The organism is Methylomonas sp. PHL2-19, assembly GCF_059331595.1.
In genome coordinates this window covers 1,384,120-1,441,790 of the sequence record NZ_CP196839.1, presented here as the reverse complement: position 1 = coordinate 1,441,790, position 57,671 = coordinate 1,384,120, and the positions used below count along the sequence as shown (strand labels likewise).

Here is a 57,671-nt window from a genome sequence, read left to right as displayed (position 1 = left end):
GAAATCGTCCCAGATTTAGCCTTGTTTGGCGGCAGTTTTGCCGCTACCACAGCGCCCATCAGCAAAGGCGATACTACTGTTAGCGCAGCGAGTTCCACCGCGGCCGATACGGAAATTATCGATTTGGATAAAGGCTTTGCGCAGCTCGACGACGATTTGTCGGATCTGAATATCGATAAAGATTTGGCACTCGAAGACAACGGACTGGATTTTGATTTGGGAAGTTTCGGCGGCAGCGCCAGGTCACCGCTTGAAAACGAGCAAGCCGATGCAAATATCGAAAGTATTGATTTCGATCAGCCACCGGTTTCTAAATCCGCGGCGAAGACTATCGAAACCACGGAAAGTAGTGCAGTTTCCAGCAACGATGACATAGAATCGTTCGACTTCGACTTTGCGCTAGATTCTGACTCGGAAAAAACTGAAGCGGATTCGGCTGCCTTGGCGCTTGAATCTTTGGATTTTGCCAGTTTTGCCGAAATTGCTGCGGATACTGAATCCGAAACGACTGACAACAAAGAGGAGATGGAAACAAAATCTCCTAACTCGATGGACGCTTTGGAAAGTTTCGATTTTAACTTCGATGTCGACAATGCAACTCCAGAAGCAACTGCGGATAAATCTAACGAGGATGCCGCAAAAGCCGAGATATCAACAGATATAGAATCATTCGACTTTAGTGATTTCGATGACATAAAAAAGACTGCTTCAGACCTTACGGACGGCAGCAAAGAAGCGTTAGCGGACGCAGACAGTTTCGATTTCGACTTCGAAAGCATCACCTCTAAAGCGCAAACTGACGATAGCCTAAGCATCGAACCTGAACTGAATTTAGAATCGCAGTTGAAACTGGAAACATTCGACTTTTCCGATTTCGACAATATCACCCCGAAATCAGCCCAATCTTCAGATCAGGTTTTGGAAACATCTGTGCAACCGAGCGGCGAGTTCGATTTCAACTTCGACTTTGACACGCCAATCATCAGCACTACAGACACCGACGAGTTTGAGTTGGGGGTTTCCGATTTGACCGATATGGACGAATTCGAAACCAAAATCGATTTGGCGAAAGCCTATATCGATATGGGCGACACCGAGGCGGCAAAATTGATAGCCGAGGATGTCTTGTCCAAAGGCTCAAAACAACAACAACAAGCCGCACAGGCTTTACTTGACGAACTTAAATAAGCATCGATTGCAGCAGCCGATTTCTCTAAATTGTTAGATCCCGCTTTTTGGAAAAATCGGTAGCGGCTCAGTTATTTCATAGGCCGTTTAGCACAAGCGTTTTATTCCCAAACTATCGCCGGCCTAATCAGAAACCGGCAACATCATTCACCCAGCCATGCTGATACGGCCGGGCATTTTCAGCACAATGCCAGTTTCCACAATAGTTTGCACTAGCGCGTAGCCTGCATTTGCAGACCAGCCGAGAGCAGCTTCCAACACCAAATTGATGCTATGCTGGCGCATTCCGCAATTTAGACGCCATCTGCCACATCAGACATGCCCAGCATCGTTATATCGACCCTCAACGCCCGATACATTCACACTGCTTTTGGCTTACGCTATCTCTACGCCAACATGGGCACGTTGCAAACAGACACGGCCTTATTAGAATTCGGCATCCAGCAGCGCCCAATCGAAATTGTCGAAAAACTACTGCAACAACAAGCGCGGATTATCGGCCTCGGCGTTTATATCTGGAATGTGGCGGAAATCAGCGCCGTGGTAGCCATCCTGAAACAAGTCGCACCAGAAATTATCATCGTACTTGGCGGGCCGGAAGTCAGTCATCCGCCCGATTTACCAAGCATTGCCGAATCGGCGGACTATGTCGTCACCGGTAACGGCGAATTAAGTTTTCCGCAATTATGCCGGCAGTTGCTGTCAGGATTTAAACCAACCGAAAAAATCGTGGCCGGCGAGATGGCCGCATTGGACACCCTGGCGTCGCCATATCCACACTATACCGACACCGACATCCGTCAACGGATTATCTACGTGGAAGCATCGCGCGGCTGTCCGTTCAAATGCGAATTTTGCCTGTCGTCGCTGGACACTACCGCCAAACCGTTCAACTTAAACGGCTTTTTGCGCGAAATGGAAACTCTATACCGGCGCGGTGCACGACACTTTAAGTTCATCGACCGCACCTTCAATCTAAAAGTAGACAACAGCGTTGCTATCCTTGAGTTTTTTTTGACTCGCTTGAGCGAAGATCTATATTTGCACTTTGAAGTGATACCGGACAATTTGCCTGAACGGCTGAAGCAGGCCATCAGCCAATTCCCGCCCGGAGTACTGCAATTTGAAGTGGGCGTACAAACCTTTGATCCTGCCATTCAAAATCTGATCAGCCGCAAACAGGATAACCAGAAGACTGAAGCCAATTTAAGCTGGCTCCGGCAGTATTCCAACGCTCATATCCATGCCGATTTAATTGCCGGCCTGCCTGGCGACACCCTTGCCGGCTTCGGTGCCAGTTTCGATAAATTGTTTGCGCTGAATCCGCAAGAAATTCAGGTCGGGATTTTAAAACGCCTGCGCGGCGCGCCAATCAACCGACACAATGACGGCTACCAGCTACGTTATGACCCGCAGCCACCCTACGCCATTCTCAGCACGCGAGATATAAGTTTTACTGACTTGCAACGTATTACGCGATTCGCCCGCTTTTGGGATTTGATCGGCAATTCCGGCCGGTTTGCCACGAGTTTGCCGCTCATTGTCGCCGAACAACCGTTTACCCGCTTTTTACAATTTAGCGATGCGCTATACGCCTTAACGGACAGTACCTGGCAAATTGCTTTGAAACGCTTATTCGAATTAACCTACTCGGTCATGACTGACACACTATTTGTACCGCCAGTCGAAGCGATGGCTGCGTTAGACGAGGACTATCTAAGGAGCGGCGAAAAAAGTCGGCCGGCGTTCTTACAACAAGCCGCAACAGTGTTCGCGACGAAGCGCGGTGTGGCGAATAAACGGCAAACTCAACACCTATAAACTTGCTTGAGCTTGAATAACATGAAGAGGGCATCAAAAAGTCATTGAGCTCAGTCATCCGCGCCCGGCAACGGTCGCACGGTTGCATAACCATCCCGATAACTAGGGTACAAAAAGCGGTAACCCAAGGCCTTGAGCCTGGTGTTGCGACAGCGTTTGTTTTGCGGGGCATCCGGAGCTACTGACAACGGTGAAGGCTGAGGACAAGCAAATTGTTCAGACAACCAATTCATCACCTCCCAAAGCGGGGCCGGCTCGTCGTCGGTCGCCAAGTAGCATGGCTCCAAGGCTACACCAGTGAGTTGTTTTTCCAGTAAAAATAACAACACCGCCACACAATCCTCCGAGTGAATGCGGTTGGTATAACTGGGCGGTTGCTGTTGGATGCCCTCCCCTCGCTCCGCTCGGCGTAATAACCAATCACGACCCGGTCCATAAATTCCGGAAAAACGCACGACGCAACTGCGGTCACTCGCAATCCACAAGCGTTTCTCCGCCGCAGCCAGCCAGCGGCTCGTGGCGCTAGCCGGTTCAGTGACACTGGTTTCATCGACCCATTCACCACTATTCTGTTCGTAAACACTGGTTGACGACACCATCAACCAACAAGGTGATGTTTCAGCTGCCGCAAAATGCGCTAACAAATTGCGCAAACCAACATCGTACAGCGCCTGATATTCCTCAGCCTGTCGGCTATCGGGAGCTACGATAAATATCACCGCATCAAAGCTGCTTGGTAAAGCAACCAATGACGAGGCCAATCTTACATCGGCAATAAAAATGGGAAACGGGGTCGAGGTAGCCGGCGCGCTGCGCTTCAACCCGGTTACCTGATGCCCCTGCTGGTGCAAGCGCAAAGCCACCGGATAGCCAATATCTCCACAACCGATCACTAGTATTTTCGCCATAGTATTTACCCAAGATAATCTGCACACCGCTTATTATGGCCTGCCGCAGCAAGATAAACGCTATAAAAACCGTGTCTCGAACGCATTCGAAAATGAGTGCGCTGATTTTAGTGCGTTGCCGGATTTGCTCACAACTTTGTGTAAGCACTTATGAACAAACCGGCCTCTGTTCAATAGGCATAAAAAAACCGGGTGGAGTACTGGACTCCAACCGGCCTAAAAGCCCAATGATAACTTGGGATTAAACGACCTGTTTACGACGACCTATATACAGAAAGCCCATCAATGCACTCGTCATAAACCATACAGAAGCAGGGAGAGGCACGCTAGTGACAGGATTTTGATTAGCGGCTGCTTTCAGATCAAATCCAAACAGAAAGCTTAAGTTGTTGGTAATCACGCCAGGTTTTACAAAGGACAACAAGAAGGTATTAGGAGCGCTCAGCTCGTAATTACCGGCTTCACTAACCCAACCGCTTGCTGTCAACAGGCCCAATTTAAAAGGGCTAGCAGAGGCAAAGCTACCTACACCGTTAAAAGTGTACACAGGTGCATCAGCAGCCAGATCAGCGGTAGCAGCAAAGATACCGAAGGTGTCACTTGAAGTAAATGGGAATGCACTAGAGCCGAAGGAGATAAAATTACTATCGCCGTCAGTAGCTTCCCAAATGATGCCTGCTGAGCTTGCAGTCGAAACTGCAAACAGGCAAACAGCAAGCCAAAGTTTTAAAGATAAAAGCATTTTCATGGATTGTTCCCCATTTTCACTTACGTTAACAAACGGCTATCCTTTAGCCACCTTATACTCCGAAGCCGATATTGCATAACAACATCAGCTTTAGCAGAGTTCTGTCTGCTTACTACGAGTCTTCAACTCTCGTAAGCCGCTACTGCCGAACATTCGTTGATCGCAAGGCAATAGCTCAAAATGGTTAATCCCTGAAACAGAGATCAAGTTTAATAGATGAATTGATATATTCAAACGACTTTACTGAAACGGCGCTTTTTACAAAGGCATGGCAACCACTTGAATAACCTGGCTACATAGGGTGCATACCCCTCCGGCTTTCTCCCTAGACTTATCCCTATACCACGGCATAAACCACTGAATGCAAGCCGCGCTACCCACCACCAATCGCTCCCAACTCTACCGCGCAATATAATGCGCCACAATCCATTGCTAATACAGAAACCCCTTCCACCTTTATGAATAGTCGTGCATCTGTCGGACAAATCGGTTGTTCAAAACTAAAAAACCGCAATTAGAAATTGGGTATGCCGAGATTCTACAGCCGGCAACTTAATCCTTTATTAACAAAATATTAAGTTTTGATTAAAGCCTTTAACGAACGATGCTTTGCTGGCTGGGCTACCACCCTGTAAGACCGACTATTGAAGTTCATCAGCGTGCCAAACTGGCATGAATCATGGTCGCTACAAGACTAATATTGAAGATAGCGGATGCGCCGAAAAATAAGCTCGCACGGGAAAACTATTTCAAAACGCCATCAGCGTTGAGCGCACATAGGAGTTGGATTTGCAAAAAACTATGCCTCATGTCCAGACTTTAAACCGGCGTTTGATGCAACGATTGCGAGAGCTTTGGTCAGCCAAAAGCAGTTCGTAACGGCTGTTATGGCGTCCCGGAGACGATTCGAACGTCCGACCTGTCCCTTAGGAGGGGACCGCTCTATCCTGCTGAGCTACCGGGACCTTAGAGCGTGATTTTACCACAGGCCAGAAGACTAGGCTTTCTGTTTTCTAATCTCCACGCGCTCAAGTGAAGTGATGAAATAGGACAGCTTGGATTGGCTTTTTGCAGACAGATTTTCGAATAATCCGCCGATTTGCACTTTGGCTGATGCCGCCGATACCGGCTTTACAAAGCGTACGGACAGATCAAAATCCATAACATAATCTTCAAAGGTGATTTGGCAGTTTTTGACGATATCGCCGCGCTGAACCCGCGCCCTATTAACGGGAACGGTAATCCCCGCTCCGCCTCTGGATAAATCGAACAGACTACCTCCTACCGAAATACCCGTGCGCTGCACAACTCCGGAAAACGGAATATCGATACTGCTAATTTCCAGGCGCGGGGTGCGCCGCCGCTGGGGATAAAACACGCGATCAGGGAATGGGGCTTTGTAGTAATTGATTCCCCTTGAATGACCGACTTCGATTCCCGCCAGATTAAACGATAAATGGATACCCTTATGAAAGGTAGAGAGTTTCAGCGAGCGATTAAGCAACAGAAAATCGTTACCGTGTTTAGGCATCAGCTCGTCGAGGATAATGACCTTCTTATCCAGTTTGACTGCCAATATTGAAGAACTAAAGTCCTCACCCTCAACCTGAACCGTACATAGCGGCGAACTATTTTCAATTTCCCCCAGTAATTTGGCAATCTTGTCGGAATCGGTAATAAAGTTGGGGTTCTCAAAACTCAATAGCTCGTCATCATCATCGTGAGCGGGCTCCGTCGGCAACGGTTTTGAAAATAAATGCTTGAGTTTTCGCAGCATATGAGCGACCTGTCTGGTTATTCGTCGCTCAGTCTACACCGAAATTAATGTATGCGAAAACAGCTCGTTGCGGGTAACGCCATCAGGCCCATAGGTAGCAGCTAACGGCGACTTGCCTCTTAAGATTTGCAGTGATCTTTGCGTATGTCGACTCAATAACGCAATGCTGGCACCGTTTTGTTCGTTAATTGTGCGACAGGTTTGAGAGAGCCTAACGATGTGATTCCAATAATTCCAGGATTCGGAAATATTGATACCGGCGGATTTAGCTTTGACCAGATAGGCTTTCATGCCATCGTTACTCACCACCAGTTGCTCGGTGGCGAGTACCTGCCCAAGTTGCTTGGTGAATTGCTCAAGCTGGGCAACCAGATCTTTTTTGTGGGTAGCGATTGCCGATATGGCATCCGCATCGGTTTTTTGTTTCAGGTTTGCGGCTTCGGCGTTCAGCAGCTCGTGCAAACTTTGCGTTGCTTTTAAACCGTTATTTAATAGTTTTTCGGTGATTTGATAAGTTTTCTCTATCATGACGTTATGTGCTATTGGTTAGTTGACCTTCAAATTGCAACATTTTCTCGGCAACGCGCTCGGCGTTGACTTGATAGCTGCCGTCCTGCACAGCGGCTTTTATGGCCGCCACACGGTCTTCGTTCACCACGGGGGCGGTAGCGCTTGCAGCAGTTGCCGATTTAATGTCCAGAGCGGTCGCTGTGATGTTGACTGTGTCCGTGGAGGCGCCGCTGACGGGCTTCTCTTTAAGTTCGGCCGAGTCCTTAACCGCTGGTTTTGCCGGTAGCGGTGTGCTAACAGATTTGCTGGTGATAGGGTCGATAGCCATGACGGTATTCCTAAATTAGTTTTATCTGTAGCATTTAGCGGCATCATCATAAATTCCTTTAACGCTTTATCAAAAATAAACCGATACCTGACCGGAATCCACCACGGTGGCCTGGATTACCCGTTGCGAAGACAAGTTTTTTACATTGATTTTCTGACCTTTTGCGCCATCCGCCATCGCCGTGCCGACCGCGCTAATCAGCACTCCGGCCTTGCCCGATTGAATATTCACCCGCTCGCCCCGCTTGACCAACGTCAACTCGGTAACGTGCAGCTTACTCAACACACTGCCGGCGGGAATATTACGTACCGCCTGCTTATCAACGACATCATCCAACTCAGTCAGATAACCCTGTTGCAACAAGCCAATATCGCGAGTTTCCGTAGTCAAATACTCGGCACGAATCACATCATTGCGCTGTAATGAACGATTCAGGACCAGTACGTCTTTAAACGACCTTACCGATACCATGCTGTAAATCGTCCAGCCTCTTTCGCCTTGGCATCGCACCCCCACCGTATTCCTGCCAGGCTTTATTTCGCCGGATTGGGTAAATACTTGTAATGGTTGTTCGCACTGCGACAATTGCAAACGCGGATCAATTTGCGCTCCGCCTATTTCGTACTTGCCGCCTGGAGCAAGATTGGTGCTGATGTATTGGTTAACCGCATCCTGGATTAACGGCACCGACTGCATCGGCCCCGCTAACGCTGTTTCGCAGACCAACAGCCAAATCACTCTCAAATTTTTGATCTTCATTGCAGTCGCCATTTTTTTGACTTTTGCAAGAATACAGCACGAAACATACCAGTAATTTTATAAAGTAAAAAAAAGCAAAGTGTCTATAATTGCAAGCAGTATATTTCAGGGGGTTTTATGGCCGGAGTCTTAGACGGAGTCGATCAGCGCACCAAACTAGCGGGGCACAACAGATTCGAACTCTTGTTGTTTAAACTTGTTAGTAAACAACGCTTTGGGATTAATGTTTTCAAAGTTCAGGAAGTGATTCAATGCCCGCCCTTAACGCAAATTCCCAATTCACATTCGGTGATTTGCGGCGTGGCCCACCTGCGCGGTAAAACCATTCCCGTACTCGATTTGTCGATGGCTATCGGCATGAGACCCTTGGTCCGCGACGCCGGCTGCTACGTCATCGTCACCGAATACAACCGTTCCATTCAAGGCTTTCTGGTCGGCTCGGTAGACCGGATCATTAATATCGGTTGGGAACAAGTAAAAGCCCCACCTACCGGCACCGGCAAAGAAAGCTATCTAACTGCAGTGACTGAAATCGACGGTGAGCTGATAGAGGTGATTGACGTCGAAAAAGTGATGAAAGAAGTCATCGGCGGCCGCGAAGAAGCTTCTGCAGAAATCATCGACATGGAAGTAACCAGCAAAAACGATCATATCTTGGTAGTGGACGATTCATCGGTGGCCAGGAACCAGGTTAAACGGGTCTGCCAGCAAATCGGCATCGAATGTACGCTGCTAAAAGACGGCCAAGAAGCCTGGGATCATTTAAACGCGCTGGTGGCCGACGGCATCGATATTCAGGACAAATACTCGATGATCATCTCCGATGTAGAAATGCCGCGCATGGACGGCTATACCCTAGCTACCAAAATCAAGGCCGACCCCAACATGAAAAAAATCTATTTGATTTTGCATACTTCATTAAGCGGCGTGTTTAACACATCAATGGTCCAAAAAGTCGGCGCTAACGAATTTCTGGCCAAATTTGACCCAGACTCGTTGATGAATTCCATTCAGCATCAGCTCAAACTTTATCATGCAGCCCATTCCTGACCGATACTCGAGACGCCGTCCAGCCGCAAAGCTTAGACATGTTGAACCAGGCTGAACCGGGTAGTCCGGCGGGTAAAATTATCGACATTTCCGCCGCGGAGTACCAAACCATACAACAATTCCTCAGCCAGAGCTGCGGCATCGAGTTGGGTGACAGCAAACAATACCTGGTAAAAAGCCGATTATTGCCCTTGATGGGCAAATTTGAATTCACAAGTTTCGCTGAACTAGCCAACAGCCTGCAATCCGCGTCATTTTCCGCGCAAAAAATCAAAAGCGCCGTCATCGACGCGATGACCACCAATGAAACGTTCTGGTTTCGCGACGAACGGCAATTCGTCGAACTCAAAGACAAGGTCTTACCCGGCTTGTTAAACAGCAAAAACGGCAACGTAAGAGTTTGGTCCGCCGCCTGCTCATCCGGCCAAGAACCCTACTCGATAGGCATCTGCGCCCTGGAAGCCATCAGAGCCTCCAGCAAATCCCGCTCCGTGCAAATTATCGGCACGGACATCTCGGAAGCTATCCTCGAAGAAGCCAAGCGAGCGGTTTATTCGGAAGCCGCACTATCTCGCGGCCTGGATAGCGCGGCAAAAGCCCGGTATTTCCACAAAAATTACGACGGCTACTTACTTAGCCCGGAAGTCAGCCAACTCGTGCGTTTTCAACAATTCAACCTGCTCAAATCGTTCACTGCCTTGGGCCGTTTTGACCTGATCTTCTGTCGCAACGTCCTGATCTATTTCTCCGATCAAGTTAAACGCGACATCCTCTCCCGCATGGCTGACAGCCTGGAACCCGGCGGCTATCTGTTCCTCAGCAGTACCGAAGCGATGCCGACAGGCTTAAACAGCTTTGAATTGGTTCGTTCCGGCTTAACCAGCTACTTCAAAAAAATCGGTTAAGTCGCTCGTCAGTTTATTGACGACTTAACACAGCGGCAGCATTTTGCCGCCCCGCCCGAAGCACTGTTTTTTGACACTCTCGCCATCCCTAAAATCCGCTACACAAATGAAATAACAGCACATTTATTTTATGGCACATATACTGCTTTAAAGTTTAAAAAACCCAAAGGTGGCAATTATGGCTATTAATTTCGACAGTGCCTTAGGCATTCATCCGCAAGCATTAGCGTTGCGCGAAAAGCGCAGCGAAATTCTGGCATCAAACCTGGCCAACGCCGACACGCCCGATTACAAAGCCCGCGATCTGGACTTCAAGTCGGTGTTTCAACAAACCCTGGCCGGGGCAGGATCAGAGCTGAAACGCAGCCAGCAAGGCCATCTGTCTAGCCAGAATAATGTACTCGGCGCAGACCTGCTGTACCGCAATCCGCAACAAGCCTCGCTGGACGGCAATACCGTCGAATCGCACATCGAACAAGCCAAATACGCAGAAAACGCCGTGCAGTACGAAGCCAGCTTACGGTTTATCAACAACAAGTTTTCCGGCCTGATGTCGGCCATTAAAGGAGAATAACCATGTCTGCATTTCGCATCTTCGATGTCGCCGGCAGCGGTATGAACGCGCAAAACCTGAGACTCAATCTGGTCGCCAGCAATATTTCCAACGCCAACAGCGTCAGCAGCAGCATCGACCAGGTCTACAAATCCCGTCAACCGGTGTTTGCCGCCGAACTGAAAAATGCAATGGACAAGAACAGCACCGCCAGCGGCGTCAACGTGCTGGGCGTCGTCGAAAACCAAGCGCCGCCGGTGATGGAATATGCCCCCAATCATCCGTTGGCGGACGCGACCGGCTACATCTATAAATCCAACGTCAACACCGTGGAAGAAATGGCCAATATGATGTCCGCTTCCCGCTCCTACGAAAACAATGTAGAGGTGTTGAATACGGCTAAAAACCTGATTTTGCAAACCCTGAAAATGGGACAGTGAGGCATTTATGACCAGCGCAATAGACACCTTTAAAAGTCTCGGCTTGGCCACTACCAGCTCCGACACATCAAGCGGCGTAAAAAAACAAAGCTTGGGGCAAGACCAGTTTCTGAAACTGCTGACCACGCAAATGACGCATCAAGACCCGATGAAGCCCATGGACAACGGCGAATTTCTTGGCCAGATGGCGCAATTCAGCACCGTATCGGGTATTCAAGATCTACAGGCTTCGTTCAAAGAGTTTGCCAGCTCGCTCAGCTCAGACCAAGCCCTGCAAGCAGCCGGCTTGGTTGGCCGCCATGTTTCGGCACCCTCCAAGGAAGCTTTGCTGGGTGCCGGCGGCAGCGTCTCGGGCGATTTCGAAATGCCCAGCAGTTCGCCGAATGTCAGCGTGAAAATCATAGACCCGCAAACCGGCGCCATCATCAGAGAAATCGATATGGGCGCACAGTCGGCGGGCACTACCACCTTCGAATGGGACGGCAAAGACAGCAATAAACAATTTGCCGACCCCGGCGTCTACAAAATTCAAGCGGAAGCCAAAATTGACGGCGTCAATACGGTATTAGCCACCAATATTAAATCGCTAGTGAAAAGCGTGACGATGGGCAGCGGCAGCAACGGCCTGCAAGTCAATCTGGACGGCGTCGGCACCGTAAAATTCAGTCAAATTAAACAAATCTTGTGAAGGAGAAGGCATCATGGCTTTTACAACAGCATTAAGCGGCTTAAACGCCGCATCCAACAATCTGGCGGTGACCGGCAACAACATTGCCAACGCCAACACCGTAGGCTTTAAAAAGTCGCGGTCGGAATTTGCCGACGTTTACGCCTCCAGTCTGGGGGGAGTCAGCAACACCACGGCCGGCGCCGGCGTCAGAGTTGCCAACGTCGCCCAACAATTCAACCAAGGCAGCTTGTCGTTCACCGACAACAATCTGGATTTGGCGATCAGCGGCGAAGGCTTCTTTACCATGGCCAAAAGCCCAACAGAAACCAATGACATCACTTATACCCGGTCCGGCGAATTCAAACTGGACAAGGACGGCTATCTGGTTAACAACCAAGGCAAATCACTGATGGTTTATAAACCCAACGGCACTGCAGTCTCCGACGGCTTCAGCACCGGGGTGACGCAACCGGTGCAGATCAATACCCTCACCGGTTTACCCAGCGCCACCGACACTGTCTCTCTGGCGGTAAATCTCAACGCCAACGAAACCGTTCCCAGCGTAACTCCGTTCGACCCAACCAACAATAACTCCTACAACTCGCAAACCTCGGTGACTGTTTACGATTCGCTGGGTTCGCCGCATATTCTTTCCACCTATTATGTGAAAGGCGCCTCGACAGCCTCCACTACGAATTGGAGTGTGTATCATTTTATGGCCGAGCCAGCCACCCCAAACGCCCGAACCTCCATCAATGCCGGCACCTATGGCACGGCGGTCGCCGCCCCGGCCACGACCACCACTTTGCCGACACCGGCCGTGATGACTTTTGATTCCTCCGGCAAATTACAATCCCCGGTGTCCGGACGCTTCGCCTTGAGTGATTACACCATACTACCGGCGACCGGCGCGGCCCCTGTGAAAGTAGGCACCATGGACTTCTTCGGTTCCACCCAGGTTCAGGAAAAGTTCAGCGTGAATACGATGACGCAAAACGGCTTACCGGCCGGACGCTTGACGGGCATTGATATTGACGACGAAGGGGTGATATTTGCCCGCTTCAGTAACGGCGGCTCGCAAACCATGGGTAAAGTGGCGTTGACCCGCTTCGCCAATACCAACGGCTTGGCCAAAATCGGCGACACCGCTTGGGGACAAAGCGCCAACTCCGGGGAACCGATTCCCGGTGAGGCCGGTGCGAATAACTTCGGCCTGATTCAGGCCGGCGCGTTGGAAAGCTCGAATGTCGAGCTATCCGCGCAACTGGTCAACCTGATCGTCGCCCAACAGCATTACCAGGCCAATGCGCAAACCATCACCACTGAAAACAGCATTATGCAAACCATACTGCAGATTCGGTAATTAATGGGGAATAACCATGGACCGTAGCCTATACATTGCGATGAACGGCGCCAAGCAGACCTTGCTGGCGCAAGGCGCCAACGCCAATAATCTGGCCAACGCCCAAACCACCGGCTTCAAGGCCGATTTCGAGCAATTTCGCGCGATGCCGGCTTTCGGTCCCGGTTATCCATCAAGGGTGTATTCGATGACCGAACGCCCCGGCACCAACATGGCCAGCGGCAGCATCCATACCACCGGCCGCGACCTGGATGTCGCCATCAACGGCCAAGGCTGGATCGCGGTGCGTAATGCAGAGGGCCAGGAAGCCTATACCCGCGCCGGCGATCTTCGACTAACTCCCGAAGGCTTATTGCAAAACGGCGCCGGACTTTCGGTACTCGGCGAAGGCGGCGAACCCATCACAATTCCGCCAGCCCAAAAACTAGAAATCGGCACTGACGGTACCATCTCCATTGTCCCGCAAGGTGTCAATGCCACCAACAGCGTGATTGTTGAACGGATCAAGCTGGTCAACCCCGATCCGGCCAATCTGGAGAAACGCGAAGACGGCTTGATGCACGCCAAGCAAGCCGGCGCCATACCGGCCGACGCCACTGTCACACTGATTCAAGGCTCGCTGGAATCCAGTAACGTCAATGCTTTGGCGGCGATGGTGGAAATGATAGAGCTGTCTCGCAACTTCGAATTGCAATCCAAAGTCATGAAAAACATCGATGACACATCAGGCGCCAGCGCCAAGCTGATGCAAGTGGCATAGTTTCTGCTTAACTCCTGATAAGACAAAAAATTGTCAGATTAGGAGATTGTCATGACAGAACGAGCACTATGGGTCGCAAAATCCGGTTTGGATGCCCAACAAACCCGCATGGCGGTTATTTCCAATAACCTGGCCAACGTCAACACCACCGGCTTCAAGAAAGCCAGACCGATTTTCGCCGACTTGATGTATCAAAACGTCCGTCAAGCCGGCGCACAGTCCACCCAGAACACCCAATTACCCACCGGCTTACAGCTAGGCACCGGGGTGCGCACGGTAGCTACCGAAAAACTGCACACCCAAGGCAATATTCTACAAACCGGCAACTCGCTGGATATAGCGGTCAGCGGACGCGGGTTTATGCAGATTTTAATGCCCAACGGCGACATCAACTACACCCGTGACGGCTCGTTCAAAATGGACTCCACCGGCCAAGTGGTCACCTCCAACGGCATGCCGCTGGAACCGGCCATCACCATTCCGCAAGACGCGCTGAGTGTCACCATCGGCCAGGACGGCACGGTCTCGGTCACCCAACCCGGCGCCGCGGCGGCCAATCAAGTAGGCCAAATTCAAATTGCCGACTTCATCAACACCGCCGGCTTGGAGCCGATTGGCGACAACCTGTTCCGGGAAACTGTCGCCAGCGGTGCGCCGATTATCGGCGCGCCTGGCGAGAACGAACTTGGCACCATGATTCAAGGTTCCTTGGAAACCTCAAACGTCAACGTCGTGGAAGAGCTGGTCAACATGATAGAAACCCAGCGTGCTTATGAGATGAACTCCAAAGCCATTTCCACCACCGACCAGATGTTGTCCTTTGTCACGCAACAACTTTAATTCAGGACAAAGCTCATGAATACATTCATCACACGGCAAGCAGGCGGCAAAATTTTGCTGGTAGCGGCAATCGCCTTACTGGCAGGCTGCGATACCTTGCCAAAACGCGACCCCGACTTCGCCCCGGTACAACCCGCCGATTTGCGGCCGCCCCAACAAAGCAACGGCGCGATTTACCAGGCCGGCTACGACATGCGCTTATTCGAAGATCATGCCGCGCGCCGGGTCGGCGATATTTTGACGGTAACCTTCGACGAAAACACCAACGCCACCAAGCAAGCCAATTCCAAGGCCAGTAAAAACTCTGACATCAATATCAAAGGCTCTGCCCCAACTCTATTCGGCGTCGCCAGCGAGGCTTTGCTTGGACATGACCTGGCCTCATCGCTCGAATACAGTACCGACCGCAGCAGCGAAGGCAAAGGCGACTCCCGGCAAAGTAACCGGTTGACCGGCAGCATGAGCGTGACCGTGGTCGATGTATTGCCCAACGGCAATCTGCGCGTGCGCGGCGAAAAACGTGTGACGCTGAACGACGGCAGCGAATATATCCGCCTGTCCGGCATCGTAAGGCCTATTGACATCAACGTCGCCAACACCCTGGCCTCCAGCAAAGTGGCCGACGCCACAATTATGTACACCGGCGACGGCGCCTTGGCCGACAGCAGCAAGCCCGGCTGGATCTCGCGAATTCTTTCCAGCCCCTTGTTTCCTTTCTAGCTGAGGCTGACGGAGAAATCTGATGAACAAAATACTCTTTTCAATCGCCTTACTGCTCTTGGCAAATACCGCGCAAGCGGAACGCATCAAAGACATCGCCGCCATCGCCGGCGTGCGCACCAACCAATTGGTGGGCTACGGCCTGGTGACGGGTCTGGATAAAACCGGCGACAAAACCAAATTTACCGGCCAAAGCCTGCGCAGCATGATGGGCAAGCTGGGCCTGACCTTGCCGCCGGATACCGATCCCAAAGCCAAAAACGTCGCATTGGTCAGCATTCACGCCGACCTGCCCGCTTTCGCCAAACCCGGTCAAAAAATTGACGTCACGGTCTCCTCGATAGGCGATGCCAAAAGCCTGCGCGGCGGCTCGCTGTTGATGAGCCCCTTACGCGGTGCCGACGGTAATGTTTATGCGGTGGCCCAAGGGAATTTAGTGGTGGGCGGCCTTAGCGCCGGCGGCCAGGACGGCTCAAAAATTACCGTCAACAATCCATTGGTGGGCCGGGTACCCAACGGCGCCACGGTGGAACGCATCGTACCCAGTTCATTCGATCAAAGCGCTGACCTGGTGTTTAACTTGAATTCCGCGGACTTCACCACCGCGCAGCGCATGGCCGATTCCATCAATAAGGCCCTAGGTGCCGACACCGCGCAAGCCGTCGATGCTACTTCGGTCAGTGTCAGAGCGCCGGTTAATCCCAACCAACGGGTCGGCTTTGCTTCCGTTATCGAAAACCTGGAACTGGCCCCCGACGATGCGCCCGCCAAAGTGATTGTTAACTCGCGCACCGGCACCGTGATTATCAACAGCAAGGTCAGAGTACAACCGGCCGCGGTGTCTCATGGCAGCCTGACGGTGACGATCAGCGAGAACCAACAAGTCAGCCAGCCCAACCCGTTATCCGGCGGCAGTACCGTAGTGACACCGCAATCCAATGTCTCGGTCAAAGAAGACAAGAACCACATGTTTGTCTTCAACCCCGGCGTATCGCTGGACGAGATCGTCCAAGCGGTAAACGGCGTCGGCGCCGGCCCCAGCGACTTGGTGGCGATTTTGGAAGCCTTGAAATCCGCCGGCGCGCTCAGAGCCGAGCTGATCGTGATTTAAACAACGTAATACAGCCGCCAATTGCATGATTTTTTGGAGATTCCCATGTTAAACGTAGACAGCGCTTCGGTTTATACCGACTTCAACGGCCTGGCGAAACTTAAACAAGGCGCCCGCGAGCAATCGCCCGAGGCGATCAAGGAAGTCGCCAAACAATTCGAGTCGGTGTTTTTAGGCATGATCATGAAAAACATGCGTCAGGCCAAATTATCCGAAGGCATTTTGGATAGCCAACAAACCCAGTTTTACCAAGACATGTACGACCAACAAATGTCCGTGCACCTGGCCGGCAAACCCGGCATCGGTTTTGCGGATTTGATTGCTCAACAACTGTCGCCCAAACAAAACAAAGACGAAGAACAAGACAAACAACTGTCCACTGGCGATTTCTTGAATCGCGCGGCCGGCACCGGCGCCAGCAACAACCCCGACAAACACCAATCGCTGCGGGCCGGCAGCGAAGAGGCGGAAGAGCAGATGCCGCTGGATGCCTCCGGCTTAAGCAGCCTGGAACGCAGTTTGGCCCGTTTGGAACGTAGTCAAAATGCGCTAGCCGACCAATGGCAAACCCTGGACGACAAAGTCAGCAGCGAAAATGATCGGCCGCTAACCTCCAGAGACGAGTTCGTTAACCAATTGCGTCCGCATGCCGAACAAGCCGCGCGCAGCCTGGGAGTGGATCCCAATGTCTTGCTGGCTCAAGCGGCATTGGAAACCGGCTGGGGCCAAGGCATGGTGAAAAATCCCCAGGGCGACAACAGCTTTAACTTGTTCAATATCAAGGCCGACAGGTCCTGGCAAGGCAAACAAGCCAAAACCATGACGCTGGAATATGCCGGCGGTGTCGCCAAAAAAGAAATGGCCGGCTTCCGGGCTTACGATTCCTATAAAGAGAGCTTCGACGATTACGTGAACTTTATCAAAACCAATCCGCGTTACAGCGAAGCTTTGAAAAAAGCCGGCAACGCCGGACACTATTTACACGAGCTGCAACAAGCCGGTTATGCCACCGATCCGCGGTATGCCGAAAAAGTCATGACGATCTACCACAGCCAAACCGCGGCCCAGGTAGCAGCTCTAAAAAGCGCGGGATAGGAGGCGACCATGGCCATTGGCATTCTCGGAAACGCATTGTCGGGGCTGACGGCGTTCCAACGCTCGCTGGAAACCACCAGCAACAACATCAGCAACGCCAACACCGAAGGCTACAGCCGGCAGCGCGTCGAACTGGCCACCCGCCCCGAGCAATTCACCGGCAACGGCTATATGGGCAACGGCGTCGAGGTTGCTAATATCACCCGCAGCTACGACCAGTTCATCAGCAATCAGGTCCGCTCCAGCACCGCGACGTTTCACGATATAGACAGTTTTTACACCTTGTCCTCGCAAATCGACAATATCACCGCCGACGAAACCACTGGTCTGGCGCCGGCCATGAAAAGCTTTTTCGATGCGATCGACAGCGTTGCCAACGATCCCAGCTCGGTGGCCGCCCGCCAGGTAATGCTGACCGAAGCCGAATCCCTGACCCAGCAATTCAACACCATGAGCGCCCGCTTCGGCGACTTGCGTAAGCGTGTCAACGATAACATCACCAGTTCGGTGCAAGAGCTAAACGGCTTTGCCAAAACCCTGGCCGAATTGAATGTGAAAATCGTGTCGGACATCGGCCGCTCGTCCGGCAAGCAAATGCCCAACGAGTTGATGGATCAGCGCGATCTATTGCTGACTAAAATTGCCGAAAAAGCCGATGTTTCCTATGTCGCCCAAGCCGACGGCTCTTACAACGTGTTTATCGGCAAGGGCCAACCACTGGTGTTGGGCAGTGCGGCGTCCACGCTATCGGTTGTAGGCGACAGTAACGACGTCAATCAAAAGTTGATCATGCTGAATGGCCAGGATATTTCAAAACAGTTATCCGGCGGCGAAATCTCCGGCAATTTGCGCTTTAGAGATCAAGTACTGGACCCTGCGCAACAACAGCTGGGTTTGCTGGCAACCGGTTTGGCTACGGAATTTAACAATATTCATAAAGCCGGCTACGACATCAACGGCAACACCAATGTGGCGTTTTTTGATTTGAATTCGCCTACTCCGCAAGTGAAAGCCACCGTCAGCGACAGCACCTTGGTGGTTTCCAGCGCATTTGTTGCCCCAACATCAGCATCCGGCTTGGGCGCCGCTTACCGGCTTGATGTGACCGCAACGGTGCCGGCGGCCACTTTCAGCCTGACCAATTTAAGCGACAATACAACAACGGCCGGCTTAAGCGCCGCCACTCTGGCGACCACCGCCGCCACTAACGGTTTTAGTATCAGCTTTAGCGGCGGTTCACTGACCATTGGCGACTCCTTCCAGATCAGCCCCAACTTTAATGCCGCCGCCAAAATCAAAGTGAACGCGGCCATCACCAATCCCAGACAAATTGCTGCCGCCAGCGCCACCGGCCTGCCCGGCGACAACAGCAATGCGCTGAAATTGGCTAACCTGGAAACCCAGGCAAAAATGTTCGGCGGTAAAGCCAGCTTTACCCAAGTGTATGGGCAAATGATCTCGGATGTGGGTTCGCAAACTCATGCCGCCTCGGTGGGTCGCACCGCGCAGGAAACCCTGCTAAAGCAAGCCACCAGCGCCAAGGAAAACGTATCCGGCGTCAACTTGGATGAAGAAGCTGCCAATCTCATCAATTTTCAAAATTCGTATCAGGCAGCAGCCAAAGCCGTGTCGGTGGCTAACTCACTGTTCGACACGCTGATCGGGGCATTTCGCTAGGAGATTATTATGCGCATTTCAACTTCATGGAATCATCAGCTCGGCCTTAACGCGATGTTGGATCAGCAATCCAAACTCAGCGAGACTCAGCTAAAACTATCGTCCGGCAAGAAATACCTGAGCCCGGCCGAAAATGCGGTCGCCGCCACCAGTATGATCGACCTGAATCACAACATTAAGGAAAATGAGCAATACCAAGTCAACATCGGCGCGGCGCGGCAAAGGCTCGACCTGGAAGAATCCGGTCTGGATAATGCCGGCAGCGTGTTGCATAGAATCAGGGAATTGACCGTACAAGGCTTGAACGACAGTAACACCGCCACCAACCGCAAACAAATCGCGATGGAAATCGATGAGCTGAACAAGCAATTGCTCAGCATCGCCAACACCAAAAATGCCAACGGCGAGTATATTTATTCCGGATACAAAACCGACCAGGCCGCATTTACCGACACCCCGGCTTACGCCTATCAGGGTGACGCCAACCAACGTAGTATCGCGATTGGCCCCAGCCGGCAAGTGACCGACGGCGACCCCGGCGAGTCGGTATTCGGCAGTATTCAAGTCGCGCCGCTGACAGCAGGCAGCATCAGCAACGTGTTTCAAGCAGTCGCGCAAATATCCGCCGATTTAAAAACCAACACCCCCAACAAGAACTCGCTGAACGACATCGATACCGCTCTGGTGCGCTTCGATACGATACGCGCCTCGGCCGGCGCCCGTTTAAACGCCTTGGACGATCAGGAAAATTTAAACGCCGACTACATTCTGGACAACAAATCCACCGCCTCGGACATCGGCGATCTGGACTACGCGGAAGCTTTGAGCAAATTCAATCTGCAACAAATATCGCTGCAAGCCGCGCAGCAAGCCTTTACCAAGGTACAAAATCTGTCGTTGTTTAATTACATTTCGTAATTTTTTGGCACCGGGATTATCCATCCCGGTGGGCACCTGTATGGTCTGTATTGCCTTCCGATGTTAAGATTCTTGGGGCTGAGCAAAATCAAGCAGCAAGACGATTTAGGTCAATTAAGTTGATTTAGTGACGGAAGGCATAAAATGGCAAAAACCATGAGCTGGCACCGCATCACCCTCTCCCGCCAGGAATACGAATCCGGTGAAATCTACGTGCTGTTAGGCGCTTTCCGAGCCGCCTACGTGGCGCGAAACGGCCCCGAGGGCATGGCGATGTTCGGCGGCTGGTCCGACGACGACACGGCCTTCCTGGTTTACACCACGCCGAGATCGGTACGCCACATCACCCCAATCCTAGACGCCTATTCGGCCAAACAAAGCAAAACTCCTGATCCGTCCGGTCTATCGTTGATATATGGCGACGAGTCCGGCTTCTCTTCCTTCGAGATGGGTTTTGAAGCCTGATGTAGTTCCGGGTCTTTGTGAATTGTTTTTAAACCTATCGCAAACCTGATTTTCCGGTAGGCGTTCTGGAGTAGGTTGATGGGCAAATTTCGGCCAATTGCGGACCGCTGGGTTAGCGTTACGAATGGCAGCATTGGAATATACACTCGTCTGTCAACATATCTAAAAGCCTGATTGCAAGGCCTTGCTGGGAATGTAATGACTTCGGTAAGTATTGGTGAGGGTTGTTATTTTAGTGCGTTTTAGTGCGTTTTAGTGCGTTTTAGTCCGATTACGTCTATACTTCAATAGATTAAGCCTATTTTTTGCACAAAACATGCAATTTTTCATTATTTCTGTCACAGCTAAACACAAATCATGCTAGTTGAATTCAGCGTTGCTAACTTTAAGTCGATTAGGGAGCAACAAACGTTAAGGCTTACTCCAGTTAAAGCTTATAAGGAACATCCTGATAATCTGTTTTCTACCGGCGGCCAGCCAAGCGAATTACTTCGTACCGTGGCGATTTATGGAGCCAATGCGGCAGGAAAAACATCGTTACTGGATGCCTTGAACTTCATGGAGAAATTTATTCTTAACAATAGCAAGATGAATGAAGGCGAGGAAACCGACACGATCCCGTTCAAATTAGACAATACCTCCTACCTAGAACCATCCACGTTTGAAGTTGTATTTATCGATAAAGGCGCACGGTATCAGTACGGCTTTGCCGTAAACCAGGAAGCAGTATTGAATGAATGGCTTTATGTTACTCCAAAAAACTCAGTACAAACCTGGATTGAACGCGATGGGGAAGATAAAGAGCAATGGATTGTACACAGAAATCTAGCCAAAAAAGCGGATAGAGAGGCTTGGAAACGCCGGACACGCAATAACTCTTTGTTATTATCCGTAGCGGTGCAAGATAATTCAGAAACATTAAAACCCGTATTTAATTGGCTTAGAAATAAAATTGTCTTTCTTTCAGAAGGATATATTGGTTATACAGCTAACAAAATCCAAGATAGTGAGCTTAAGAAGAAAGTTCTACGCTACCTCAATACTGCTGACTTATCTATTATCGACCTTGATGTCGAAGAAAAAAAATTGGATTTGGACGATTTAAAAAATTTTGAACAAGAAAACGGTAGTATCCCTGATAGACTTAGAGTCGCCTTTGAAAAGGGTAATTTGAGTAAATTCAAAGTAAATTTAACGCATGTCAAAGACCAACGTGCCCCACTTAGTTTAACTGAAGAATCTGAAGGCACCCAAAAGCTATTTGGCTGGGCATTTCCTATTATTGATATTTTAGAAAATGGGCGTATTGTTTATATTGACGAGTTAAACAATAGCTTACACCCATTTATCGTAAAGATGATTATCGATTTATTCAATAACCCAGAAACCAATCCTAATAATGCCCAGTTAATTTTCACGACTCACGATATTTCGGTATTAAAAAATGATATTTTCCGCCGCGACCAAGTGTGGTTTGTTGAAAAAGATAGCGAACTCGCGACTCAACTTTACCCGTTGAGCGATTTTTGCCCACGATCTAATGAATCGCTGGCAAAAGGTTATTTAGAAGGAAAGTATGGTGCCGTCCCTTTCATCGGTGAGTTTAATTGGCAATGAGCGATAAGCTTTTTCAAAGAAATAAGAAAAAAGCAGACGATCTAAAAAGACAACAAGTTAAACAGGCGGCTGTCATTTTAGCGGTTTGCGAAGGTGAAACCGAAGGCGATTATATTCGCCATTTACGAAACACTTGGGGCATTGAAAACAAAATTCATTTGATTGATGCCACTCAGCATGTATGCCTTAAAACGTTTTCAGAGATTCAAAAAGCTCCACCCAAAATCGGTGAGGTTACGTACGGGTCATCGCCCATTAGCGTTGTTGATTATGCCGTTGCAGTTGCTCAGAAACGCAAAACGCCGTTTAAACCGTACGAATACATATATTGCCTATTCGATAAGGATGATCCAGATGCATTCACCAAAGCTTGCCAACGAACCAAATCTGTTCGTGGCGGTGAATTAATAAAAATAACCTCTGTTCCGTGCTTTGAATATTGGATGTTATTACACTTTGAGAAAGTGGACTCTCCGCTAGGATCCGAAAATAACACAATAAAACGGCTCAAAAAGCATATAACTGATTATAGTCACACTAATAAGCGTATTAATAAAGATCGATTTGATCTCTTGAACAATGGCAAAAATATAGAATACGCAATCGACAGGTCTAAATCACTATTCAAACAACAAAGTCAATTGAACACGGATGATCCGACAACTAAAATGTTTGAATTAATGAATGTACTGACTAGATTTAAGCCGAAGGGCTAATCAGAAACGAACTCCAGTCTTTGCAGGATTTCAAACTTCAGCCAGCACCGTAAATGCGGAGCGTATCGTTGGCGGTTAGTGTGATTTAGGATATTGCCACTAGAAGCAGAGCCGTGCGCAACCTAACTTTGCATTGACCGACAGCTTACTGTTTTGCTGCTGCCATTGATCTCAAAGCTTTGAATGTCGTCGATGGGTCGGTTTTACCCGCTTAATCCTGACCGAGCAACTTCCGCCAATTTACACCTGCTGTAGCGCTAACATTTCAAGTCGGATTGCGGTGGTTGATTAAGCGCAACTGCTGCCATTCAAACATCTGCGGTTCAACAGGGTCTTGTTTGTTACAAACGCAACAGATACTCACAGGATTTTCTACTTATTAATCAATAACTTATAAATTGGCGCGAAATATGAATTAAGCAAGCCGTGCACAAATCAATGCTATGTCCGGTTGTTCATCATTATCACGGCGTTTATGTCTGAAATCATCCCGTTTCCCGTTCCCAACCAACAACAAAAATCGGATCTTGATGCGGTTATCGATGCAGCGCTAAAGGCTATCCCGAGGCAAGACCGAGAAAAGCTCAGGTTTGAGTTGATCAAAACGATAGACAGCTACGATGCCTTTTTTTCTGAATGGGCTTTGAGCCTACCCGAGGATAGTAACGAAACTCTCAGAAAACAAATTTACGATATTGCCCATCAGGAACATGACCGAAAAATACAAATGCTGAAAGACATTATGCGACTGAAGATTAAAGAGCTGGTTGCGGAATACCGGCAACGAAAGTAGCGCGGTTTGTACCGAACTCGTAAAAAACTACGGCTGGTGCGTCCTTCGACAGGCTCAGGTCGAACGGTATTCAAGGGCCGGATTTAAGTAAGGCACGGATCAACAACTCCAAAGACCATCGACTTTAGGACTTTGCCTTCATCGATCTTTGGCCCAAATATTTATTAAGGAGTGTCATATGAATCAACTTGCCGATGTAAACAGTGTCGCGGAGCTGGAAGTCGATGCGAATAAGCTGATCGTGGCTTTTGCCAGTTCCGATGGGGAAATGGTTAATCAGCATTTCGGGTCATCCTTGGGATTTCATGTCTACGCCATAGACGGCAGTTCCGCGACGCCTTTGGCGGCTAAGTCGTTTGGTAAGGAACAGCGTGACGGGAATGAAGAGAAATTAAAGCCTAAGCTGGCCTGGTTAACCGGCTGCGATATGGTTTATTGCGGCTCGGTTGGTGGCACAGCCACCAATGAATTAATCAAATTGGGCGCTCATCCGGTCATCGTTAAAGGCGGTCCCGACATTGAAGAAATCATTGCCGAGTTACAAAAAGACATTACCGGGGCCATGTCACCGTTGCTGGAACGTATTTTTAAACAAAAATCCGGTAAAGATCAGAGCCGTTTTGCAGAGATGGCTGACGAAGAATGGGCTGAATAATCTGCCGGGCAATTTTGCCTTAATACCCTCCAACTCTACTACCCCTGTCCTTACATTTCCGGGTAGCGTCATCCCCGCAGCAGCGATGGTATGTGAAGGCCGGGCGCAAATAATCGCACGCTTGGGCCGGCGACCGACATTTGCGCCACCATCGCCAACGCTAAACCACCTTTTTCTAAACTCAGGGCATCCGGCCTGCGCCTCCCGATATTTGCCGCCGCCAGCCTTATGGCCGCTGGGCAATGCCGTTTGCGACGGATTTAGGGCCAATTTTTAGGATACCGTTTCAACTATACTATGGAGTGATTTATTGCTTCTCGCACAAGGATGAAATTTAAAAATTTTTTATCGTTAAAGTCCCTGATCATTCTGGGCTTTGTCATTGCGGTGATTCCGCTGTTTCTGGCCGTGATGTACGCTGCTTTTGGCATGCGCGAGACCTCGGCGCTGGGCCGCACCGTCAACACGCATGTCTTCGAACAAACCAAAACCATCCGCCTGGTTTTACAAAAAGCCTCCGATATAGAGCGCAAGGCCAAACTGTTTGTGTTGCTGTCCGACCCGACGCTGCGCCAACCCTACGAACGGCAATCCTACGAAACCGTGCGGGCCTCGTTTAAACAGGCTTTGGGTGATTTACTAAAACTGCACGTCGATAACAAAATCGCACTGCTGGTCAATGAATTATCCGAAAAAGAAAACCTGATTTACCAGCAAATCATCGGCTCGGATGACGAAAACAATCTGGAGCTACCGATAGACGAAGCTTTTCAGGGCTTGCGCGAATCCGCCGCCACCCTATCGCGCGAGTTTGAAAACCACGTCGATCACGAATTCAACGAACTGCACCAATTGTCCGAATCGCTGGAGCATGGCCTGTTGGTTAAAGGCGCAGTATTACTGGCGATTTCGTTCGGGGTGATTGCCGTTCTGTTGATCGTATTGTCGCGTTCGATGCGGCAACTTGATCTTTCGATCCGCCGTTTGGGCGCGGGCGAGCTGGCCGAACCGATTCTGGTGAACGGCCCGTCGGATTTACGTTACCTGGGCAACCGTTTGGAGTGGCTGCGCACTCGCTTACTGGAACTGGAAGTGTCCAAGCAACAATTTATGCAAAACGTCGCCCGCGAGATAGAACTGCCGTTGGCAAGCCTGCGTCAGGATGCCGAATTGCTGGCCGGCGAAACCGACTACGACCCCAACAGCATGCGGCAAGCCACTGTTTTGCATTTATGCGCCAATATCGAAAAGTTAAGCGCCGTATCCGAGGAATTACTGCGCTACAGTCGGATCAATTCCCTGCCCGACATCAATCGCAAGGAAAGCGTAAACATCAAAGATATGCTGGAAACCGTCGTTGACGATTTTCAACCGGTTTTAAGCAGTAAAGCCATCGCTATCCGCATGCTGGCAAGGCCGGTGGAAATTGCCGGCATTCCCGAACAATTGCGGGCAATCATCGAACAATTGCTGACCAATGCCGTGAAATTTTCGCCGGAAGGCGGTGAAATTCGCGTCATATTACGCGACGCCGGTACTTTGATGGAACTGGAAGTGGAAGACGAAGGCCCCGGTATCGCCATCGACGAACGCGATCATATCTTCGAGCCGTTTTATCGCGGCAAGGCCGGCGATACCGGCGACGGCCCCGGCCTGGGCTTGGCCATCGTCAAGGAATACGTCGCCAATCATCAAGGCAAAGTGGAAGTCATCGATGCCCGTCAAGACCAACAAGGAGCCCGCATCAGGGTTCAAATTCCGTTAACCGGGGAGAATTAAGCAACATGCAGGCACAATTCATGCGCGTATTGACACTGATCGCATCATTGTTGGCAATCAGCGGCTGCGCCGAGATGGATTCCAGCGTCAAGGAACATTTTCCAACCGTTTACAGTGCGCCGGTGGTGCATTCGGACATAGACGAGTTGCTGGATTTTGGCAACAATCTGGCCAACATGACCACGGCGAGCCGCACCGAGACATGCCGGTCTTTGATGAAGCGCCAAAAAGACGAACCCGAGATTGGCGTGTTACTGCATTTGATGGTAGGCCGCCTATTGTCAGATGCCTGTGGCGACATTCCCAAAATTCTCGATGAAATTGCCGGCATTCCGCCCGCAGGCCTGAGCGACGAACGGATGCGCCACCTGGTTGCCATTCACACCGAAGCATTAAAACGCATCAACAGCGCATCAAGAAAACTCGGCTCATTGGAACGCAAACACAAAACCGTGCAAAACGTGCTGGAAACGAAAGACGCCGCCGGCTCCAAGAAAGAAGAATCAAGACTGCTGCGCGAGAAACTGGAAGCCATCCGGTCGATGGAAAAGCAACTGGACGAGACTAGCGAAGGCAAATAGGGCCAATGTTTCGGTTTCGCTTGGCGATAGTCATTGTTGTTTCTTTCTGCTTTGTGTTGAGTTTGGGCATTGCCTTGTATTGGGGCGCCGACGAAGTAGCGCGCTATTTTCAACACAGCCAAACCGCCTACGAAACCTTCGACGATTACGAACAGCTTTCGCAGGAAGCTTATCGCCATTTCAAGCAACGCATGGACCGGCTGATCACCGCCAACCCCAATTCGGAAACCGGCGTGGAATCTTCCAAACGCCGTCTTTACGAGGCCATGCAAACCCTGCGCGACACCGCCGTCAAAGCGCCGGACACAGACAGCGCCAGCGAAGAATGGACCAATAAGCCCGCGGAATTGGAGAAAGTCGCCCATCTCACCGCTTTCCTGGAAGCCAGCGAATATCGCTTCGAAGAAGTGGAGCGGCTGCGCTTGCAAGGTAAGCTGACTAATGCCGTGCAGGCTTTAGCCAAGTTCACAGAAGAGGAAATCGACGGTAAATTCCAACCCCTAATCGACGCCGCCATCAACGCCGAACGGGAAAAGGCCCAAAAAGCCAAGCGCGAGTTGGAAATGTTGGTGGAAAAGTCGCGCTGGACGGCGATTTTAGCTTCGTTAACCGCGGCGTTATTCAGCTTGGTAGCCGGCATCATGTTGCTGCGCGCGTTTAAAAAACCTATCGAAGCGCTAATGAAAGGCACGGACGAAATCGCCTCCGGCAACCTGGATTACCGCATCGCTTTGGACAGCCGCGACGAATTTGCCTATCTGGCCAGCCACTTCAATCAAATGGCCAAGGAACTGGAAGTTCAACAAGATAAACTACGCGAAGGCCGCGCCGTGTTGGAAGAGCGAGTGACCGAGCGGACCTTTGAGCTTAATCTATTGAACGAGGAATTAAAGCGCATGGATAATGCCCGCCGTGAGTTTTTGGCGGACATCAGCCACGAACTGCGCACGCCGATCACGGTGATTCGCGGCGAAGCGGAAGTGACGTTGCGCGGCCAGGACCGCGATGCCGAAGAATACAAAGACGCATTGCAACGCATCGTCGAGCTGTCGATGCAGTTGGGTAAATACGTGAACGATTTACTATTTCTGGCCCGCGCCGACACGGCCAATCTGCAATTTGAATGGAATAAAGTGGATTTGGCGGATTTGGTAGCCAGCAGCGTCGAGGATTTTCAAGTGATGGCGCAAGAATATTCGATTTCTGTCAGCCTGGACGCGCCTTCCGGACCGTTACTGGTGCGCGGCGACAAGCAGCGGCTACGGCAGGTGTTGTTCATTCTGGGCGAAAATGCCTGCCGCTATTCCAAACCGCTCGGGCATATCGCTGTGGCGTTATGGCGCGACGGTAAACAGGCCTGCTTCAGCCTGACCGATCAGGGCATAGGCATACCCTCCGAGGATCTGGATCGAATTTTCGAACGCCACTTCCGCAGCAGCAATGCCCAGCATTCCCGAGACGACGGCTCCGGCCTGGGTTTGCCGATGGCCAAATCCATCCTGCAAGCCCACGGCGGGCAAATCGCGGTACGTAGCGTCGAAAACGCCGGATCGACATTTACGGTTACACTACCCCTGCTTACGGTAGCATAGGACGGATTTTCATATGAATGATAAATACATGACAACCAATACTCTGACGGGAATAGGCTATATGCGGGTACTGATGGTTGAAGACGACGAGCGTATCATCGATTTCGTGCAACGCGGCTTAAAAGCCGAGGGCTATGCCGTGGAGGTGGCCCGTAGCGGGCAAGAGGCCATTGCCTTGGGTACCGAAGGCAGCTTTCAGGTGATTATTCTGGACTTGGGCCTGCCGGACATGAACGGCCGGCAGATTTGCGAACGCTTGCGCAGCAACGGCATCGACACCCCGATTTTGATGCTGACCGCGCGCGATACCGTGCAAGACAAAGTAGCCGGCCTGCGCTCCGGTGCCGACGACTATATGACCAAGCCGTTCGCCTTTGAAGAATTGCTGGCTCGTATCGAAGTTTTACTCAGGCGGCGCGGCGGCGAAGTGAAGCAGGACGATAAGGAATTGCGTATCGAAGACCTGGTACTTAATGGCGAAACTCACGAGGTAAGACGCGGCGATAACGTTATCGAGTTAACCCCCAAGGAGTTTGCCTTGCTGGAATGCTTTATGCGCATGCCGGGTAAAGTATTGAGCCGCACACGCATTCTGGAACAAGTCTGGGGCTATAGCGCCGATCCGCTGACCAATGTGGTGGATGTTTATATTCGCCAGCTGCGGCGGAAGATCGACGACGATTACGAGCTGAAATTGCTGAAAACCGTGCGCGGCTTTGGTTACAAAATGGATGCGTCGTGAGTTGGACGTGCGAAATTTTGTGTCTACGCACCGTTATCAACAGTCTGGTCGGCAGCCTACAAACCTTGGTAAGCTAGCTTACTGAACAAACCAGCGCCAACCCGGACATCACGCGCCTCCTATGCAACTCACCCTGCTCGACCCGGATCATCCGCACCAAGCCTTTCCGCCATTGCATAAGGCCTTGAAACAACCCAACGGCTTACTGGCCTTTGGCGGTTGCCTGTCGCCACAGCGCATCGTCAATGCCTACCGGCACGGGGTATTTCCCTGGTTCAATCCCGGCGAGCCTATTCTGTGGTGGTCGCCCGACCCGCGTTTGGTATTGTTTCCGGAACAACTGAATATTTCTCGCAGCCTGGCGAAAACCCTGCGCAAACAATTGTTTGAGATTCGTTACGACAGCGCCTTTCGTCAAGTAATCGATGCGTGTGCGGCGCCGCGTCGCGACGAAGGTGGCACCTGGATTACCGACGACATCCGCCAAGCCTATACCACACTACACCACCTGGGTATCGCACACAGCTGCGAAGCTTGGCAGGACGGCCAGTTGGTAGGCGGCCTGTACGGCATTGCCATCGGCCAGGTCTTTTTCGGCGAATCGATGTTCCATCGTAAAACCGATGCCTCCAAAGTGGTGTTTGTGCATCTGGTGCAGCAGCTTAGCGCCTGGGGTTATCAAGTCATCGATTGCCAGGTCAGCAGCGAACACTTACTCAGCCTGGGGGCGGCGGAAATCCGCCGCAGCCGCTTCGTGGAGCTGCTGGACCGGCTCTGCGATCAAGCACCGACACCCGACGCTTGGCAAGCATGAACTCCATCCCGCTCTGGCTGGACAGCGGCCACGCCTGCGGCTATCTGGACGATCATCTGGCACGTTCCGGCTTCGTACATCCGTCGGTGAAAATGGATACGCCACTTTACTCGCAATTGATAGCCCAGGGCTTCCGGCGTAGTGGCAACCATGTCTACAAACCCTATTGCGAAGCCTGCCAGGCTTGCGTGCCGACGCGGCTGCCGGTGGCCTTATTCCAAGCTGACCGTAAACAAAAGCGCTGTATCAAGCGCAATGCGCAAACCCGGGTAGTCGTCAAAAACGCCGAGTTCGACCCGCGGCATTTCCGGCTTTATCAGCGTTATCTAAGTGCCCGTCACGACAAACCTGGTGAAGACACCGAAACCACGCCCGATGACTACATCAAATTCCTCGGCAGCAGCTGGTGCGACACGCTGTTTGTGGAGTTTTTAATCGGCGGCCAATTGGCGGCGGTCGCGGTGGTCGATGTGGTAGCCGACGGGCTATCGGCGGTATATACCTTTTTCGACCCGGATTTTGCCGACCATAGCCCCGGCGTTTACGCGGTATTGTGGCAAATCGAAACCGCCAAGCAAATGGGCCTGCCCTACGTTTATCTGGGCTACTGGATCAAAGACTGTCGTAAAATGCGCTACAAAATCGATTATCAACCGCTGTCCGGCCTAGTAAACGGCCAGTGGCAATTTATTTCAAATCAAACATTTAACGAGGATTAAGCCGTGCCGAAAGCCAACGAACTAAAACAGGGAACCGCCATCGAAATCAACGGCGAGCCGTATGTGGTGAAACACATCGACGTGCGCAACCCTACCTCGCGCGGCGCCACCACGCTATACAAAGTCCGTTTCACTCACATGAAAACCCGGCAAAAACTGGACGAAACCTTCAAAAGTGACGACATGCTGAAAGCCGCCGATTGTTCACGTTGCAACGTGCAGTTTTCCTACCAGGACGGCGACACCTACTATTTCATGAACAGCGAAACTTACGATCAATACGCGCTGGCGGCTGACGACCTGGAAGGCCAAACCCTATATCTGACCGACGGCCTGGAAGGCATCATCATGCTGTTGATGGACGACGCCGCGCTAGGTATCCAGTTACCAACCACCATTACGCTGCAAATCGTCGAAACCCCGCCATCCATGAAAGGCTCCAGCGCCACCAAACGCACCAAAACCGCCAAACTCAGTACCGGCCTGGAAGTACAAGTCCCCGAATATATAGAATCCGGCGAGATGATCAAGGTCAACACCGAAACCGGCGAGTTTTCGTCTAGGGCTTGAGGAGCAACTTAAGTAAATATCCCCCGGCAAAGCCGGGGGCTTTATGTTGTGAACCGCTCAAAGCGGTAAATAGGGTCGCTGACGCGGCCCTTTGTCATTAGCCACCAACAGGCGGCGACTCATTGCCAAAGGTTCATTTGTTCGATTCGTTGGTCTTCCTGTTCTTGATGCCGGATATATTCCCGTATCATCGTTTCGTCTCGACCCACTGTTGAAACAAAATACCCTCGCGCCCAGAAATGTTGACCGACAAAGTTACGCTTCTTTTCACCATAAACACGGGCCAAGTGAATCGCACTCTTCCCTTTGATGTAGCCAATAACCTGCGACACCGCATATTTCGGCGGAATCGATATCAACATATGCAAATGATCCGGCATCAAATGCCCTTCCAATATTCGGCTTTCTTTTTGACTTGCTAGCCTTCGGAACACCTCGCCCAAATGCTTGCGCAACGCCCTATACAGCGTTCGGCGACGGCACTTCGGAATAAACACAACGTGATATTTGCACTCCGTTTTGCAGGCTTGGACGAAATGCGGCGCAGTGCATGCCATTATCGCCAAACTTGCTCAACGCATGAATGTCATGGGGGCGCTGCTTTCATCGGGTCGACTACTGCTGGCCCATCTATGGCACAGCGTAAATGGTCTGTGGTTCTTTGGTTTCCTGATGGCTTTGATCGAACGCATCAGCAAACCCTTGATGGTGATTTTGGATAATGCATCCATTCACACCGCCAAAAAACTGAAACATTATTGGGATTTGTTGGAAGAGAAAGGCATGCGATTTTATTTCTTGCCACCTTATAGTCCGGAGCTCAACCGCATTGAATTACTGTGGCACAAAATGAAATATGAATGGTTGCCTTTCAAGACATTTACACCGGATGAACTGGAGCAAGCCATTGACGAAATTGGGCGCGAATTTGGCTCTCAATACATGTTGACTTTTTGCTAGGCACTTAACGTCCCCAGCGATATGGGGTTTTTATTGCTATCCAACTTTTTTCTGTAGGAAATCGTTAACCTGCAAATTTAGTAGCATTGAAAACTCCACTTTTCTGGCTAAAAAACTCTGACGAGCCAGCTCACCGATCCCGGCTTTTTCTTCCTGATTCATGTCTATCGCAGCGATAATCTGACTCTGAAGGTCGTTTTTATCAACAAAAAATCGCTGACTTAAACTCATGATTTCTTCGCGCGAATATTTTGCAAGTAAACCTTGCCCAGGAGGTACCAGCTCGTTCATTGGCGGTGCGTCCACGGTAATAATCAGGGCTTTAGTCGACATTGCTTCGTTTATGTAATGACCGAAGCCCTCGGTCTCGGAGGGACAAAGATGGATTCCGCACTTATTCATTAGCTGCCGTAAAGCAGTATCGGGTAAATCGCTTAGATAATTTATGTTATCGGCCTTGAAATTGTCTTTAAAGTAACTCTGGCTAGTTATTATATTCAGCATGGGCCAATTTGGATTTTTGACCCATAATTCGAGCAACATCCTTGTTCCTTTTAGGTGGCTGCGGCCGGCAACATGAATAAATTTTCTGAAATCTTTTTCAATCTGCGGCAGGTACATGTCTTCCGAAGAAAAGCCGATGTACCGGGAGTCGAGTCCGCGATTCTGAAATATTTTATGGGCATATTTGGTTTTGCACCAGATCTGATGACATTTTTCCAGATTTGCTATCGTTTCTTCCCTGACAAACTCCTGATTAGGGATAAAAATATTATTTTCGGATAGCTTTAGCCAAGCAGTCGGCAAAATCTGAAAATATATGAAAAGTCGATCACTTGCAGGAGTTAATAGATTGCAAGCTATTAAAAATCTTTTGTGAAGCGAATGTAAGTTTCTTTCGCGAGACACATTTACATTAACTTCGAACTTTTCGCCAAGGGTGGTTTTTACAATCTTAGCGTCATTTGTTAGTCCCCGTGTGCCGCCGGTTATTAATTCTATTGAAGCTATCATTCGCATGCTCAGACAAATTGTTTTAGATAAGCTGCACTAAAATTCAGCAGCCGTCCTATTCTATCCAAGCTCCTGGCCAAGGACAGATTAACATTATAATCCCCTCCAGAAAATCTGGTATAGCCTGCAACGGCGCTTTTCTCTTCAGATCGGCTTTGTTGCATAAATTGATTATAGTCCCCCATGGTGTAGGGAAATTCAATGTAAGCGAGCCGAAATGCCCAAACCACAAGCCAAAACCTATAGAACCACCAATTGGCGAGACTAAAACTGATCCTTGAAACAGCTTGTCTCAATGCTGTTTTGGGTTGATAAGAACATGGATTGGGTTTCGCCTGCTAGTGATAAACGAGGTCGGGCAAGGAAATTTTCCGACGCTACCATTCACTTTTACCTGATGGTTAAGAACCTATTCTGGTTGGCATTACGGCAAGTCACCGGCTTGGCGGAAAAAATTATTGAAGTTATCCTACCCGGATTGGCCGACGCCATATTACTCAACGCTGTGTTGTGACCAGCAGCGTTTGCTGGTGTGCACTGCCTATCGGGCTAATCCGAACGGCTTGCATTTACTGGTCGACAGCACAGGCTTGAAAATGCTGGGCGAAGGTGAGTGGAAAACACAAGAAACAAGGCGCCGAGTATCGTCGACAATGGCGTAAGGTTCATCTGGGAATCGACGCCGAAACACTGGAAATTCGAGCCTTTGAAGTCACGTGGAATCGTATCGGTGACGCACAAGTATTGGGATTCTTAACCAGATTCCTCAGGACGCACGGATCAACTCCGTCAGTGGTTATGGCACCTATGATACCAAGCGCGATCACGCTGCGATTGCCGAACGAAATGTATAGGTTAGGATCTGATGTTACGCAGCCCACGCTGAACTACGATATTCTGAGAGGATGAAAAAAGCAGAATTAGAGTTATACACGGATTATCTGAGCAATGCACAATGGCCGCCGTTCTGAGTGCCGCCGGGCCATCATGGGTAAGTGCGCCTAGCAAGCGTTCGACTTCGTTTTTGGTCAGTGTCTTCGGGAGTGAGGCTTGTTGCCAGTTGGCCGGAAAACTGGTGACGCCGATCAAATGATAGACGGCATCGCCCAGGGTGGCGCGATAGCGAAAATAACCGCGTAATGCCGAAACCGTAGCGCCGATACTAACCGCTTTATGACATCGCGTGCTTTGGCTGGCTATGAACTGGCGTATCTGGTTTGGCTTGATCGCATCAATCACCACGTCGCGATCGGCAAACTGTGCCAATAACAAACTGCAAACGATGGCAAGATACTGTTTACGTGTTCTGGCAGCGAGTCCACGCACGTTATACATGTGGTCATTGAATCGTCGAAGCTCCTCATCAACCGGCGTATGGCCTATCGATGGATCGGCGATGATGGCATTGGCGCGTAGGATTCTCAGTAAATGTCCCAGTGCCGCATGTCAGTCTTTGGAATCCGAGAATGCCGGTTTCTCGCAGCAACAGCTCGGCCGATGCTCATCCAGGAAACGCTGGATGAGCCTTTCGTCGATGGATTTGACATCAATATGGCTCTCGGTGAGCCAGTGAGCAAAATGCGTCAGTCCGGCAAGGTAGTTATCGATGGTATTGGATGCATAGTGGCAATCAAACAGATGCAGCATGAATGCATCAACGTGGGGTGCCAGTGTGCTATCCAGTAGACAACTAACGGCGTGATGGTCAACGTACAATATTATTTCCTGAGGTGGGTGAGATTCCACTTCAGGAAACAGGTAAAACTATCTCAAGCTACGGCTAAAGCATCTCGGCTCAAACCCAATCGCGCTCGGCCTCTCTGGCAATAAAGATCAACAAGCTACACATAGTTTGCAACTACACATAGGGGTCGATAACGATCATTTACTATCGATTCATAAACAAATCAAATAGCGCGCAATTGGCTTGACAAACAGGCCTCCGACTCGGGCTCTCAGACGCCGAGTACCAATCGGCTTTTTCGTTCTCTGAGAACGAGCTATTACCGCTGGAATTTCCGTTACTAATTCGCCAAAACCTATCGCTTTACGGTTGCAGAGGTCTTCTTCACCAGAACAAAACACTGCGTCATCGGCTATCAACAATACCCTGGATCAGTATATCCAGGAAAATATCCCGTTAGTACAACGCCCCCATTACGCCAGTCTATCGTTAAAATACTGAACATGCCGGGCGCGGCGGCAGGCCATCCGGCTGACCGTCGCAGATCATTCACCTTAATCCAAATACCTTATATGAACGCTGAGTCCCCCGTATTGGCCGCCCGCAACCTAGTTGTCGAATATCGACAACACCGTGCGGTCGAGAATTTAAATTTACACATCCCCAAGGGCTGCGTTTACGCGCTGCTGGGTGGCAATGGTGCCGGCAAGTCCACGACCATCAGCACGTTTTTGACCTTCAACCAGCCCAGCAGCGGACAAGTGCTGATCGAAGGTGAATCGCCACACGCCAATCCCGATCTGGTGCGAACAAAACTGGCCTATTTACCGGAAAACGTCGCGCTGTACGAGGTGATGAGCGGCTTGGAAAACCTGACTTATTTCTGCGCGCTGGCGAATATCCGCTTGCATGACGAGAAAGCCCGCCTTTTGTTATCGGACAGCGGTCTGCAAGCGGATGCTCACGGCAAACGGGTGGCGGCTTATTCCAAGGGCATGCGGCAAAAAGTGGGCTTGGCCATCGCCTCGGCGAAACAGGCCAAGGCCATGTTGCTGGACGAGCCGACCTCCGGCCTGGACCCGAGCGCGGCCAACGACTTTGCCCAACGCATCCGCGCCGCCGCCGATCAAGGCATGGCGGTGTTGATGGCCACCCATGATTTGTTCAACGCCAAGCAAGTCGCCGACCGCATCGGCATCATGAAAAGCGGCCGACTGGTAGAAGAATTCGACGCCCACACCGTGCAACACGACGAACTGGAGCAAAAATATCTGGCGCATGCCCGGGGCTTGGCATGATCAAAACCATCATCCGCAAAGAATTTCTCGCCACACTGCGCGACGGCCGCTTGCTGACCTTGGGCATCGCCCTGTTGCTACTGTTTGTTGGTTTTTTCCTGGCATCAGCCTACGAATTGCAGCAATTGCGCGCGGAGAAACACCGCGTCGGCACCACCGCCAAGGAACAGTGGAATACGCAGAGCGTGAAAAATCCGCACTCCGCCGCGCATTACGGCATCTACGTGTTCAAGCCGGACACGCCGGTGGCGGCGCTGGATCCGGGCTTGCGACCTTATATCGGCCAGTCTTTATGGCTGGAACCGCATAAACGCAACCTCACTCGCTTCAGCCCGGCGGCGGATCAAGTGCTGGCCGGCCGTTTCGGTCAAGCCACGACCAGTTTCGTGCTGACTGCGCTGTTACCGCTGTTGATCGTGGCCTTGACCTTTAATGCGGTCAGCCAGGAGCGCGAATCCGGCACCTTGCGGATGTTGCACAGTGTGGGGGTGAACGCCGGCGAGTTGTTGTTCGGCAAATTGCTGGGCTTGTTAAGCGCATTTGCTCTGGTCTTGGCACCGGCGCTGTTGGTAGCAGCCGTGATACTGCTAGGCAACTTCGCGTTTACCCTGGATGACGTGCTGCGCCTGCTGGTGTTGCTGCTGCTGTTAAATCTGTACTACGGCATCTTCGCCGCAGTCGCCATCGCCGCTTCCGCGTCTTTTAGCACCAGCCGTACCACCTTGTTTTGCCTGCTGGGCTTTTGGCTAGCCAGCGTGTTTATCGCCCCGCGCCTCGGCGCAGTGACTGCGGAAATGTTGGCACCCAACCCCAGCGCCAGCGAGTTTTGGCGTGAGATCAAGGACGACATTGACCACGGCCTGGACCACGACGGCGACCACGAGCAACGCGCCAAAGCCTTCGAAGCACAAGTGTTGACGCAGTACGGGGTGTCCCGCAAGGAAGATTTGCCGGTCGGTTTCGTGTCCTTAAATCGTCAGCACAACGATGCTTATTCCGTTAAGGTCCATGCCCTGCATTTCGACGCCTTGCGCGACAATTTTATTAAGCAACAACACTTGAGCCATCTGGGGTCCTGGCTGGGCCCGAGCCTAGCGCTACGGTCTTTATCCATGACCTTGGCCGGTATGGATTTGAGCCATCAACGGCATTTTGAAGACGCCGCCGAACAATATCGGCACTATTTTATCAACCTGACCGAAGACTGGGATCGCGAGCGTAGCCGCGGCACGGAGCGCAAGGCCACCGGCGCTGAGGCCGATTGGCGTAGCGTGGCGGACTTTAGCTATCAAGCCCCGGACATCGGCTTTGCCTTGCGCACCGCCGAGCTAGATCTACTAGTGCTATTGCTGTGGTTGGGTTTATCGGTGGGCTTATTGAGTCTTTCCGCTCGGAGGCTGGTGCCATGATGCAGTTAATCGCCATCGAATGGCTGCGTTTTAAACGCAACAGCTTAAATCTGTGGGTGACAGGTTTGTTTCTGCTGGTGATGCTGGCTAGCGCCGTTTGGTCGGGTTTGGCTGCGCGCGAATTCCGTCAACACGGCACCGCAGCCCCGCAGACCGTCAACGCGATGTCCAATCAAGCGGAGATGCATGACGCCCCGAAAGCGGCGGACCACACCCCCAAAGCCAATGCATTTGCCGCCAGCGCCGCCAGCGCCGCCAGCGCCGCCAGCGCCGCCGCGCCGCCTTTGCGGCTGCCGGCCCTGAGCGGTTTGGCCTTGAGCGTGCGGCAACTGGATTTTTTAAGTACCGGCATCAAAATCTCCACTCGCAGCCGCCACACCGACGGCCGTAACAGCGATCAGTTGTTCAACCCGATGCTGCATGAGTTGGGCATGCTGGATTTTGCCACCGTGTTCGCGCTACTAACGCCGCTGATGGTGATTGCCTTGAGCTACGGCCTGGTGCAGGAAGACCAGGAGAGCGGAGTCTGGCGTTTAGTCTGCACGCAAATGTCGGCACCCTGGCGCTTGGTGTGTGCGGCGTTGAGCGTGCGCTATGGCGTGGTGGTACTGGTGGTTTTCAACAGTTCGCTGTTGGCGCTATGGCTCGATCCGGCATTTAGCCTGGAAACGCTGGTTTATTGGCTGGCGTTCGCCGGCCTGTACACACTGGTGTGGTTTGGCATCGCCGGCTTGTTTCTGCTGTTGCCCTTCTCCTCAGGGGCGGCGGCCATCGGCATGCTTGGCGTCTGGTTGATACTGACCTTTGCCGGCCCGGCCTTGCTGACCTGGGCAGCCGACCAACATGCACCGATGCCTTCCCGGCTGGATAGCATCATCGCCATCCGCCAGTTCCAGGAGCAAAACAATCAACAACGCCAAGCGCTGCTGGCGCAGTGGTATAGCGATCATCCCGACCTGACGATGCCGCAAACGGGCAAAGAGTTACCGCGCGAAATCGCCGGTCTGCCGGCCGGATTGGTTCTGGATCAACAGATCAGACCGGTGATGTCCCGCTTCGACAGCGCCCGCCAGGCGCAATTCGAGTTTTTGGAAGCGTGGTCTTGGCTGTCGCCGGCGCTGGCAGCTGTGCAAATGGCCGATAGGCTGGCCGGCATCGATGCGCCGCGCTATGCCGAGTATATTAAGGCGGTGAATTACTTTGAAGATCAATGGCGCGACTATTTCGTCCCCAAGATCATGAGCGATAGCGCGTGGAGCGATGAACTTAGTCACGACCAACCGCGCTTTGCCTTTGCGCATCCGGTAAATCCGGCTGCGTGTCTAAGCTTGATTGCCGGACAAGCGGCTTTGGCGTTTCTGTTGTTGGCGGTACTCTTCGGCTCACGCCGGCGCTTTGCCAAAGCCTGACGACGCTATTTGCTCAAGAGACGTCCTGGACGACTCTAGTCGTCCGGGTCGGCTGCGCAAAGTTAAGCCACTATATTTCTGACGCATTGCCTGGCAAATACATTGATAGGCACGCTGCTGCTTAAATAGCGGTTGAACAATTCGTTAATCGTCAGCGGATTGAGGTATACATAAATGCCGCAACCGGTAATGGCGATAAACTGCCTGCTTAACGTTTCGATAAACACGATACGCAGGGTGCTGATTTCGTTGACTTCATTGCTTGTTTCCATGACGCTCTCCCGAATCTGCCGATTTGACTACTAAATGACCAGCATAAGTGACGCCAACTAACAAAAGCCTTTAAAAATCATGGCAGTAAGATTTTCCCAACCTTAGGCAACTTCTAAAAATTGACGCTGAGTTTAATTTATCGCAAACAGCGCTTGCCGTCGGTAGCCTATGCCACGTGGAATCAGTGAATTATTTCACCGGTGTCCACAATCCATCTTGGGCCTGCCAAACGCAGTCTCACGCCAAAATCAGGACTTCTGCGCAGCCGGTATTGCCGGAGAGCGCTTTATAGTACAATTTCCGTCAATTTTAAGCCGACGCGGCGCAGCAATAATCACTAAACAAAACAGGTTCAGATAATGGCAACGATGGATGATAGAGACGGGTTGATTTGGCTAGACGGAAAATGGGTTGATTGGCGCGATGCAAAAGTCCACGTCTTGACTCATACCCTGCATTACGGCTGTGGCGTCTTCGAAGGTTTGCGCGCTTATAAAACCGATGCCGGCACCGCGATTTTCAAACTGGCCGAGCATACCGACCGTCTGTTCCGCTCCGCGCATATCATGAACATGAAAATGCCGTTTTCCAAGGAAGAGATTAATCAGGCGCATCGCGACGCCGTCGCCAAAAACAATCTGGACAGCGCTTATATCCGCAGCATGGTGTTCTTCGGCTCCGAAGGCATGGGCTTGCGCGCCGATAACCTGAAAGTCCACGTCATGGTCGCGGCCTGGACTTGGGGCGCCTATCTGGGCGCGGAAAACATGGAAAAAGGCATCCGCATCCGGACCTCGTCGTACACCCGCAACCACGTCAACAGCACCATGTGCAAAGCCAAGGCCAACGGCAACTACATCAATTCCATCTTGGCCCTGCAAGAAGCCTTGTCCACCGGTTACGACGAAGCCTTGCTGCTGGACCACGAAGGTTTTTGCGCGGAAGGCAGCGGCGAAAACTTGTTCATCGTCCGTAATGGCAAAATTTACACGCCGGAAACTACCTCAGCCTTAGAAGGCATCACCCGCGATACCCTGATCACCATCGCCCGCGAACAAGGCTACGAAGTGATCGAAAAACGTATCACCCGCGACGAAGTGTATGTGGCAGACGAAGCATTCTTCACCGGCTCCGCCGCCGAAGTCACGCCGATTCGCCAATACGACAACCGCGACATCGGTTCCGGCAGCCGCGGACCTATCACCGAAAAACTGCAAGCCCTGTATTTCGACTACGTGCAAGGTCGCCGCGCGGACCACAAGGAATGGCTGACGCTCGTTTCCTAAGTGGCGGAGCAAGCTTATAAAATCCTGGTCGTCGGCCCGTCCTGGGTCGGCGACATGGTGATGGCGCAAAGCCTGTTCATCACCCTCAAGCAACAACATCCCGACTGCCTGATCGACGTGCTGGCCCCGGCGTGGTCCTTGCCTCTATTGGAGCGCATGCCGGAAGTGCATAAAGGCCTGACGATGCCGTTGGGCCACGGACAGTTTGATTTGCGGGGGCGAATCCGCATAGGCCGGGAATTGCAAAGCCAGCATTACGATCAGGCGATTGTGCTGCCCAACTCGTGGAAATCGGCCGTTATCCCGTTCTTTGCGCATATCCCCAAACGCACCGGCTTTCTCGGCGAACTGCGCCGCGGCCTATTGAACGATGTGCACACCTTGGATAAGACTGTGCTGACCATGACCGTGCAACGTTTCGTGGCGCTGGGTTTGCCGAAAGAGGCGCCGCAGCCACCAACTTACCCGGTTCCGAAGCTGGCGATCACAATCGAGCAACAATTAAGCGTCTGCAAAAAATTCGAGATCACCGGCGCGGATTTAATCGAAATCCCCCACCCCAGCGCTCTGCTTGAGGGCTCGGAAGAGTTGCGCCCTATTGTCAGTAAAATCCTGGCCCTGTGTCCCGGCGCGGAATACGGTCCGGCCAAGCGCTGGCCGAGCCAGCATTACGCCGCCATAGCAAGGCAAATTGAAGAACAAGGCTGGCAAGTCTGGTTATTCGGTTCCGACAAAGACAAAGCCGTTGCGGAACAAATCAATGACCTATCGGGCGGCATTTGCCGTAACTTCGCCGGTATTACCTCGCTGGCGGATGCGGTGGACTTGTTGTCCTTGGCTGACGCGGTCGTCAGCAACGATTCCGGCCTGATGCACGTCGCTGCAGCACTGGATAAAAAACTGATCGCGGTTTATGGCTCTTCCGACCCCGGCTTTACCCCGCCGCTACATCCCGAGGCGAAGATTCTGGATTTAAACCTGGATTGTTCGCCGTGCTTTAAGCGTGAGTGTCCGTTGGGCCATACTCGCTGTTTGACGGAAATTAGGCCGGAACAGGTACTGGCGGCGTTGGAAGCCTGAGCGATGAAAATTGCCATCGTCAAATTGTCGGCTTTGGGCGACATCGTTCATGCGATGGCGGCCTTGCAATTCATCAAAGCCGCCTTACCGCTGGCGCAAATCGACTGGATAGTTGAAGAACGCTTCGTCGGCGTACTGGCCGACAATCCACACCTGGATAATATTTTGGGTGTGAATTTAAAAGCCCTGAAAACCGACAAATGGCGTGTCTTTGCCGAGATAAACAAAATACGTACTTATGCCGAGCAGGGTTATGACTTAGTGCTGGATGCTCAAGGTTTGATTAAGTCCGCAGTGGTCGCGCGCTTGCTGTCGGCCAATTGTGTGGGTTTCGATCATGACTCGATCCGGGAAAAATGGGCGGCTTTTTTTTACAGCCGGCATGTCGCCTACCCTTACGACGCCAACACCATTGATCGCAATGTCGCCGTGCTGACCCAGCCGCTGGGTCTAAATGTGACACCGGAGCAAATCCAGGCAAAGCAGCCATTTTTGTTTTTTCAGCCGCCGCAAACCGCCTTGGATGAATATTTTCTAGCCGATCAACCCAACATCATTCTGGTCATCGGCTCGACTTGGCCCAGCCGTAACTACCCATTAGAAAAATTTCTACAGGTCATCTTCGGCCTGGAAGCTAATTTTCTGATCAGTTGGGGCAACGAGAAGGAGCACTGGATGGCGCAATGGCTGGCAGAACGCAGCCTGGCGCGGGTATTACCGCAATTAAGCCTCAATGATTTGAAAGCGGCGCTGGCCAGGGCCGATTTAGTGATCGGTAACGATACCGGACCGACGCATATGGCCTGGGGTTTAAACCGGCCGTCGATTACCTTGTTCGGGCCAACGCCGGTCAGTCGAATTTATCAAACCGCCATCAATAAAGCCTTGAAGTCGCCTTCACCGGTCAATCCGTTCAAGCTGGATAAAAACGATTTTTCGATTGCCGAAATCGACCCGCGTGCTGTCATAGCCCTGAGTAACGAGCTATTCGGCAAAACCCAACAACGCGCCTGAGTGAATGGCCGGCTAAGTTTTTTCCAGTTCGACAAACATTTTCAGTAACTCGACAATCGGTTCGTCACTAGCCAACACCCTGATTATCTTGGTCTGATTTTGCCGCTCATCGGCTAGATCAAGCAGGCGCTCTTGAAACAGCAATTGTTTCTGCGGATTGGTGATCACCTTCACTAACGGTTGCAAGGGCGATTGTGAGTTTTTCTGGACCACCACCGCCAATTCATCGGTCTGCAATTCGACGATGCAATTCACTGGGTAAGCAGAATCGCTTTCCTCGGCGCAGCAGGGCATCTCCGCAGCGGCAGGGCTGGCGAAATCGATTATGTCGGTTTCAGCGGGCTTATCCACGTCGATACCTTTGCCGGTATCGATAGAAACAGTTTGGCAATACTCTTTTAAGGTATTAATTTGTTTATCAGATGAAATCAGAAATTTAGTTCTGAAAAAAGGGGTATCTAGCCACTTCCGATCGGTGCCGCAAACAAACATGCCTTTTCTGAGCTGGTTAATATTAATTTTTTTAACCATGTTGAAAAACAATATCCAAGGAAGATAATTTACAGAACTAAATCCTTAGCCAACTACCGCATATTCTTTCGTAAACTTGCCGTCTTGATAATATTTGGCTAAATCGACACCACAATCCTGCGGCCGTATCACCTGTTTGACACCATAGCGCTTACCGCTTGCATCGGCAATATTCAAGGACAAATCGAGTATCTTCTCTTCAATAGGGTTTTTATTGCCATCTTGTATCAGTAATATTTTTGGCTTAAGCCTATCGGCCTTATTTTGCTCGACTATTAAGCCGATTTCACCACTACTTAACTCCACTAAATTGCCCTGCGGATAAAATCCGATGCAATTGATAAATTGCGTCACATAATTAGCTTCAAATTGCTGTCCCATCCCTTTTACCAAAATTCCCAACGCCATAAGATGCGGCTTACCACGCTGATACACCCGGTCACTGGTGATGGCATCGTAGGTATCGACCACCGCTACCAGCTTGGTAAATATCGATAGCGTGGTTTTGTTCAAACCTCTCGGATAACCGGTACCGGCCAAATGCTCGTGATGATCGTAGGCAACGTCAACAGCGCCGGGATAGACATTACGGGCCGACATTAACACGTTGCGTCCGTAGAGCGTGTGCTTACGCATGATGTCCATTTCATAGTCTTCTAAAGAGCCGGGTTTATTAAGGATTTCCAGCGGCACTTTCATTTTACCGACATCGTGCATCAAGCCGCAAAAACCCACTTTATTCAGATCTTCCATCGAGAAATTCAACTCCCGACCCAACAGAATAGACAATATGCAAACATTCATACTATGTTGCGCAGTATATTGATCCTGATCTTTAATTTGGGTCAGCAACAGCATCGTATCGGGGTTTTCCAATACCTTATCGACGCACTCGGAAACAGCTTGTTTAACCTCACTGACACTAAATTGATTCCCAAAACGAATATCGTCCATCACCGTTTTAATTAAATTACCGGTGCGTTGAAAGGTATTGGCGGTTTGGTTAAAAGATCGCGCAAAGCTCAGATGTTTACGCGCTTCGGTATTTCTGGTGGGAATCGCCCCGGAGAAGGATTTTTGGTATTTGACATCGATATAGACATAATCACAAATCGCCTGGATGGCTTGAATATCCGCATGACTTTCAATCACAATTCTATCCAATAAAAAAGGTGAATCCGCCGTTGGCGCTTCCAGACGGCTTACGCACATACCCACTCTCAGCTCATATACATGAATTCTGAGTATTCCATCCTCTTTATCTGCCATACCAATCCAATCGGGGATTTGTAGAAATCCAAAAATTTGAAAAATAGCCGCCAAAACGGCATCAAGGAAAATTGTGTCCGACAGGCCTCGGACGCCAGTTAGCCAGCATACCTAGTTCACCCGATCTTGTCCGAACAAAAAGCCCGCAAACCGGCGGCGGATCACAAATCCAATAGGCTTTTTAGTATAGGCGAAGCAGATTTTATCGTGGCCTAATATCTTGGATTTGAGTGACACGCCTACAACCGATTTGCTAATCGCTTTCGGTTCAAGTCACCGCCTTTGGCGCCTTCGATTATTGACCCGACATAACCTCAGACTGAAGCCCAGCCTTTATAGCCGTTGGCAAATTAAGAATTGCTTGATTTTTGTATTGGTTTAAACTGGCAGCTCGCCGATATTGACTGTTTAGGCACCAGAGCAGACCAGCCAGCGCGGATCTTGAGCTCTAAAGCCTGAAAATGGGCTATCAATTAAGTCTTGAGCAATCAAAATTCCCACTGAAGTTAGCAGTCAGTAGCGACAACAACAAAACCAGACAGTCGTTTAATCGCCCTTGACCGAAGCAGACTTGCACAGACTCGGTCCGGGCGTTAAAAATTTTCTCGGCAGGGATCGCTGAGAAAATTTTCCGCAAAGCGGATTACAACAAAAACTATAACCTGCGGACTTAGCGCCAGGGAGAGAATCGTGATGTTTCCTTATCGCCATGATTTCCAGATCGTCGGAGACGACTTTTACCGTTCCCATCCAACGCCTTGGCCACGCCGTTTACGGCGCCGGACCTTATTTTTGCTGGTACTTCTGCCCTTGCTGCTGATTACCGAAACCTATGTTTTTCTCCAGCCGGCGGTTTTTGAAAGCCAAGCCTTAGTATTGACGACCGCTGCAACCGACATTGATCAAACTCATGCAGAGGCGGATCTGGAGCATGTCAACATTCAAAAGCAGGTCTTGCTCGGACAACCGGTATTGGAAAAAACCACCGAGACGCTAAAACAGCAGGCTGGTATCGAGCATCCCAATATCAACCAGCTAAAAGAGCTGTTCCAGGTAAAACCGGTTGCGGACACCAATCTAGTGCAATTGGCGGCTGAAGGCAGTCATCCGCAATTCCTGCAAATGGCCTTAAATACCTGGATCAAAACCTACCAGCAAATTCGCGCGGAGTACATTGCCGAAATCACCGATAAAGCCAGTACCTCGATCAAATCGGAATTGACTCGCCTCGAACAACAAGTGCGCGACAAACGCCAGGACATTGAATCCTTCCGCTTGCAGCATGACATCCTCTCCCTGGAGAGCACCGATAACGAGGCCCACGCCCGCTTACAAGGTTTAAATAATTCCTTGAATGCCGCCTTGGAAGAAGAAGCGAAAGCCAAGGCCAAGCTGGACGCCATTCATGCCGCCGTCGCGGAAGGCAAAGCCGTGGTGCCGGAAGCCGATTCGCAAAGTCTGGCGGCGTTAACCCAGCAAGCCGAACGCCTGCGCGAACGCCTGGAAGCGCAAAGAAGCCAATACACCGACGAATACATCGAATTTCACCCCAGCTTACGCAATTTAAAAACCCAATTGGCCGAGCTGGATGAAAAAATTGCCAGTAAAGAACAAGCCGGCTCGAGCTATGCCACGCAAGAGGCCGAAAACGCCTACGGTGCAGCGCACCGCACCGTATTGACCATTCAAAAGCAAATGGCCGAGCATAAACAAAAAGCCGCCGAATACACCAATCAATTCGCCAAACACAAAGCCATGCAGGAAGAACTGGTTAAGTTGGAAGAATTATTGCAACAAACCAAACAACGTCTAGTGGAAATCGACGTCAAACAACGGCAAAGCAATCCGCAACTGGACGTCGTGGATTGGGCCTCGCTGCCCGATAAGCCGGTGAAACCCGATTACGGCCGGGACGCCGGCATCGCTGGCGCGGCCAGCCTGGCAATCGCGTTACTGGTTGTCTGGCTTAACGATTATTTGAACAAGGAGCCGACGCTGACCACGATAAATTCCGTCACCGAATTTCAAATCTACCAGCAAAGCGAACCCAAGTTGGAGAACAATGCCGACAACCTCACGGTCGGGACGGAACGGCGTAACAGGCTGCGCCGCGCGGACGATCTGAAGCAATTACCGGACGAAACCACCGATTCATAGCTGCGGCTCGGCAACAATGCTAAAATCCGCCGCTCGATCAACTTCATTCAAACAGGAAACCCATGAGCCAAATTACCGTTGAACATAACCCCAGCGAAGAACGTTTAAAAGAGCTGGGCGTATCGAGCTGGCCGATCTGGGAAAAAGAAATTTCCAAATTCACCATCGATTTCGACGAAACCGAAACCGCTTATGTGCTGGAAGGCGAAATCATCGTCACTCCAGTGGGCGGCGAGCCGGTGCGGATTTTACCTGGCGACCTGGTGATGTTTCATGAAGGCCTGGACAGCCATTGGGAAGTGGTCAAGCCTTTGCGCAAACACTACCATTACGATTGATCGTCACGACAGCGGCAGACAATCCGAAAAAGGCATCTTCACGATGCCTTTTTTAGTTGTGCCGCTAGACTCGGCTGGCCGGCATGACGCCGGCACCCACTTATTGTTATTCGCATGGCTATGAACCAGGATCAGGATTTTTCCGCATTAAAGCCGAGGTCGCGCTGGCACTGGGCGACTATTCTCCTATTAACGGTCGCGGCGGGCGGCTATTATTTGCACCATGCCGGCCAGCATCCGCGGGAAAACCAGGATGCGCACGCCAATCCCAACGAAAACATTCCCATCAGCGTCGCAGTCGCCTCAAGCTGGCAAGGCGATTTGCCGATTTACCTAAACGGCTTGGGCACCGTCACCCCACTGCACACCGTGACAGTGCGCTCGCGCGTCGATGGCGAACTGATCCGGGTGGCGTTTACCGAGGGCCAAGCGGTTAAACAAGGCGAACTGCTCGCCGAAATCGATCCCCGACCTTATCAAGTGGCCGTGCAACAAGCCGAAGGCCAATTGCTGCGCGACGAAGCGCTGCTAAAAAACGCCGAAATCGACCAAGCCCGCTATCAAACCTTGCTGGAGCAAGACTCCATCGCCGCCCAGCAAACCGCCACCCAAGCCGCGCTGGTCAAGCAATATCGCGGCAGCGTCGAAATCGACCGCGCCCAACTCGACAATGCCAAACTGCAACTGAGTTATTCCCGCATCACCGCGCCGGTATCCGGCCGAATCGGTTTGCGGCTGGTGGATCAAGGCAACATGGTCCGCGCCAGCGACGTCAGTGGCCTGGCGGTCATCACCCAAATTCAGCCGATCTCGGTGGTGTTCACGCTGCCGGAAGATGTAATACCCGAGGTGATGCGGCGCTGGCGTTCCGGCGAGACGCTGGTCATTGACGCCTACGACCGGGCCGGCCGGCAAAAACTGGCCAGCGGCAAGCTGCTGGCGGTGGACAATCAGATCGACGCCAGCACCGGCACACTGAAATTAAAAGCCCAATTCGATAACGAGGACCGCACCCTGTTCGCCAACCAGTTCGTCAATATCAAAATGCGTCTGGACACCTTGCGTGCCGCCACCTTAGTCCCTAGCTCCGCCATTCAGCACGGGGCCAATGGCGCATTCGTGTACGTGGTGAAGGACGACAACACCATCAGCGTAAAGCGGATAAAAGCCGGACCGGCTGACGGCGAAACGGTCGCGATTCCGGAAGGTCTGGGCGTGAACGAAAAACTGGTGATCGATGGCGCCGACAAACTGCGCGAAGGCAGCCAAGTCAAGGTAATCGATAAAACCCAACCAGCCGCCTCCGGCAAGACCGCCAACTAAACATGGCCGCCGCGCAAAACCCGCTTCCCGGTTTCAACCCATCGCGACACTTTATCCTGCGTCCGGTCGCCACCTCCTTGCTGATGCTGGCCCTGCTGCTGGCCGGGGTTTTGACTTACCGCTTATTGCCGATCTCGGCATTGCCGCAAGTCGATTACCCGACCATTCAAGTCACCACGCTCTATCCCGGTGCCAGCCCGGAAGTCACGACCTCGGCGATTACCGCGCCGCTGGAACGCCAATTCGGGCAGATGCCCGGCCTGCGGCAGATGTCCTCGACCAGCTCCGGCGGCGCGTCCGTGGTGACGCTGCAATTCGATCTAGCCTTGGATCTGGACATTGCCGAACAAACCGTGCAAGCCGCCATCAACGCCGCCAATAACTTCCTGCCCAAAGACCTGCCGCTGCCGCCGATTTACAACAAGGTCAACCCGGCGGACACACCGATTTTGACCTTGGCGGTGACGTCTTCCAGCCTGGCCTTGCCTAAAGTCCAGGATTTGGTCGACACCCGCCTAGCGCAGAAAATCGCCCAATTGCCCGGTGTCGGCCTGGTCAGCATCAGCGGCGGCCAACGCCCGGCGGTCAGGATACAAGCCAACCACCAAGCCCTGGCCGCCTATGGCCTGAGCCTGGAAGACCTGCGCAACGCCATCGCCGCCGCCAATGTCAACCAACCCAAAGGCATGTTCGACGGCCCGCAACGCTCGGCCATCATCGACAATAACGACCAACTGCGCTCGGCGGCTGAATACCGCGACTTGGTGGTGGCCTATCGCAACGGCGCACCGGTACGGCTAGCCGAAGTCGCCGACGCGATCGACGCCGCCGAAAACGTCAAGCTGGCGGCCTGGGCCAACGACAAAGCAGCCGTCATCGTCAATATCCAACGCCAACCCGGCGCTAATGTCATCGAGGTGGTGGACCGCATCAACAAGTTGCTGCCGCAACTGCGGGCGACCTTGCCGGCCGCGGTCGAAGTGCTGCCTTTGACCGACCGCACCGTCACCATCCGCGCTTCGGTGCACGATGTACAGTTCGAGTTGCTGCTGGCCGTGGCGCTGGTGGTGATGGTGATTTTTCTGTTTCTGCGCAATCTGCCGGCGACCATAATCCCGGCGGTCGCGGTGCCGTTGTCGTTGGTCGGCACCTTTGCGGTGATGCACTTGGCCGGCTTCAGCATCAACAATCTGACCCTCATGGCGCTGACCATCGCCAGCGGCTTTGTGGTGGACGACGCCATCGTCGTCATCGAAAACATCTCCCGCTACCGGGAGCGCGGCGAGCCGCCCTTGCAGGCGGCTTTGAAAGGCTCGGAGCAAATCGGTTTTACCATCATCTCCTTGACCATCTCGCTGTTGGCGGTGCTGATTCCGCTGCTGTTCATGGGCGACGTGGTGGGCCGACTGTTTCGCGAATTTGCCATCACCTTGGCGGTGGCGATTCTGATCTCGGCTGTGGTGTCGCTGACCTTGACGCCGATGATGTGCGCTAGGCTGCTAAGGGCCAGCGCAGCCGGCCACGACTCACACTCCGGCTTGCTCGACAAAGTCATCGCCGCTTACGGCCGCAGCCTGGAATGGGTGCTTAAGCGCCAAGGCCTGACGCTACTGGTGGCTATCGCCACGCTGGCGTTGACCGTGTTGTTGTACGCGGCCATGCCCAAGGGCCTGTTCCCAATCCAAGATACCGGCCTGATTCAAGGCATTACCGAGGCACCGCCCAGCATTTCCTTCGCGGCAATGGCCGAACGCCAGCAAGCCATGGCTCAACAGATCCTGGCCGATCCGGCCGTGGCCAGCCTGTCGTCGTTTATTGGCGTGGACGGCAGTAATCCTACCCTGAACAGCGGCCGCTTTTTAATCAACCTGAAACCGCAAGCCCAACGCGACAACGCCACGGCTGTAATCGAACGTCTGCGTCCGCGCCTGGCCGAGGTGCCGGGCATATCGGTCTATCTGCAACCGGTGCAAGACATGACCTTGGAAAACCGGGTCAGCCGCACCCAGTTTCAATTTACCTTGCAGACCGTGGATCTCGCGGAGCTCAACCGCTGGAGCCAACGCCTGGTCGAGCGCATGCGCGCCCTGCCCGCTATCGCCGATGCCGCCAGCGACGTGCAGGACCGAGGCCTGCAAGCCTACATCGAAATCGACCGCGCCAGCGCCAGCCGGCTCGGCGTCAGCACCGCCGACATCGATAACGCTTTATACAACGCCTACGGCCAGCGCCTGGTCTCGACCATTTTCACCCAGTCCAATCAATACCGGGTGGTGTTGGAAGTAGACCCCAAGCAGCAGAGCGGCCCGGAAGGCTTGCAAGAACTGCGGATTCCGTCCAGCAATGGCAGCCAAGTGCCGCTGTCGGCCCTGGCCAGTATTTCCGAACGGCAGACCGCGCTGGCTATCAACCATTTGGATCAGTTTCCGTCCGCGACCATTTCCTTCAACCTGCCCTCGGGCGCCGCCTTGGGCGACGCCATGCAAGCCATCGAACAGGCCAAGCAGGACATCGGCTTACCCTTAGCGGTACAAAGCGATTATCAGGGCGCGGCACTGGCATTTAACGCCTCGCTCAGCGGCACGCTGTGGTTGATTCTGGCCGCCATCGTCACGGTGTATATCGTGCTCGGCGTGCTCTACGAGAGCTATATTCATCCCATCACCATTCTGTCCACGTTGCCCTCGGCCGGGGTCGGCGCGCTGCTGGCCTTGCAGTTGTCCGGCAACGATTTGGGCATCATCGCGGTAATCGGCATCGTGCTGCTGATCGGCATCGTCAAAAAGAACGCGATCATGATGATAGACTTTGCGCTGGAAGCCGAGCGCAAGCAAGGCCTGCCGCCGCGCGAAGCGATTTTTCAGGCCTGCCTGCTGCGTTTCCGGCCGATTTTGATGACCACGCTGGCGGCTTTGCTGGGCGCGCTACCCTTGATGCTAGGTAGCGGCGTTGGCTCGGAATTACGTCATCCCTTGGGCATCAGCATGGTCGGCGGTTTATTGCTCAGCCAATTGCTGACCTTGTACACCACACCGGTGATTTACTTGAGCCTGGACCGACTGGCTCGCCAGTTGCGCGGCACCACCGAATCGCCTTCAGCCAACAGCGGCGACCGCCAGCCGTGAACATATCGGCGCTGTTCATCCATCGCCCGGTCGCTACCACGCTGCTGACGCTGGGCGTGGCATTGGCCGGCATCATCGCCTTTCTACAACTGCCGGTCGCACCCTTGCCGCAAGTGGATTTCCCGACCATTTCGGTGTCCGCCAATTTGCCCGGCGCCAGTCCGGAAACCATGGCGGCCACCGTCGCCACCCCGCTGGAACGGGCGCTGGGCCGCATCGCCGGCATCAGCGAAATAACTTCGGCCAGTTCCCTGGGCTCGACCCGAATTACCTTGCAGTTTGATTTAAATCGCGACATCGACGGCGCGGCCCGCGACGTACAAGCCGCGATCAACGCCGCCAGCAGTTTGCTGCCCAGTAATCTGCCCAATCGGCCCAACTACCGCAAAGTCAATCCGGCCGATTCGCCGATTCTGATTCTGGCGCTCACCTCCACCAGCCTCAGCCGCGGCCAAATGTACGACGCCGCGTCGACGATATTGGCACAAAAAATCAGCCAGCTGCCCGGCATCGGCCAGGTCAATGTCGGCGGCAGTTCCCTGCCGGCAGTACGGGTAGAACTGAATCCGACGGCATTGGCGCAATACGGCATCGGCCTGGATCAGGTCGCCCAAGCCATCAACGCCAGTAACGCCAATCGCCCCAAAGGCGCGCTGGAAACTGGCGAGCGGCATTGGCAAATTCACGCCAACGATCAAGCCGAACACGCCGCTGATTACCTGCCGCTGATCGTCGCTTACCGCAACGGTGCGCCGGTACGCATCGCCGATCTGGGGACGGCGGTGGATTCGGTGGAAGATTTGCGCAGTACCGGCCTGAAGAACGGCCAGCCAGCAGTGTTATTGATCATCAATAAACAACCCGGCGCCAATATCATCGACACGGTCGAACACGTCAAAGCCATGCTGCCGCAATTGCGCGCGCTGACGCCGGCGGCGATGGAATTATCGATAGTCTCGGACCGTTCGCAAACCATCCGCGCCTCAGTCGATGAAGTGGAACGCAGCTTGTTAATCGCGGTGGTATTGGTGATTCTGGTGGTATTGCTATTTTTGCGCCGGCTGCGCTCCACGCTGATTCCGGTGGTCGCGGTGCCGGTATCGCTGATCGGTGCTTGCGCGGTGATGTATTTATGCGATTACAGCCTGGACAATCTGTCGTTGATGGCTTTGACCATCGCCACCGGCTTTGTCGTGGATGACGCCATCGTGGTCTTGGAAAACACCAGCCGGCATATCGAAAACGGCGTGCCGCCGTTCCAGGCCGCGCTGCGCGGAGCCGGCGAAGTGGGCTTCACCGTGTTGGCGATGAGTTTGTCGCTGATCGCCGTCTTCACGCCGATATTATTGATGGGCGGCATCGTCGGCCGGCTGTTTCGGGAATTTGCCGTGACGCTGTCGGCGGCGGTGCTGGTGTCGCTGGTAGTGTCCTTAACCGTGACGCCGATGCTCTGCGCACGTTGGCTGGAGCCGGATGAAAATCATACGCCCGGCAAGCTGTCGGCTTGGCTGGAAGCGCAATTCCAGCGCCTGCAAAACGGCTATCGCCGCAGTTTGAGTTGGGCGCTGCACCATCCCAAATTGATGCTGACGGTGTTGCTGGCTTGCATTGGTTTGAACGTGTACCTGTACATCATCGTCCCGAAAGGCTTTTTCCCGGTGCAGGACAACGGCCGGCTCAGCGGCACCATCCAGGCCGATCAAAGCATTTCCTTCCAGGCCATGCAAAGCAAGCTGCATGATTTTGTCGATATTTTGCGGCAAGATCCGGCAGTGACCAATGTGGTGGGCTTTGCCGGCGGCATGCAAAACACCAATTCCGGTTTGATGTTTGCGGTACTCAAGCCGCCCGAGCAGCGCGATGCGCCAATAGCCGAAATCAGCCGCCGGTTGCGGGAAAATCTGGCCGACGAACCCGGCGCCAGTCTGTTTTTGCAGCCAGTACAGGATTTGCGCATCGGTGGCCGCGGCTCGGCGGCGCTGTACGAGTTTGCCTTGCAATCCGAAGACTTGAACCTGCTACGCGAATGGACGCCCAAGATCGTCGCGGCGCTGCGCAAGCGGCCGGAACTGACCGATGTCAACACCAACCAGCAAGACAAGGGCCGGCAAATATCGCTGCTGGTGGATAGAGACAAAGCCGCCAGCTTGGGCGTCAGTCAGGCGGCTATCGATACCGCCTTGAACAACGCTTTTGGCCAACGCCAGGTGTCGGTGATCTATAAACCGTTGAACCAATACCGGGTGGTGCTGGAGCTGGCACCGGAATACTGGCAAAACCCGCGCACCTTGCAACAGCTTTACGTCAGCAACAACACCGGCAGCCAAATTCCGCTGGCGACGCTGGCCAGCTTCCAGACCAGCAATGCGCCGCTGACCGTCAACCATCAAGGCCAATTTGCCGCGGCCACCGTGTCGTTTAACCTGATGCCCGGCACCTCGTTGTCCACCGCCACCCAGTTTATCCAACAAACCGTACGCGACCTGGGCACACCGGCGGCGGTGCGCGGCAGCTTCCAGGGCTCGGCCAAGGCTTTTCAGGAATCGCTGCGCAACCAACCCTGGTTAATCGCGGCGGCACTGCTGAGTATTTACATCGTGCTGGGCATGCTCTACGAAAGCTATATTCACCCGCTGACGATTTTATCCACCCTGCCCTCGGCCGGGGTCGGCGCCTTGCTGGCCTTGCTGGCTTGCGATACCGAGTTCAGCATCATCGCCTTGATCGGGGTGATTTTGCTGATCGGCATAGTGAAGAAGAACGCGATCATGATGATCGATTTTGCCTTGGACGCCGAACGCCACAAAGGGCTGAGCGCCGAGGAAGCCATCTTCCAAGCCTGTTTGTTGCGGTTTCGGCCGATCATGATGACCACGCTGGCGGCGATGTTGGGCGCGTTGCCTTTGGCTTTGGGTTCGGGTTACGGTGCGGAGATGCGCCAGCCCTTGGGAATTTCCATCGTCGGCGGCTTAATTTTCAGTCAATTGCTGACCTTGTACACCACGCCTGTGGTGTATCTGTATCTGGATGGTGTCAGTGCCTGGGGTCGCCGCTGGTTTAACTGGAACTAATCGCCGGCAGTTCTGCGCCACGCTTGGCAGCGTCGGCCTGCAACATGCCTAAAAATTCGTCGCTAGGCACAGGCCGGCTGAATAAATAGCCTTGAAATAAGCCACAGTGATGTTGTTTCAATAGCTCAAGCTGCGCTGCGGTTTCAACGCCCTCGGCGATGGTTTCCATACCCAAGCCGTCGGCAAGTGCCAGAATCGCGCGGACGATAGCCGCGCTACTGTCGTCGTTTTCCAGCTGCCGGACAAACGATTGATCGATCTTCAACACATCCAGCGGCAATTCTTTTAGATAGGACAGCGAGGAAAAACCGGTCCCGAAATCGTCCATGGACAGGGTCAGTCCCAACGCTTTTAAATGATGCATGCGTTCGATGCAGGCTTTGATGTTGCCGATAGCCACCGATTCGGTGAGTTCCAATTCGATAAATTTGGGATCGGTGCCAGTTTTGCTCAACACCGCCGCGATTTTCTCGACTAAATCCGGATGTTTAAAATCGACTGCGGAAAGATTGACAGAAATCCGCAAGGGCCCCAGGCCTTGGGCATGGCAAGCGTTTACCCACAAACAGGTTTGCTCCAACACCCAATCGCCAATCTCCACGATTAAACTGGTCTGCTCGGCCAAGGGAATGAATTTGGCCGGCGAAATCATGCCCAGCTCGGTGTGCCGCCAGCGGATCAAGGCTTCGGCGCCGACAATACGGCCATCCCAATCCACCTTGGGCTGGTAGAACACCAGCAGTTCGTTTCTGCCGATAGCACCGCGTAGTTCTTGTTCCAGCTTGATATTTTCCAATGCCGCGGCATTCAATTCCGGCGAGTAAAACCGGAAATTAGCGCGCCCCTCGCTCTTGGCGTGGTACATGGCGGCATCGGCATTCTTTAACAAATCCGGCACGTTGTCGGCATCGTCGGGAAACAATGCAATCCCGATACTGGTCGTCACGGTCATGGGCAGTCCGGCCACCGTCACGGGTTGCTTCAGCGCAGCCAGAACTTTCTCGGCAACCGCGCTGACGAAGGCCGCCGGGTTATGCTGAGTATGCAATTCACCGATCACGATGACGAACTCGTCACCGCCCAGTCTGACAACCAGATCGGTCGCTCTAACGCAATTGAGAAAAATCCGCGCTGCTTGCCGCAGCAATTCGTCGCCGGCCGCGTGTCCCAGCGAGTCGTTGACGTTTTTGAAGCGATCCAAGTCCATAAAAAACACGGCAAGTTGCGCGTCATCGCGCCGGGCCCGCGCGATTTCCTGCCCCAGCCTGTCATGCAGTACCAAGCGATTGGGCAAGCCGGTCAGGGAATCGTAATGGGCGTGCTGGTATAGCTTCTCTTCCCAGGCGGCATTGGACAGCGCGACCGCGATGCGGTCGCCAAAGTTGATGGCCGCATTGCACGATTCCGGTGGAATCCGTTTCGGCGCTTGATAACCCAAGCAAATAAGCGAAGCCAGTGCGCCGTTAACATGAACGGGAACAACCAAATAACGCCATGCGCCGGACACGCCGAGCACCTGCAAATACTCGGACATCCGCTCGTCGTTGTTAGCAATCTCCAGGGCGCCATTGTGCATGGTGCGCAAATCCGCTACATCCTGTTGGCTCAGAATCACCGGTTCGGCTAATATTTCGGCATCGCGCCCGCTACGCCGAACCCAAATCTCGTCGGCGATACCGGTATCGGGATTGACGGCGGCGATGGAAATCAAATCGCAAAACAATATGCTGGGCAAGCGATTCAACGCCGTGTCGATAATGTCTTCGGCATTTAAGGCGGAGAGAATATGACGGTCGATTTCCGCCATGGTGGCGAGAATATCGAACTGGCTGCGCAGGCGGCGCGTCATTTCGTTGAACGAATCCGCCAACTCTTCAAATTCGTCATGGCTATCAATATCTACTCGACATTCCAGATTGCCGTCGGCAACCCGTTGCGTGCCTATTTTTAAGCGTTCGAGCGGCGTTAAATATTTAGCAATCAACCTGCTGCTCAAATACACGACAATCAGCGCGGCCAGCAAAATCACCGGCGGATAAATCGCGCTAAATTGCCGAATTGCCGCAAACGCCAACGATTCAGGCAGGCTTTGCACGACAATCAGGTCCGGACCGAAAAATAGCGTGGCGACCGGCAGCTTCCAATACGCGGCGAGATAGGCTTCGCCGTCCCTTTGCCACGAGAAGCGGCCGCTATTGGCTTGCGCGACTTGCGCCCTAAGCTCCGGGGACGGATCGAAATCTTGCTCCAGCGCGAACAACATCCACAGCGAGTCGGCAGCCATCACCCACAGCAGATTGTTGGGATCGATAGTTTCTGAATTCCATAACAAGTCCGGTTTCAATTCGGCCATCAGGATGCCGGCTTTCGGTGAGTTTTCTACCAGATTGATAGCCATCCACAAGCGATTGTCTTCAAGCCGCTGACCACTCACCGGTTTAATCAACGTTTTCCCGATCTCAATCTGCGCTTGCTCTTCCGGCGTCAGCGTCGGTATTGCCTTGTTGTTTTGGGATAACGTGGCGGGTTGACCATCGGCACGTAGCAACGCCAACCCGGTGAACTGGCCTTGCAACCATTGTTCGCCGGCCAGCGCCACAGGTTTGTCGTCCTTGTTGGATTTATGAATTTTCAAGGCCGCCAACCGCAGAGAATTTTCGGCAAACAACAAGCGGCTGACCAGTCCGTAGGCGTACTGTTTACAGCCTCTCTGCAATGCCTTGGCAGTCTGCTCTTGCAATTGCTGCTTCACTTGCTGGAATGACAGGACGCCCAATATAGCGATTGGGATCAACGCGGCCAACACGAAAGAAAACAGAATGCGGCGGGCAACCTTGCTATGGTTAAAAGACAGCTTGCGCTCCATTGCTAAGGGGTTCTCTCAGAAATCCGCCGCCAAACCGACGAAACCGCCATCTCGGGCCAGGATAATATCGTCCAGACTGTCCTTCTGGCTGATCTGCTTTTTGGTAACGCCATTCTTGCCCAGGCTGTACAAATCGTATTTGGTATTGATTGGGTTAAGCGCGCCGTCTTTGCGTACATCGCCGTGGGTACCCGGACCACCCTCAATGATGTTGAGATAGACATAGTCTCTACCCCAGGGGTCCTTGCCGTTGTTGGGCAAAGCAGAGGTAATGTCGCTAAGCGCATCCGGGTAGTGAAATTCGCGGGTGTAATGCCGTTCTAATTCAGTTTGTATGGCTAACAGGTAGCTAATGGCAAGGTCGTTCTTACTTTTATCTA

The 57,671-nt window shown here is 52.3% G+C and carries 54 protein-coding genes, 1 tRNA gene and 1 pseudogene (2 of these 56 only partly in view); 40 read left to right on the top strand and 16 right to left on the bottom strand.

Annotated features, from left to right (window positions below):
* Together ACR02O_RS06935 and ACR02O_RS06930 are read left to right on the top strand one after the other, a co-directional pair.
* Nucleotides 1-1,188: the end of a FimV/HubP family polar landmark protein gene (locus tag ACR02O_RS06935; RefSeq protein ID WP_494523066.1), read on the top strand. 1,827 nt of this gene lie to the left of the window's left edge; the window shows 1,188 of its 3,015 coding nt (coding positions 1,828-3,015); its start codon lies off the left edge, out of view; its stop codon occupies nt 1,186-1,188.
* Between the two features lie 318 nt (nt 1,189-1,506).
* Nucleotides 1,507-3,009 (top strand): B12-binding domain-containing radical SAM protein, encoded by a 1,503-nt coding sequence (locus ACR02O_RS06930; protein WP_458139176.1) that lies wholly within the window; start codon nt 1,507-1,509, stop codon nt 3,007-3,009.
* 50 nt (nt 3,010-3,059) lie between these two features.
* Here ACR02O_RS06930 and ACR02O_RS06925 read toward each other — a convergent pair whose 3' ends face one another.
* The 7 genes from ACR02O_RS06925 to flgA all read right to left on the bottom strand — a co-directional run bounded on the left by ACR02O_RS06925 (nt 3,060) and on the right by flgA (nt 8,039).
* Nucleotides 3,060-3,917, bottom strand: a complete 858-nt coding sequence (locus tag ACR02O_RS06925) for an SDR family oxidoreductase (protein ID WP_458139175.1) — start codon at nt 3,915-3,917, stop codon at nt 3,060-3,062.
* A 241-nt stretch (nt 3,918-4,158) separates the two neighbouring features.
* Nucleotides 4,159-4,665, bottom strand: coding sequence for a hypothetical protein (locus tag ACR02O_RS06920; RefSeq protein ID WP_033159282.1), 507 nt, complete (start codon nt 4,663-4,665; stop codon nt 4,159-4,161).
* 888 nt (nt 4,666-5,553) lie between these two features.
* Nucleotides 5,554-5,630, bottom strand: a tRNA-Arg gene (locus ACR02O_RS06915).
* Nucleotides 5,631-5,662: 32 nt separating this feature from the next.
* On the bottom strand, nt 5,663-6,442 hold the full coding sequence (locus tag ACR02O_RS06910; RefSeq protein WP_205451278.1) for a flagellar brake protein: 780 nt from the start codon (nt 6,440-6,442) through the stop codon (nt 5,663-5,665).
* A 33-nt stretch (nt 6,443-6,475) separates the two neighbouring features.
* Nucleotides 6,476-6,970, bottom strand: a complete 495-nt coding sequence (locus ACR02O_RS06905) for a flagella synthesis protein FlgN (protein WP_033159270.1) — start codon at nt 6,968-6,970, stop codon at nt 6,476-6,478.
* A gap of 4 nt (nt 6,971-6,974) precedes the next feature.
* The gene (gene flgM, locus ACR02O_RS06900; RefSeq protein WP_101052429.1) at nt 6,975-7,280 is read right to left on the bottom strand and encodes a flagellar biosynthesis anti-sigma factor FlgM; all 306 of its coding nucleotides are present in this window, start codon (nt 7,278-7,280) and stop codon (nt 6,975-6,977) included.
* A gap of 69 nt (nt 7,281-7,349) precedes the next feature.
* Nucleotides 7,350-8,039, bottom strand: coding sequence for a flagellar basal body P-ring formation chaperone FlgA (flgA, locus tag ACR02O_RS06895; RefSeq protein ID WP_494523065.1), 690 nt, complete (start codon nt 8,037-8,039; stop codon nt 7,350-7,352).
* 117 nt (nt 8,040-8,156) lie between these two features.
* On the opposite strand from flgA, the gene ACR02O_RS06890 reads away from it, so the two are divergent.
* The 25 genes from ACR02O_RS06890 (at nt 8,157) to efpL (ending at nt 31,184) form a co-directional block, all read left to right on the top strand.
* The gene (locus ACR02O_RS06890; protein ID WP_020483236.1) at nt 8,157-9,089 is read left to right on the top strand and encodes a chemotaxis protein CheV; all 933 of its coding nucleotides are present in this window, start codon (nt 8,157-8,159) and stop codon (nt 9,087-9,089) included.
* 38 nt (nt 9,090-9,127) lie between these two features.
* Complete coding sequence (locus tag ACR02O_RS06885; RefSeq protein WP_051670501.1) at nt 9,128-9,994, top strand: CheR family methyltransferase; 867 nt, start codon at nt 9,128-9,130, stop codon at nt 9,992-9,994.
* Nucleotides 9,995-10,172: 178 nt separating this feature from the next.
* Nucleotides 10,173-10,568 carry a flagellar basal body rod protein FlgB gene (flgB, locus tag ACR02O_RS06880; protein ID WP_033159267.1) on the top strand — a complete coding sequence of 132 codons (396 nt, stop codon included), beginning with the start codon at nt 10,173-10,175 and terminating at the stop codon, nt 10,566-10,568.
* Nucleotides 10,569-10,570: 2 nt separating this feature from the next.
* The gene (gene flgC, locus ACR02O_RS06875) at nt 10,571-10,987 is read left to right on the top strand and encodes a flagellar basal body rod protein FlgC (protein WP_033159266.1); all 417 of its coding nucleotides are present in this window, start codon (nt 10,571-10,573) and stop codon (nt 10,985-10,987) included.
* A gap of 7 nt (nt 10,988-10,994) precedes the next feature.
* Nucleotides 10,995-11,675, top strand: a complete 681-nt coding sequence (locus tag ACR02O_RS06870; protein WP_033159265.1) for a flagellar hook assembly protein FlgD — start codon at nt 10,995-10,997, stop codon at nt 11,673-11,675.
* Nucleotides 11,676-11,688: 13 nt separating this feature from the next.
* Nucleotides 11,689-13,020, top strand: a complete 1,332-nt coding sequence (gene flgE, locus ACR02O_RS06865; RefSeq protein ID WP_033159264.1) for a flagellar hook protein FlgE — start codon at nt 11,689-11,691, stop codon at nt 13,018-13,020.
* Between the two features lie 16 nt (nt 13,021-13,036).
* On the top strand, nt 13,037-13,780 hold the full coding sequence (flgF, locus tag ACR02O_RS06860; protein ID WP_494523064.1) for a flagellar basal-body rod protein FlgF: 744 nt from the start codon (nt 13,037-13,039) through the stop codon (nt 13,778-13,780).
* Nucleotides 13,781-13,831: 51 nt separating this feature from the next.
* Nucleotides 13,832-14,620: a flagellar basal-body rod protein FlgG gene (flgG, locus tag ACR02O_RS06855; RefSeq protein WP_033159262.1), complete on the top strand. Its 789-nt coding sequence runs from the start codon at nt 13,832-13,834 to the stop codon at nt 14,618-14,620.
* Nucleotides 14,621-14,635: 15 nt separating this feature from the next.
* On the top strand, nt 14,636-15,340 hold the full coding sequence (gene flgH, locus ACR02O_RS06850) for a flagellar basal body L-ring protein FlgH (RefSeq protein ID WP_051670499.1): 705 nt from the start codon (nt 14,636-14,638) through the stop codon (nt 15,338-15,340).
* A gap of 22 nt (nt 15,341-15,362) precedes the next feature.
* Nucleotides 15,363-16,451, top strand: a complete 1,089-nt coding sequence (locus tag ACR02O_RS06845; RefSeq protein ID WP_445367997.1) for a flagellar basal body P-ring protein FlgI — start codon at nt 15,363-15,365, stop codon at nt 16,449-16,451.
* Between the two features lie 45 nt (nt 16,452-16,496).
* Nucleotides 16,497-17,546 (top strand): flagellar assembly peptidoglycan hydrolase FlgJ, encoded by a 1,050-nt coding sequence (flgJ, locus tag ACR02O_RS06840; protein ID WP_494523063.1) that lies wholly within the window; start codon nt 16,497-16,499, stop codon nt 17,544-17,546.
* 9 nt (nt 17,547-17,555) lie between these two features.
* The gene (flgK, locus tag ACR02O_RS06835; RefSeq protein WP_494523062.1) at nt 17,556-19,223 is read left to right on the top strand and encodes a flagellar hook-associated protein FlgK; all 1,668 of its coding nucleotides are present in this window, start codon (nt 17,556-17,558) and stop codon (nt 19,221-19,223) included.
* A 9-nt stretch (nt 19,224-19,232) separates the two neighbouring features.
* Entirely contained in the window at nt 19,233-20,141 is a 909-nt protein-coding gene (flgL, locus tag ACR02O_RS06830) for a flagellar hook-associated protein FlgL (RefSeq protein WP_494523061.1), read from the top strand.
* Nucleotides 20,142-20,285: 144 nt separating this feature from the next.
* Entirely contained in the window at nt 20,286-20,606 is a 321-nt protein-coding gene (locus ACR02O_RS06825; RefSeq protein WP_458139170.1) for a hypothetical protein, read from the top strand.
* 357 nt (nt 20,607-20,963) lie between these two features.
* Nucleotides 20,964-22,223: an AAA family ATPase gene (locus ACR02O_RS06820; protein ID WP_494523060.1), complete on the top strand. Its 1,260-nt coding sequence runs from the start codon at nt 20,964-20,966 to the stop codon at nt 22,221-22,223.
* The gene (locus ACR02O_RS06815; protein ID WP_494523059.1) at nt 22,220-22,939 is read left to right on the top strand and encodes an RloB family protein; all 720 of its coding nucleotides are present in this window, start codon (nt 22,220-22,222) and stop codon (nt 22,937-22,939) included. Before ACR02O_RS06820 ends, ACR02O_RS06815 begins: the two co-directional genes overlap by 4 nt.
* Before the next feature lie 475 nt (nt 22,940-23,414).
* Nucleotides 23,415-23,732 (top strand): hypothetical protein, encoded by a 318-nt coding sequence (locus ACR02O_RS06810; protein WP_494523058.1) that lies wholly within the window; start codon nt 23,415-23,417, stop codon nt 23,730-23,732.
* A gap of 178 nt (nt 23,733-23,910) precedes the next feature.
* Nucleotides 23,911-24,387: a NifB/NifX family molybdenum-iron cluster-binding protein gene (locus ACR02O_RS06805; protein ID WP_494523057.1), complete on the top strand. Its 477-nt coding sequence runs from the start codon at nt 23,911-23,913 to the stop codon at nt 24,385-24,387.
* A 327-nt stretch (nt 24,388-24,714) separates the two neighbouring features.
* Nucleotides 24,715-26,166 carry a sensor histidine kinase gene (locus ACR02O_RS06800; RefSeq protein WP_494523056.1) on the top strand — a complete coding sequence of 484 codons (1,452 nt, stop codon included), beginning with the start codon at nt 24,715-24,717 and terminating at the stop codon, nt 26,164-26,166.
* Nucleotides 26,167-26,186: 20 nt separating this feature from the next.
* The gene (locus ACR02O_RS06795; RefSeq protein WP_494523055.1) at nt 26,187-26,747 is read left to right on the top strand and encodes a hypothetical protein; all 561 of its coding nucleotides are present in this window, start codon (nt 26,187-26,189) and stop codon (nt 26,745-26,747) included.
* A gap of 5 nt (nt 26,748-26,752) precedes the next feature.
* A complete protein-coding gene (locus ACR02O_RS06790) occupies nt 26,753-28,339 on the top strand; it encodes a sensor histidine kinase (protein ID WP_494523054.1) in 1,587 nt (528 codons plus the stop codon).
* A gap of 28 nt (nt 28,340-28,367) precedes the next feature.
* Entirely contained in the window at nt 28,368-29,081 is a 714-nt protein-coding gene (locus ACR02O_RS06785) for a response regulator transcription factor (protein ID WP_225587271.1), read from the top strand.
* Between the two features lie 121 nt (nt 29,082-29,202).
* Nucleotides 29,203-29,895, top strand: coding sequence for a leucyl/phenylalanyl-tRNA--protein transferase (gene aat, locus ACR02O_RS06780; protein ID WP_458139164.1), 693 nt, complete (start codon nt 29,203-29,205; stop codon nt 29,893-29,895).
* Complete coding sequence (locus tag ACR02O_RS06775; RefSeq protein ID WP_458139163.1) at nt 29,892-30,614, top strand: arginyltransferase; 723 nt, start codon at nt 29,892-29,894, stop codon at nt 30,612-30,614. Before aat ends, ACR02O_RS06775 begins: the two co-directional genes overlap by 4 nt.
* Nucleotides 30,615-30,617: 3 nt before the next feature.
* A complete protein-coding gene (gene efpL / locus ACR02O_RS06770) occupies nt 30,618-31,184 on the top strand; it encodes an elongation factor P-like protein EfpL (RefSeq protein WP_033159245.1) in 567 nt (188 codons plus the stop codon).
* 119 nt (nt 31,185-31,303) lie between these two features.
* Here the strand turns inward: efpL and tnpA are convergent, their stop codons facing one another.
* Complete coding sequence (gene tnpA, locus ACR02O_RS06765; RefSeq protein WP_458139162.1) at nt 31,304-31,741, bottom strand: IS200/IS605 family transposase; 438 nt, start codon at nt 31,739-31,741, stop codon at nt 31,304-31,306.
* On the opposite strand from tnpA, the gene ACR02O_RS06760 reads away from it, so the two are divergent.
* Entirely contained in the window at nt 31,692-32,144 is a 453-nt protein-coding gene (locus ACR02O_RS06760) for a transposase (RefSeq protein WP_458139161.1), read from the top strand. The genes tnpA and ACR02O_RS06760 overlap by 50 nt on opposite strands.
* Nucleotides 32,145-32,180: 36 nt before the next feature.
* On the opposite strand, the gene ACR02O_RS06755 is transcribed toward ACR02O_RS06760, so the two are convergent.
* On the bottom strand, nt 32,181-33,158 hold the full coding sequence (locus ACR02O_RS06755; protein ID WP_458139160.1) for a glycosyltransferase: 978 nt from the start codon (nt 33,156-33,158) through the stop codon (nt 32,181-32,183).
* A 277-nt stretch (nt 33,159-33,435) separates the two neighbouring features.
* On the opposite strand from ACR02O_RS06755, the pseudogene ACR02O_RS06750 reads away from it, so the two are divergent.
* Nucleotides 33,436-34,003: pseudogene (locus ACR02O_RS06750) on the top strand (IS5 family transposase); the annotation flags it as partial.
* 10 nt (nt 34,004-34,013) lie between these two features.
* Here ACR02O_RS06750 and ACR02O_RS06745 read toward each other — a convergent pair.
* Together ACR02O_RS06745 and ACR02O_RS06740 are read right to left on the bottom strand one after the other, a co-directional pair.
* Complete coding sequence (locus tag ACR02O_RS06745) at nt 34,014-34,541, bottom strand: site-specific integrase (RefSeq protein WP_494523457.1); 528 nt, start codon at nt 34,539-34,541, stop codon at nt 34,014-34,016.
* A gap of 63 nt (nt 34,542-34,604) precedes the next feature.
* A complete protein-coding gene (locus tag ACR02O_RS06740) occupies nt 34,605-34,874 on the bottom strand; it encodes a site-specific integrase (protein ID WP_458139159.1) in 270 nt (89 codons plus the stop codon).
* Nucleotides 34,875-35,414: 540 nt separating this feature from the next.
* On the opposite strand from ACR02O_RS06740, the gene ACR02O_RS06735 reads away from it, so the two are divergent.
* The 3 genes from ACR02O_RS06735 to ACR02O_RS06725 are packed head-to-tail and all read left to right on the top strand — an operon-like array spanning nt 35,415 to nt 38,958.
* Nucleotides 35,415-36,140, top strand: a complete 726-nt coding sequence (locus ACR02O_RS06735) for an ABC transporter ATP-binding protein (RefSeq protein WP_494523053.1) — start codon at nt 35,415-35,417, stop codon at nt 36,138-36,140.
* Nucleotides 36,137-37,549: a DUF3526 domain-containing protein gene (locus ACR02O_RS06730; protein ID WP_494523052.1), complete on the top strand. Its 1,413-nt coding sequence runs from the start codon at nt 36,137-36,139 to the stop codon at nt 37,547-37,549. Before ACR02O_RS06735 ends, ACR02O_RS06730 begins: the two co-directional genes overlap by 4 nt.
* Nucleotides 37,546-38,958: a DUF3526 domain-containing protein gene (locus tag ACR02O_RS06725; RefSeq protein WP_494523051.1), complete on the top strand. Its 1,413-nt coding sequence runs from the start codon at nt 37,546-37,548 to the stop codon at nt 38,956-38,958. Before ACR02O_RS06730 ends, ACR02O_RS06725 begins: the two co-directional genes overlap by 4 nt.
* 62 nt (nt 38,959-39,020) lie before the next feature.
* On the opposite strand, the gene ACR02O_RS06720 is transcribed toward ACR02O_RS06725, so the two are convergent.
* A complete protein-coding gene (locus tag ACR02O_RS06720) occupies nt 39,021-39,230 on the bottom strand; it encodes a hypothetical protein (RefSeq protein WP_033159049.1) in 210 nt (69 codons plus the stop codon).
* A gap of 360 nt (nt 39,231-39,590) precedes the next feature.
* On the opposite strand from ACR02O_RS06720, the gene ACR02O_RS06715 reads away from it, so the two are divergent.
* From ACR02O_RS06715 to waaC, 3 genes are read left to right on the top strand one after another with little or no spacing between them, the layout of a single operon-like run.
* Nucleotides 39,591-40,517, top strand: coding sequence for a branched-chain amino acid transaminase (locus tag ACR02O_RS06715; RefSeq protein WP_020483273.1), 927 nt, complete (start codon nt 39,591-39,593; stop codon nt 40,515-40,517).
* A 54-nt stretch (nt 40,518-40,571) separates the two neighbouring features.
* Nucleotides 40,572-41,597 (top strand): lipopolysaccharide heptosyltransferase II, encoded by a 1,026-nt coding sequence (waaF, locus tag ACR02O_RS06710; protein WP_494523456.1) that lies wholly within the window; start codon nt 40,572-40,574, stop codon nt 41,595-41,597.
* 3 nt (nt 41,598-41,600) lie between these two features.
* Nucleotides 41,601-42,611 carry a lipopolysaccharide heptosyltransferase I gene (gene waaC / locus ACR02O_RS06705; RefSeq protein WP_458139155.1) on the top strand — a complete coding sequence of 337 codons (1,011 nt, stop codon included), beginning with the start codon at nt 41,601-41,603 and terminating at the stop codon, nt 42,609-42,611.
* Between the two features lie 12 nt (nt 42,612-42,623).
* On the opposite strand, the gene ACR02O_RS06700 is transcribed toward waaC, so the two are convergent.
* Together ACR02O_RS06700 and ACR02O_RS06695 are read right to left on the bottom strand one after the other, a co-directional pair.
* Entirely contained in the window at nt 42,624-43,142 is a 519-nt protein-coding gene (locus tag ACR02O_RS06700; protein ID WP_319961927.1) for a DUF3391 domain-containing protein, read from the bottom strand.
* A 45-nt stretch (nt 43,143-43,187) separates the two neighbouring features.
* Entirely contained in the window at nt 43,188-44,411 is a 1,224-nt protein-coding gene (locus tag ACR02O_RS06695; RefSeq protein ID WP_205451302.1) for an HD-GYP domain-containing protein, read from the bottom strand.
* A 690-nt stretch (nt 44,412-45,101) separates the two neighbouring features.
* On the opposite strand from ACR02O_RS06695, the gene ACR02O_RS06690 reads away from it, so the two are divergent.
* From ACR02O_RS06690 to ACR02O_RS06670, 5 genes are all read left to right on the top strand, one after another.
* Nucleotides 45,102-46,568: a GumC family protein gene (locus ACR02O_RS06690; RefSeq protein ID WP_494523050.1), complete on the top strand. Its 1,467-nt coding sequence runs from the start codon at nt 45,102-45,104 to the stop codon at nt 46,566-46,568.
* Between the two features lie 62 nt (nt 46,569-46,630).
* Entirely contained in the window at nt 46,631-46,906 is a 276-nt protein-coding gene (locus tag ACR02O_RS06685) for a cupin domain-containing protein (RefSeq protein WP_033159054.1), read from the top strand.
* A 114-nt stretch (nt 46,907-47,020) separates the two neighbouring features.
* On the top strand, nt 47,021-48,229 hold the full coding sequence (locus ACR02O_RS06680; RefSeq protein WP_494523049.1) for an MdtA/MuxA family multidrug efflux RND transporter periplasmic adaptor subunit: 1,209 nt from the start codon (nt 47,021-47,023) through the stop codon (nt 48,227-48,229).
* Nucleotides 48,230-48,231: 2 nt separating this feature from the next.
* Nucleotides 48,232-51,354 (top strand): MdtB/MuxB family multidrug efflux RND transporter permease subunit, encoded by a 3,123-nt coding sequence (locus ACR02O_RS06675; protein ID WP_494523048.1) that lies wholly within the window; start codon nt 48,232-48,234, stop codon nt 51,352-51,354.
* Nucleotides 51,351-54,425, top strand: a complete 3,075-nt coding sequence (locus ACR02O_RS06670) for a multidrug efflux RND transporter permease subunit (protein WP_494523047.1) — start codon at nt 51,351-51,353, stop codon at nt 54,423-54,425. The genes ACR02O_RS06675 and ACR02O_RS06670 overlap by 4 nt, the downstream gene beginning before the upstream one ends.
* Here ACR02O_RS06670 and ACR02O_RS06665 read toward each other — a convergent pair.
* Complete coding sequence (locus ACR02O_RS06665; RefSeq protein ID WP_494523046.1) at nt 54,412-57,291, bottom strand: EAL domain-containing protein; 2,880 nt, start codon at nt 57,289-57,291, stop codon at nt 54,412-54,414. The genes ACR02O_RS06670 and ACR02O_RS06665 overlap by 14 nt on opposite strands.
* A gap of 15 nt (nt 57,292-57,306) precedes the next feature.
* A protein-coding gene (locus ACR02O_RS06660) for a type IV pilin protein (protein WP_494523045.1) crosses the window boundary here: on the bottom strand, nt 57,307-57,671 show its 3' portion. 112 nt of this gene lie beyond the right edge of the window; 365 of the gene's 477 nt are visible here — the last part of the coding sequence; the start codon falls outside the window, past its right edge — the gene reads right to left on this strand; the stop codon is at nt 57,307-57,309.

Coding starts and splice junctions, on each gene's coding strand:
- ACR02O_RS06725 (WP_494523051.1), top strand. CDS start 37,546: ATGATGCAGTTAATCGCCATCGAATGGCTGCGTTTTAAACGCAACAGC.
- ACR02O_RS06785 (WP_225587271.1), top strand. CDS start 28,368: ATGACAACCAATACTCTGACGGGAATAGGCTATATGCGGGTACTGATG.
- ACR02O_RS06885 (WP_051670501.1), top strand. CDS start 9,128: ATGTTGAACCAGGCTGAACCGGGTAGTCCGGCGGGTAAAATTATCGAC.
- waaF (WP_494523456.1), top strand. CDS start 40,572: ATGGTGATGGCGCAAAGCCTGTTCATCACCCTCAAGCAACAACATCCC.
- ACR02O_RS06820 (WP_494523060.1), top strand. CDS start 20,964: ATGCTAGTTGAATTCAGCGTTGCTAACTTTAAGTCGATTAGGGAGCAA.
- ACR02O_RS06790 (WP_494523054.1), top strand. CDS start 26,753: ATGTTTCGGTTTCGCTTGGCGATAGTCATTGTTGTTTCTTTCTGCTTT.
- ACR02O_RS06665 (WP_494523046.1), bottom strand. CDS start 57,291: ATGGAGCGCAAGCTGTCTTTTAACCATAGCAAGGTTGCCCGCCGCATT.
- aat (WP_458139164.1), top strand. CDS start 29,203: ATGCAACTCACCCTGCTCGACCCGGATCATCCGCACCAAGCCTTTCCG.
- flgH (WP_051670499.1), top strand. CDS start 14,636: ATGAATACATTCATCACACGGCAAGCAGGCGGCAAAATTTTGCTGGTA.
- flgC (WP_033159266.1), top strand. CDS start 10,571: ATGTCTGCATTTCGCATCTTCGATGTCGCCGGCAGCGGTATGAACGCG.
- ACR02O_RS06815 (WP_494523059.1), top strand. CDS start 22,220: ATGAGCGATAAGCTTTTTCAAAGAAATAAGAAAAAAGCAGACGATCTA.
- waaC (WP_458139155.1), top strand. CDS start 41,601: ATGAAAATTGCCATCGTCAAATTGTCGGCTTTGGGCGACATCGTTCAT.
- ACR02O_RS06680 (WP_494523049.1), top strand. CDS start 47,021: ATGGCTATGAACCAGGATCAGGATTTTTCCGCATTAAAGCCGAGGTCG.
- flgJ (WP_494523063.1), top strand. CDS start 16,497: ATGTTAAACGTAGACAGCGCTTCGGTTTATACCGACTTCAACGGCCTG.
- ACR02O_RS06925 (WP_458139175.1), bottom strand. CDS start 3,917: ATGGCGAAAATACTAGTGATCGGTTGTGGAGATATTGGCTATCCGGTG.
- flgL (WP_494523061.1), top strand. CDS start 19,233: ATGCGCATTTCAACTTCATGGAATCATCAGCTCGGCCTTAACGCGATG.
- ACR02O_RS06845 (WP_445367997.1), top strand. CDS start 15,363: ATGAACAAAATACTCTTTTCAATCGCCTTACTGCTCTTGGCAAATACC.
- ACR02O_RS06805 (WP_494523057.1), top strand. CDS start 23,911: ATGAATCAACTTGCCGATGTAAACAGTGTCGCGGAGCTGGAAGTCGAT.
- ACR02O_RS06730 (WP_494523052.1), top strand. CDS start 36,137: ATGATCAAAACCATCATCCGCAAAGAATTTCTCGCCACACTGCGCGAC.
- ACR02O_RS06920 (WP_033159282.1), bottom strand. CDS start 4,665: ATGAAAATGCTTTTATCTTTAAAACTTTGGCTTGCTGTTTGCCTGTTT.
- ACR02O_RS06775 (WP_458139163.1), top strand. CDS start 29,892: ATGAACTCCATCCCGCTCTGGCTGGACAGCGGCCACGCCTGCGGCTAT.
- ACR02O_RS06825 (WP_458139170.1), top strand. CDS start 20,286: ATGGCAAAAACCATGAGCTGGCACCGCATCACCCTCTCCCGCCAGGAA.
- flgK (WP_494523062.1), top strand. CDS start 17,556: ATGGCCATTGGCATTCTCGGAAACGCATTGTCGGGGCTGACGGCGTTC.
- ACR02O_RS06795 (WP_494523055.1), top strand. CDS start 26,187: ATGCGCGTATTGACACTGATCGCATCATTGTTGGCAATCAGCGGCTGC.
- flgA (WP_494523065.1), bottom strand. CDS start 8,039: ATGAAGATCAAAAATTTGAGAGTGATTTGGCTGTTGGTCTGCGAAACA.
- flgB (WP_033159267.1), top strand. CDS start 10,173: ATGGCTATTAATTTCGACAGTGCCTTAGGCATTCATCCGCAAGCATTA.
- ACR02O_RS06715 (WP_020483273.1), top strand. CDS start 39,591: ATGGCAACGATGGATGATAGAGACGGGTTGATTTGGCTAGACGGAAAA.
- ACR02O_RS06910 (WP_205451278.1), bottom strand. CDS start 6,442: ATGCTGCGAAAACTCAAGCATTTATTTTCAAAACCGTTGCCGACGGAG.
- flgM (WP_101052429.1), bottom strand. CDS start 7,280: ATGGCTATCGACCCTATCACCAGCAAATCTGTTAGCACACCGCTACCG.
- ACR02O_RS06930 (WP_458139176.1), top strand. CDS start 1,507: ATGCCCAGCATCGTTATATCGACCCTCAACGCCCGATACATTCACACT.
- ACR02O_RS06810 (WP_494523058.1), top strand. CDS start 23,415: ATGTCTGAAATCATCCCGTTTCCCGTTCCCAACCAACAACAAAAATCG.
- ACR02O_RS06700 (WP_319961927.1), bottom strand. CDS start 43,142: ATGGTTAAAAAAATTAATATTAACCAGCTCAGAAAAGGCATGTTTGTT.
- flgF (WP_494523064.1), top strand. CDS start 13,037: ATGGACCGTAGCCTATACATTGCGATGAACGGCGCCAAGCAGACCTTG.
- ACR02O_RS06735 (WP_494523053.1), top strand. CDS start 35,415: ATGAACGCTGAGTCCCCCGTATTGGCCGCCCGCAACCTAGTTGTCGAA.
- ACR02O_RS06800 (WP_494523056.1), top strand. CDS start 24,715: ATGAAATTTAAAAATTTTTTATCGTTAAAGTCCCTGATCATTCTGGGC.
- ACR02O_RS06905 (WP_033159270.1), bottom strand. CDS start 6,970: ATGATAGAGAAAACTTATCAAATCACCGAAAAACTATTAAATAACGGT.
- flgE (WP_033159264.1), top strand. CDS start 11,689: ATGGCTTTTACAACAGCATTAAGCGGCTTAAACGCCGCATCCAACAAT.
- flgG (WP_033159262.1), top strand. CDS start 13,832: ATGACAGAACGAGCACTATGGGTCGCAAAATCCGGTTTGGATGCCCAA.
- ACR02O_RS06890 (WP_020483236.1), top strand. CDS start 8,157: ATGGCCGGAGTCTTAGACGGAGTCGATCAGCGCACCAAACTAGCGGGG.
- ACR02O_RS06870 (WP_033159265.1), top strand. CDS start 10,995: ATGACCAGCGCAATAGACACCTTTAAAAGTCTCGGCTTGGCCACTACC.
- ACR02O_RS06685 (WP_033159054.1), top strand. CDS start 46,631: ATGAGCCAAATTACCGTTGAACATAACCCCAGCGAAGAACGTTTAAAA.
- ACR02O_RS06695 (WP_205451302.1), bottom strand. CDS start 44,411: ATGGCAGATAAAGAGGATGGAATACTCAGAATTCATGTATATGAGCTG.
- ACR02O_RS06720 (WP_033159049.1), bottom strand. CDS start 39,230: ATGGAAACAAGCAATGAAGTCAACGAAATCAGCACCCTGCGTATCGTG.
- ACR02O_RS06755 (WP_458139160.1), bottom strand. CDS start 33,158: ATGATAGCTTCAATAGAATTAATAACCGGCGGCACACGGGGACTAACA.
- ACR02O_RS06675 (WP_494523048.1), top strand. CDS start 48,232: ATGGCCGCCGCGCAAAACCCGCTTCCCGGTTTCAACCCATCGCGACAC.
- tnpA (WP_458139162.1), bottom strand. CDS start 31,741: ATGGCATGCACTGCGCCGCATTTCGTCCAAGCCTGCAAAACGGAGTGC.